The organism is Pseudomonas sp. MF09150 (genome assembly GCF_059862355.1).
Genome location: NZ_JCBCUS010000005.1, coordinates 1 through 57,087 on the forward strand (window position 1 = coordinate 1; position 57,087 = coordinate 57,087).

A 57,087-nucleotide genomic window follows, 5' to 3' on the forward strand; every position below is an offset into this window, starting at 1 on the left:
CAGATTGAAGGTGCCATCGTCGATCGTATCTGTCTCTTGAAGATCGGCGCTGCGCAGGAAGGGGAAGCTGACAAGCATCTAGAGCACTCCTGGGGCCGGGCCGCTACTCGGACAGTGGCAGGCTGGTGGGATCGAGAGGGAGAACCGACATCGGCTGACCATCAGTAACTCCCTGTCACTGAGTCCTTGGGTTTTAGAGATCTGAGCCTATGCAGGTGTGCAGGACCTTCCATGGCTGAGGGAATCTAGGGCTGAGGTCGAGTGCGGGAATATAAGGAGAGTCTGAAACTCACTTGGGGCGGAGAGAGAGTGCGTTGACAGTGAGGGGAAGCTTCCTGCCATAGGTGCCAGGGCCATATACCGCTGAGCCGTGAAGAGGTTTCGCTTTGTTTTGTAGGGTATTTCCTAGAGAATCCAAAACGCCTTTGAGCACCTTGTACAGCTCATACCGATCCGGCAGTCTCCGTGCGTCGCTGCAAAAACAGCGGCCCGGATGTGGAAGTTCGGGATTGAGTAAGCATGAGTGCTCTTGAGCAAGCGTCGATGCATTTTCATCGACGGCGCTTTATGGCAGTTGTGCGCGGGACACCTTCGGGTGTGCCGGGTTACTCAGTCCCGGTCTTCCACACCCACGCACAGCTGCCACCCCTCATGTGGAAGTGAGCTTGGCAGTCGGACAACTACTGAGTGAGTCACACACATGAAAAAGCTCGTCCCCGATCCACCCCACCAGCAACGCCGTGACCCAGACTTGGATCGCGCCAACACCCACCTGCTCCAATCCCTGAAAAACACCCGACCTCGCCCCTTTGGCCTGCGCGATGCCCAAGGTCATGCGCTGTTCGCCGTGCAACCCGGGGTCAATGCCGAAGACGCGCTGATGCACGTCGCGCTGCTGCTGAAATGCGCCGAAGAGGTGTCCGATGAAATCACCGAACGTGCCAGCGGCATCGAGCGCGGGCTGATCTGGTCCATGGTGCACTCGGTGGAAATGGCCCGGGCGGTGGTGGAAGCATTGCTCGACGGTGCCCGTACCCGCGATTGACGCCGCCTTGTAGCCGCTGCCGAGTTCGCGAGGCTGCGCTGGCCCTGATAGGTGCCGTGCACTTTCAGGCAAATCGCCTGTGTTGCGAAATGGTCAGCGCAGCCTCGTTCCACGGCAGCGGCTACAGGGCCGACACTAGGGGAAGCTGCGCCAGGTGTTACAGGGCGTTGCGCCGAACCACGCTGAGTTCCGGCGTGGCGCTGCGGCGCTGGCTGAGGTAGCGGGTGCAGCTGACGCGCAGGAAGGAGGCAAAGTTCACCACTTCACCGCGGTAGTCCATGACCTCTTCATACAGCTTAGCGATCAGTTGGTTGGTGGTCATGCCGTCCTCCCCGGCGATTTCGCTGAGGATGTCCCAGAACTGGTTTTCCAGGCGCAACGTGGTGACCACACCGCAGATGCGCAGCGAGCGTGAACGGGATTCGTAGAGAATCGGATCGGCTTTGACGTACAGCTCGCACATGCGCAGGGCCCTCCGTTACAGGGTGATTCGGGTGCCCAGCAGGCCGAGGAAGCCCGCCAACCAGCTTGGGTGCGCCGGCCAGGCCGGGGCGGTGACCAGATTGCCCTGAACGTGGCCCTCGGTCACGGGAATATCGATGTACGTACCGCCCGCCAGTCGCACTTCCGGGGCGCAGGCCGGGTACGCACTGCATTCGCGGCCTTCAAGCACACCAGCTGCCGCCAGCAGTTGCGCGCCATGGCACACCGCGGCGATGGGCTTGCCCGCCTGGTCGAATTCCCTGACCAGTTGCAGGACTTTTTCATTCAGCCGCAGGTATTCCGGAGCCCGTCCGCCAGGAATCAGCAGCGCGTCGTAATCGGCAGCCTGCACCTTGGCAAAATCGAAGTTCAAGGCAAACAGGTGACCCGGCTTCTCGCTATAGGTCTGGTCGCCCTCGAAATCATGGATCGCGGTGCGTACGGTCTGGCCGGCGTTTTTGTCCGGACACACGGCATGCACGGTATGCCCCACCATCAGTAGCGCCTGAAACGGCACCATCACTTCGTAGTCTTCGACGTAATCGCCGACCAGAATCAGGATCTTTTTAGCGGCCATGGGATGACTCCTTTTACAGAAACACGTGGGCAGAAAGAGTATTCAAGGTAGTCCTAATCTGCCGGCCCAGGTAATACGCGGGTACTACACGAGCAGCGGCAAGCTTCAAGCTTGTAGCTTGCCGCTGCCCCACCAACTGTACCTCCAAGTCTGTGCCCAGCTGTAACAGCGCCGCTTGGCGGCTTTATGGCTAGATACGCCCTGCCCTCCTCTTGATCTGGTTGCCCTTATGTCTTCCCGCGAAAACACCGGCATGGCCCTCGGCTTGCTGGGTGTCATCATTTTCAGCCTGACCCTGCCCTTTACCCGCATCGTGGTGCTGGAGATCCACCCGCTGCTCAATGGCCTGGGGCGGGCGCTGGTCGCGGCGATTCCGGCGGCGTTGCTGTTGCTGTGGCGGCGGGAGAAGTGGCCGACCTGGCGTCAGATCAAAGGCCTGAGTTTGGTGATCCTCGGGGTGATTCTGGGTTTTCCGGTGTTGTCGGCCTGGGCCATGCAGACCCTGCCCGCGTCCCACGGCGCACTGGTCAATGGCTTGCAACCGTTGTGCGTGGCGCTGTATGCGGCGTGGCTGTCCCATGAGCGGCCGTCGAAAGCCTTCTGGGCCTGCGCCGCCCTGGGCAGCGCGCTGGTGCTGGGGTATGCGTTGATCAGCGGCGCCGGGAGCATTCAGGCCGGCGATGTGTTGATGCTGGGGGCGATTGCCGTCGGCGGCCTGGGTTATGCCGAGGGCGGCCGCCTGGCCAAGGAGATGGGTGGCTGGCAGGTGATCTGCTGGGCCCTGGTGCTGTCAACGCCCCTGCTGATTGGCCCGGTGTGGTACCTCGCGATGCAGCATCAAGGGGCGATTTCCAGCCGCACCTGGTGGGCCTTTGGCTATGTATCGCTGTTTTCGCAGTTCTTTGGTTTCTTCGCCTGGTACGCCGGGTTGGCCATGGGCGGCATTGCCCGGGTCAGTCAGATCCAGCTGTTGCAGATCTTTTTCACCATCGCCTTTTCCGCGCTGTTTTTTGGCGAGCACATCGAACCGATCACCTGGGTGTTCGCAGTGGGCGTGATTCTGACCGTGATGCTCGGGCGCAAGACCAGCGTACGCCCGGCGCAACCCGCGCCGGCCCGGGCCCTGTAACCCCACACCATCCTGTAGCTGCTGCCGCCAGGTTGCGCTGGCCAACATAGACGCCGCGTTGGGTTACAGGTACCCATCCGCCTTGAGCAGGGTTTCCAGGCAGTGTTCGCTGATGTGGTAGAAGGCTTTGAGCTCTTCGATTTTCAACAGCAACTGGGCCGGGTCTGCGGGTTCGGCGCGTTTGACGGCGAGGATCATTTTGTTTTTGTTGGTGTGTTCCAGGGAGATGAATTCGAAGACTTTGGTTTCATAACCACAGGCCTCGAGGAACAGTGCGCGCAGGCTGTCGGTGACCATTTCTGCCTGCTGGCCCAGGTGCAGGCCGTATTGCAGCATCGGTTTGAGCAGCGCCGGGCTCTGGATCTGCAGGCGGATCTGTTTGTGGCAGCACGGCGAGCACATGATGATCGCCGCGCCGGAGCGGATCCCGGTGTGGATCGCGTAGTCGGTGGCGATATCGCAGGCATGCAGGGCAATCATCACGTCCAGCTCGCTGGGGGCCACACTGCGCACGTCGCCACACTTGAACACCAGCCCCGGATGCTCCAGGCGCGCGGCGGCGGTGTTGCACAGGGTGACCATGTCCTCACGCAGCTCGACCCCGGTGACTTCACCCTGGGCCTGCAAGGTATTGCGCAGGTAATCGTGGATGGCAAAGGTCAGGTAGCCCTTGCCGGAACCGAAGTCCGCCACACGCACCGGCTGCGCGAGATTGATCGGCGACGTGGCCAGGGCGTGGCTGAAGACTTCGATGAACTTGTTGATCTGCTTCCACTTGCGCGACATCGCCGGGATCAGCTCGTGCTGCTTGTTGGTCACCCCAAGATCAGCGAGAAACGGCCGGTTGAGGTCGAGAAAGCGATTCTTCTCGCGGTTGTGCTCGGCCGACGGCACTTCACGCTGCTGCTGGGGCTTGCCCTTGAACAGCGAACTCTTGCCCTTTTTGCTGTATTCCAGCTGCACTTCATCGGTCAGGGTCAGCAGGTGCGCGTTCTTGAACGAGGCCGGCAGCCACTCGCCAATTAACGCCGCGCCCTCCTCCAGGGAGAAGTTCTTGGTGATGTCCCGGGTCTTGTAGCGGTAGACGAAGGACAGGCACGGCTGCTCCTTGACCGTCAGTTGCTTGATGATGATGCGCTGCAAATCCGCTTCGTCGCCCACGTACTTGGCCAGCACCAGTTTGATAAAGGCGTTCTGCGCCAGGCTGGTGTCCAGCAAGGCCAGAAACTGGGCATGGTGATCCGGCGCCGGACGGGTGGAGGTTGCAGTGACAGACATGGGGGACGGTGCCTCGGGCGATACGCGCGGTGATTCAAAAGTGGCGGGTATTTTAGGGGGGATGGCCCGTCGGGGCACGGAGTTATTGACCCAGCGGTGTTTTTTCCGCGAGCCGGGGCGCGATCAGGGCAGGCAATCGAGCCGCGCCCCCGCTGGTTATCGGTTGCCGAACGCTCGGCGCAACGGGCGACAAGGAATCGCCCGGCGCCTGGCAACCTGAGGCTTAAAGCGCCTTTTGAGCGCCTGATGCGGGGTGAAAATAAGGGGTGGGTTCCAGCTCCCACTCATTGTCCCAATCCACCAGCCGTTGCTGATACGCACTGAAACCCTCATGAAAAAGCTGGGCCACAATGTGCAGGGCAAGGCGTTCGGCGGCGGCGGAAATCGCCGGGATATCCGAGGCAATCGAACCAAAGCTCAGGCTCGCGGCGTGGTTGAGCAGGTGCACCCGGTTCAGTTCGGAAGCACCGTCGGCCAGTCCGCGCTCTTGCAGTTCAAACCCCGCCCCCAACCACGGAAACAGGCCCAGGTGCGGCCGTTCGGAACCGGCAGTCGGTTCAAAGCGATCGCGCCACAGGGCCACGCGCCCGGCCACCTGGTCAAACAGCGGTTCACGGGCCAGGTCGACGCGAAAGCCGGTCCCGGCAATCAGGAAGTCCGCGTGATCGGTGCGCTCGGCCAAGGTCAGTTGCACCTGCCCGGCCACCTCGGACACGGCCTCGAACCGCGAGTCGAAATTAAGGGTAAAGCGCTCGCCCCCAGCCGCCAGGGTTCGCAGCACGGTCTCATGGGGCGGTGGCGGCGGCGTGTCGTCGAGGTAGGCCGAGACCGCCCACTTCTCCTGCGCGGCCAGCCCGTGCCAGCCCTCGATAAAGCCCGGATAAATATAGCCCCGGGCCTTGTTGATCTGCGGCAAATAACTGCGCCGGGCATACAGGGTGACCTGCGCCGCGCCGTGCTCCAGCGCTGTCGCGGCGTTGTCCCAGGCCGAGGAACCGGCACCGATCACCGCCACGCGACGCCCGGCCAGGGCGGCAAAGTCGATCGGGTCGCAGCTGTGGGCCGCGCGGGTTGGAAACAACCCCGGATCGATAAATCCAGGCAGGCTCGCGCCCCCCGTCCCCGAGCGCCCGGTGGCGATCACCAGGCGCCGGGCAATCAGGCTGCGCCCGTCTTCGTGCTGCAGGGTGACGGTCTGCGGCCCCACCGAAAAACGTCGGATCACCGCGTTGTGTTCGATCGGCAGGTCAAAGGCCTCGGCGATCCATTCGAGGTAGTCCTGCCACACCGCATTGGGAATCTTGTACAGCGCCTCCCAGGCCTCGGCGCTGTAGGTCGCTTCGTACCAGGCGCGGAAGGTCAGCGCACGGATCCCGAAACTCAGCCCCGGCAGGTCTTTGGGCGAGCGCAGGGTCGGCATCCGCGCATAGGTGGTCCAGGGCCCGCTGCGGCCAGGCGGCTGGCTGTCGAACAGGCGGATGTTGTGCACGCCCTTGAGGATCAGGGCCACGGCGGCGGCAATGCCAAACATGCCCGCGCCGATAATCGCGACATCGGGCAGGTCGAGTCCGTCAGGGCCCTTGCCCGCGGCCGTCCAGGCCGCACTGGGCAATTTCAGATAGGCCAGTTCTTCACGCAGGCGGCTCGTGGCCAGGGCGTTGGACGTTGTGTGCGTCATGGGTGGTAATGACCTCCGAGGTAAGCGTCGACAATGCGTGGATCGGCGGCAATCTGCGCGGCCGGTCCTTCAAGCGTGATATGGCCGCCGTCCAGTACCGCCGCATAGTCGGCGACCCGCAACGCGGCCTTGGCATTCTGTTCCACCAGCAACACGGTGAGGCCGGTGGAGCGGATGTGCTGGATCAACCGAAAAATCTCCCCCACCACTTTAGGTGCCAGCCCCAATGAGGGCTCGTCCATCAGCAGAATCCGCGGCCGGCGCATCAATGCCCGGCCGATGCACAGCATCTGCTGCTCGCCGCCGGACAACGAGCCGGCCAGTTGGTGAAAGCGCTCGCCGATCACCGGAAACAGATCCAGCACCGATTCAGCCTCACGCATGCCATAAGGCCCACCGCCCACCAGCAGGTTTTCGCGCACGGTCATGTTGGAGAAAATCTGCCGCCCTTCCGGCGTCTGCAGAATCCCCTGCTGCACCCGTTTGTGGCTGGGCAGGCGGTTGATGTCCTGCCCATCGAACAGGATCTTGCCGACGCTGGCCTGGTAGATCCCGGAAATCGCGCGCATCAGTGTGGTCTTGCCCGCCCCGTTGGCCCCGAGTACGGCAATGATGCTGCGCTCGGGCACGGCCAGGCTGATGCCGTGCAGAATGTCGTGGGTGCCCAGGTTGATCTTCAAGCCCTGGATGTCGAGGATGTTCATTCCCAATCAGTCCCCAGATAGGATTCCAGGACCGCCGCGTCGCAGCGGATGGCCGCCGGCGGTCCATCGGCGATCTTTCTGCCGGAGGCGAGCACCAGAATCCGCTGACAGATCGACATCACCAGGTTCATGTCGTGCTCCACCAGCATCACGCTGAGCCCGCTGCCGTGCAGGCGCTGGATACAGGCCGCAAGCTCGGCGGTTTCGGTGTCGTTGAGCCCGGCTGCCGGCTCATCCAGGATCAACAGCTCAGGCTGCATCGCCAGGGCCCGGGCAATTTCCAGGTACTTGCGCTGGCCGTAGGAGAGATTGGCCGCCAGCTGGTTCGCCAGGTGCTGCAACCCCACCGACTCCAACGCCTGCCAGCTCTGCTCCGAGATCCGTCGGCGACGCTCGCCGCGGCCGAAAATGGTTTCGACCAGGCCCTGGCCGATCATCCCTGTGGCGCCGACCGAGACATTGTCGAACACGGTCATGTTGGGGAAGATCCGCAGGTTCTGGAACGTGCGCGACAAACCGAGCCGAGCGACCACATGGGGTGGCTTGCCGGTCACATCGCGGCCAGCGAAATGCACCGTGCCGGCACTGACCGGGACGAACCCGGTGATCAGGTTGAACAGGGTGGTCTTGCCGGCCCCGTTGGGGCCGATCAGCCCCAGCAACTCGCCCTTGGCCACATGCCCCGAGACGTTATCGATAGCGGTAAGCCCGCCGAATCGGCGAGTCAGTCCGTTGAATTCAAGGAGCATTATTTCCAGCCCACCTTTTTGCCCGCATCGGTTTTCCAGGCGCCGCCCAACAGTCCGCGCGCCAGGCTGATCGCCGGCACTTCACCGCACAGGCCCTTGGGCAGGAACAGGATGGAGAGGAACATGACGCTGCCGACAATGATGTTGCGCAAGTCGCCAAAGCCGCGCAGCGCTTCCGGCAGCAGGACCAGCAGCAGCGCGCCGATGATTGCCCCCGGCAGGCTACCCAGGCCGCCCACCACCACCATGGCCAGGATCAGGATGGTTTCCGAGAATTTGAAATCGTTTGGCGAGATATAGCCCGTGGTGTAGGCCCAGAGCGCGCCGGCAATCCCGGCAAAGAACGCCGCCACCGTGAACACCTGGGTCTTGAGCCGCACCGCATCGATGCCCATGGCCGCCGCGCATTGATCGTCTTCGCGCAGGGCACGCAGCGCGTTGCCGTAATAGGAGTAACTGAGGCGGTAGATGGCCCACACCGACAGCGAAACCGTCACCGCCACCACGTAATAGATGCCGGTGTTGTCGGTGATCTCCCAGCCAAACAGGTCCATGGGGGCAAACAGCGTGACCCCGTTCGGGCCGCCGGTGACCGGGACCCAGTTCATCAGGATGATGTTGATCATCTGCCCGATGGCCAGGGTCGCCACCGCAAAATAGATACTGACCAGGCGCATGGTGGGCAGCGCCACCAGCAGGGCGATCAACGCCGAGCCCAGGCCCGCCAGGGGCAGCGCCAACCAGAACGGCACGTGGTAGGCCACACCGGCCAGCGCCGCCAGGTAGGCGCCGACCCCGTAGAACGCCGCTTGCCCAAGGTGCAGCAGCCCGGTCACTCCCGACACCAGGTGCAGGGACGAGGCCAGCAGGATGAAGATCAACGCCAGGCTGGCGAGCTGGTAGTAATAGCCGCCACCGTGAGCGTGCAGAGCCAGGGGCACGGCAACGAATACCAGCACCACCAGCGCGGCGATCACGGCGGCGGGAACAAAGCGCTCAGACACGTTCGCGCCCTCCGCCGAACAGGCCCCGGGGAAAGAAAATCAGGGTCAGGATCAGGAACAGGTACGGCACCATGTCCGCCCACGCCGAGGGCATGAAGGTGGTGGCCATACTTTCTGAAACGCCGAGAATCAACGCGCAGATCACCGCGCCGGGGATCGACACCAGGCCGCCCATGACCATCGCCACGAATGCCTTGATGCCCGGGGCAAAACCCATCGAAGGAAACACCGAACCGTAATAGAGCCCCACCAGCAATCCGGCCACCGCGCCCATCAACGAACCCAGGACAAAGGTCGAGACGATGGTGCGGTCGACATTGATCCCACTGTATTTGGCACCCAGGGGGTTATTGGACACCGCGCGGATCGACAGGCCGATCCGGGTCTTTTTCAGCAGCAGTTGCAAGCCGATCAACATGCTGGCCGATACCGCGAAGATCACCACATCGCCACTGACGATGGTGATGCTGCCCAGGACAATCGGCGTATTGAGCATGTAGTTGAAGGGGACGGGCTGCATCTGCGAGCCCATGACCAGCTCCAGGCCCTCGCGCACGATGATCGACAGCGCCAGGGACGACATCAGCGTCGACTCGCGCATGGCCCTGGACTTCAGCGAGGCCTCGTCGGAAAAACGCCGGAACGGCTTGAACGCCAGCCGCTCCAGGCCGAACCCGAGCGCCGCGCCCACCGCGGCCACCAACAGCACCACGCCGGCCAGGGGCGGGGCGTAGGCACCGATGACGAACAGCCCGGCCACGGCGCCAATGGTGTAGACCTCGGAATGAGCGAAGTTCACCGCGTTCAGCACACCAAAGATCAGGGTGAAGCCAATAGCGACCAGCGCGTAGGTCATGCCTTGCGACAGGCCGATCACCAGTTGCTGGAAATAGTAGGAATCGATCACGGGAAACGCCTCGAACAGGTACGGCTTTATCGCCGACGCAGACACCTGCGCCGGCTCCTGGGTGTTTCCACACAGTTGAATGCAAGAATGCCGGCGACCGATCAGTGCGCCGAGGGCTCGAATTTGCCGTTCACGACTTCAACCTTGACCAGGGACTTGTGCGGCTCGCGGTCAGCATCAAAGGTGGTGGAACCGGTGACCCCGGGAAAGTCCTTGGTCTCTGCCAGCGCTTGGCGCACCTTGTCGCGCGTGGCGTCAGGGTAGGTCCGCGCCACGGCGGCTAGCATGATGTTGGTGGCGTCGTAGGCCTGGGCCGGGAATTGTCCGGGCTCCTCGCCGTTGCGCACGGCCTTCCACGCGGTCACGAAGTGGCGCACGTTTTCCGCGTCCACGGTTGGCAGGAAGGTCGAGGTCAGGCGCAAGCCATCGGCGTCTTTACCCGCCAGCTTGATCAGTTGCTCGTTGTAGGCCGCCGAACTGGAGAACACCGGGGCCTTGACCCCCAGTTGGTGCAGTTGCTTGAGAAACTGCGCCGCGTCCTCGTAGAAAATGGCGCCGTAGATGGCGTCGGGGTGCACCCGGTCGACCTTGGTGATCAGCGAACGAAAATCGGGAATGCCACGGTTGAAGTACTCGGAAAAGACCACCTCGATCCCGTTTTCCTTGGCCTTTTTCTCAAATGCCTGCACTGCTGACTGACCCCAGTCGGTCTGCTCGCCAATCACCGCGACCTTCTTGAAACCCTGGGACGCGATCCAGTCGGCGTTGAACGGCCCCTCCTGATCCTGGTTGGTGATGTTGCGAAATTGCCACTTGGAGATTTTCGTGTAGTCGGGATGGGAAGCGGTCTGGGACAGTTGCGACAGACCGGCACGCTTGTACACCTGCGCCGAGGCCATCGACACCGTCGAGGTGAAATCCCCCAGGACCCCGACAATGCTCGGGTCGTCGGCGAACTTGCGGGCAATCGACACGGCCTCCTTGGCATCGGACCGCGAGTCTTCGAACACGATTTCAACTGGCACCGGGATCCGACCCGACGCGTTGAACTCCTTGAGGGCGATTTCAGCGGCGGCCTTGAAGTCCTGCCCGTATTGGGCGGTGTTGCCGGTCAATGGCAATTGATAGCCGATGCGCACGCTCGGCTGCGCTGCATGGGCCATGCTCGCCCCGGCCAACGCCAGCGTCAGGAGCGCCAGGCTCGATACGGCTTTTTTACGAATATTCATTAATCCCCCAAACCCTTAAGTTAAAAAACCGTCACAGACCGCAAACAGCAAGCACACAGCCACCTGGCCGCCATTGAAGAAACACTAAGTTCCCCGGCAGCTACCCGATACAAACACGTGACTAATCGACCTCGGCACACTCACTGCGAAGTTGCGCCGCCCTGGGCAACTTCAATAATAAGAAGACCGATCTGCAAGACACCCACTCCGAACTCGATGATTAATTCCCGGCTGCTCCCTCCCTATCTTTAACCGATACGGACAACTCGGGTTCGAGTAGCGACAACCAGGAAAGGCCGCCGCGCAATGGAGGGATCCAGCGGCGGCAACCGCTCAACGACGCCCTGCGGAGCACAGGATAACGACTACACTTATTCCGCTCTAATATTATTTTTTACTTTTATATTCAATTATCGAATAAGAAAAGATGTGTTTCCTGCTTGTTACAACACAGAAAAAAGTCGGCAGATATAGGTTTTAATCCAGGCCATGCCGGATGGTGGTATTCAAATGTGGGAAGAAGTGCCTGAACTCGGGGACTACTATTTTTACTACTTTAGTCGTAATTAACGGCATTACACCGGCCTGAAAAGCATTGCACTTTTATCAGCCTGGCAACCGGCAATAGCCCGCCTGGCAGGAACTATTGCCGTTTAATCAATGCTTACTGCAAACAGCCCCCGCCTACTACTTTCGAACCATAAACCACCGACAACCGATTCAACCCAGCACCACCAGGCGATTGGGCAGCTCATTACGCACCTGGGTCACCGGCACGTGGACCTTGAGCAATTCGCCGCAAGCGTCGATGCAGTTGATAAAGCCTTGCAAGGTCTGGCCCTGCTTCACCTGCTGAGTGAAGGCTGCCACCAGCGGCGCCCAGGTCTGGTCAGGCAGGCGCCGGGAGATTCCTTCATCCACCAGGATCTCCACGTAGCGCTCAGCCTCGCAGACGAAAATCAGCACCCCGGTGCTGCCCACGGTGTGGTGCAGGTTCTGCTCGAGAAATTGCCGGCGGGCCAGGTTCGACGCGCGCCAGTGGCGGACCGAGCGCGGGATCAGGCGGGTGGTGACCTTGGGAATGCGAAACACCAGGCACAGCACAATAAAGGTCGCCCATTGCGTCAGCAGCAAGGTGTAGGTGCCCATCCAGCCGAACAGGTGGATGACCCCGGGCACGATCAGCGCCAACAGGCTGGCCCAGAGCAGCGGAATATAGGCGTAATCATCAGCGCGGGCGGCGAGCACGGTCACCAGCTCGGCGTCGGTCTGCTGCTCGACCCGGGCAATCGCCTCGGCGACCTGCCGTTGTTCGTATTCACTCAGTAATGCCATGTCGTCCAATACTCGCTGATTATTGTTGGTTACCAACCGCCCGACGCGCCACCGCCGCCAAAGCTGCCGCCCCCGCCACTGAAACCGCCGCCGCTTGAGCCGCCACCCGAACCGCCGCTGAACCCGCCGCTGCTTGAGCCGCCGCTGGAACCTCCTCGGCCACCGCCGCTGGGCAAGATCCCGAGGAACTGCAAAACCATCAGCGCGAGGATAAACAGCATCACCAGGAAGATGAAAAAGAACGAGTGCCGCTCGACAAAATCCTTGTCACTGACGCCGTCATCGGAGCCCGAGTCATAGGCCGTGCTCGCCTGCTCCAGCGGCGTGCCGCCCAGCACCAGCAACATGGCGGCTACACCGTCCTTGATGCCTTTGCTGAAGTCGCCGGCCTTGAACGCGGGCGTGATCACCTGGTTGATGATCACCGAGGCCTGCGCGTCCGTCAGCCGGTCCTCCAGGCCGTAGCCCACCTCGATGCGCAGCTTGCGTTCGTCGCGGGCCACGATCAGCAGCGCGCCGTTGTTCTTGTCCTTCTGGCCGATGCCCCAATGGCGCCCCAGCAAGTAGCCAAAGTCCTCGATCCGGGCGCCCTGCAGGTTGGGCACAGTCACCACCACCAACTGCTCGCGGGTGGCCTGTTCGTGGGCTTGCAGCTCCTGGGTCAGGAACGCTCGAACCGCCGGCTCGATCAGTTGCGCGTCGTCCACCACCCGACCGCTCAACTCCGGGAACTTCAGCTCGGCCCGGGCCGTCACCGCCAGCACCCAGAGCAACAGCACCAGGCTCACTTTAATTGCTCGCATCAGCACCTCGTCCTTTCGTGATCGCCGTTACCAACTGCCGGACGCTCCGCCACCGCCAAAACTGCCGCCGCCGGAGCGCAGGCTGTCGCCGCTGTCGCTGGAACCTGCCGAACCGCTTGAGCCCTCATAGCTGCCCGTACTGGCAGAAGCGCTGTCACGGCTGCTGCTGTTCGAAGAACGCCTGGAGACGCCCGGTTGATACTTGCCCCGGACAAACTCGATATCCACCACCTGACGCAACAACAGAAACAGCAACCCGAGGACCACCGCCAGCAAGCCAAACAGGAAAAAATCCTCGCGGCGCTCGCTCTTGAGCTGCTCCTGGTAGGTTTCGACCCTTGCCATCGCTGGCCGACCCAAGGTGTCCAGAATAGCCTGGGTCCCGTTGATGATCCCCTGGGCGAACTCGCCCCGGGCAAAGTCCTGACCCATGCCGGCAATAATCTGCGAAGCCAGGGCATCGGTCAGCAGGCCCTCAAGCCCGTAGCCCACCTCGATGCGCATCTTGCGCTCGGCGCGGGCGACGATCAGCAGCACGCCATTGTTCAGGCCCCGCTGGCCAAGGCCCCAATGCCGCCCCAGTTGCACGCCGAACGCTTCAATGCTATTGCCGCGCAGGCTGTCGAGGGTGACCACCACCACTTGGTCGCCGGTGCGCTGTTCATGGGCCGCGAGCAACGGCGTCAGGTAGCGGATGCTGGTGGAGCCGAGCATGCCTGCGCCATCCACCACCCGCCCGCTCAACTCGGGAAACAGGCTTTCCAGGGGCGCAGGCGTTTCATCCCGTGGCGCCGGCTCGGGCACCGGTTCAGGAGCGGCCTTGCGCAAATACAGCCCCGGTTTTTTGGCCGGGGCCTCAGGTTCGGCAGCGATTGCCCCACTGGTCAGCAGCGCCAGCGCCAGCAGCACACCGTGCAGCACGCGCGGCAAGCGGCCCATCAGAATTTGACTTGCGGTGCTTTGTCGGCGTCGGGGCTGGTGGCCTCGAAGGTTTCACGAATCGGCAGGTCGCTGTACATCATGCTGTGCCACAGGCGGCCGGGGAATGTACGGATCTCGGTGTTGTACTTCTGCACCGCCAGGATGAAGTCGCGACGGGCCACGGCAATGCGGTTTTCCGTGCCTTCGAGCTGGGATTGCAGGGCCAGGAAGTTCTGGTTGGCCTTGAGATCCGGGTAGCGCTCGGAGACCACCATCAGCCGGCTGAGTGCACCGCTCAACTGATCCTGGGCCTGCTGGAATTGCTTGAGTTTTTCCGGGTTGTCCAGGGTCGAGGCATCGACCTGGATCGAGGTCGCCTTGGATCGCGCCTCGATCACCGCGGTCAGGGTGTCTTCCTCGTGCTTGGCGTAACCCTTGACGGTCTCCACCAGGTTGGGAATCAGGTCGGCGCGACGCTGGTACTGGTTCTGCACCTGGCCCCAGTCGGCTTTTACCTGCTCGTCGAGGGTCGGAATGTTGTTGATGCCGCAGCCACTGAGCAGGCTGGAGAGCAGCAACAAGACGGCGACGGGCCAGGTCGAACGCAGGCGTTGGGTGATGTTCATGGGTGGGGCTCCTTGCACAACCTGATTGAGATGAAGCTTTTGCCCGGTTTCACACATCCTGTGGGCAAAAACTGCCTGCGCCACTGGAATGCATCGGGCTGATGGGCTAAAAGATGCCCAGCGCAAAAAAGAGTTCAGAAGTGTGCGGTATTTATCCGAACAACAATAGGCGCTCCCTAAATTTCGGCTGTTCGACCCGTCTCACCGGTGTCGGCTTTAGCCCTTGAGAACAATATTCATGAAGAAGCTGTGTTTGCTGGGCCTGTTGATCAGCCTGGCCAGTCACCCCGTATTGGCCGCGACCTCGGTGGCCACCGTGCAAAACCAGCCGGCCCAGGGCGCGGCCTTGCAAGACAAGGACGCCTTTGTCGCCAACCTGCTGCAGCAAATGACCCTCGACGAAAAGATCGGCCAGTTGCGCCTGATCAGCATCGGCCCGGAAATGCCCCGCGAGCTGATCCGCAAGGAAATCGCCGCCGGCCGCATCGGCGGCACGTTCAACTCCATCACCCGCCCGGAAAACCGGCCGATGCAGGACGCAGCCATGCGCAGCCGGCTGAAGATCCCGATGTTCTTCGCCTATGACGTGATCCACGGCCACCGGACCATCTTCCCCATCAGCCTGGCCCTGGCCTCGAGCTGGGACATGGAGGCCATTGGCCTGTCCGGGCGCATTGCCGCCCAGGAAGCCAGCGCCGACAGCCTGGACATCACCTTCGCACCGATGGTCGATATCTCCCGCGACCCGCGCTGGGGCCGGACTTCCGAAGGCTTCGGCGAAGACACCTACCTGGTCTCGCGCATTGCCAAGGTGATGGTCAAGGCCTACCAGGGCGTGAGCCCGAACGCCGCCGACAGCATCATGGCCAGCGTCAAGCACTTCGCCCTGTACGGCGCGGTGGAAGGTGGGCGCGACTACAACATCGTCGACATGAGCCCGGTCAAGATGTACCAGGACTACCTGCCGCCGTACCGTGCCGCGATCGACGCGGGGGCCGGTGGGGTGATGGTCGCGCTGAACTCGATCAACGGCGTGCCGGCCACTTCCAACATGTGGCTGATGCAGGACCTGTTGCGCAAGGAATGGGGCTTCAAGGGCCTGGCGGTCAGCGACCACGGCGCGATCATCGAACTGATCCGCCACGGCGTGGCCAAGGACGGACGTGAAGCCGCGAAGCTGGCGATCAAGGCCGGCATCGACATGAGCATGAATGACTCGCTGTATGGCAAGGAACTGCCGGGGCTGCTCAAGTCCGGGGAAATCGCCCAGAGCGATATCGACAACGCGGTGCGCGAGGTACTCGGTGCCAAGTACGACATGGGCCTGTTCAAGGACCCGTACCTGCGCATCGGCAAGGCCGAGGATGACCCGGCCGACACCAATGCCGAAAGCCGCCTGCACCGCAGCGAAGCCCGTGATGTGGCTCGCCGCAGCCTGGTGCTGCTGAAGAACCGCAACGAAACCCTGCCCCTGGCCAAGACCGCAAAAATCGCCCTGGTCGGCCCGCTGGCCAAGGCGCCGATCGACATGATGGGCAGCTGGGCCGCCGCTGGCGTGCCGGCACAATCGGTGACCCTGTTCGACGGCATGAGCCGCGCCCTGGGCGACAAGGCGACCCTGACCTACGCTCGCGGCTCGAACATCACCGCCGACAAGAAGGTGGTCGACTACCTCAACTTCCTCAACTTCGACGCACCGGAAGTGGTGGACGATCCACGCTCGGCGCAACAGATGATCGACGAAGCGGTGAAAGCCGCCCAGGCCTCGGACGTGGTCGTAGCCGCCGTGGGCGAGTCGCGGGGCATGTCCCACGAATCGTCGAGCCGCACCGACCTGCACATTCCGGCCAGCCAGCGTGAGCTGATCAAGGCCCTCAAGGCCACCGGCAAACCCCTGGTGCTGGTGCTGATGAACGGCCGTCCGCTGTCGTTGCTGGATGAAAACGAACAGGCCGACGCGATCCTGGAAACCTGGTTCAGCGGCACCGAAGGCGGCAATGCGATTGCCGACGTGCTATTCGGCGACTACAACCCGTCGGGCAAGCTGCCGATCACCTTCCCGCGCTCGGTCGGACAGATCCCGACCTACTACAACCACCTGACCATCGGCCGGCCGTTTACCCCAGGCAAGCCGGGCAACTACACCTCGCAGTATTTCGATGACACCACCGGGCCGCTGTTCCCGTTCGGCTATGGCCTGAGCTACACCAGCTTCAGCCTGTCGGACATGGCCTTGTCCTCCACCACCCTGAACAAGAGCGGCAAGCTCGACGCCAGCGTGACGGTGAAAAACAACGGCAAGCGCGACGGTGAGACCGTGGTGCAGCTGTATATCCAGGACGTGGCGGGATCGATGATCCGGCCGATCAAGGAACTGAAGAACTTCCAGAAAATCATGCTCAAGGCCGGTGAAGAGAAAGCCATTCACTTCACCATCACCGAGGACGACCTGAAGTTCTACAACGCCCAACTCAAGTACGCGGCCGAACCGGGTGACTTCAACGTGCAGATCGGCCTGGACTCACAGGACGTCAAACAACAGAGCTTCGAACTGCTCTGACTCTGTAGCCGCTGCCGCCAGGCTCGGGCCGCGTTCGGACGCTGGCCCGAAAGGGCGCCGCGATAATCCGGAGTGGGCACCGTGTTATTCGCAGGCAACGTGCTCAACTCCGACGATTGAGCATATTGACCACCAGCCGGTCGACCCAGCCCCAGATGCGTTGCTTGATACGGCGCCATAGCGGTCGCTGCTTCCAGGCTTCGAGGCTGACTTCCTGGCTCTGGGCAAAGTCGGCCTCGAAACTCGCGGTCACCGCCCCGGTCAGTGGCGGGTCCAGAGCCTCGAGGTTGGCTTCCAGGTTGAAGCGCAGGTTCCAGTGGTCGAAGTTGCAGGAACCAATGCTCACCCAGTCATCCACCAGCACCATCTTCAGGTGCAGGAAACACGGCTGATACTCGAAAATCTTCACCCCCGCCTTGAGCAACCTCGGGTAGTAGCGATGCCCGGCGTAGCGCACCGAAGGGTGATCAGTCCGTGGCCCGGTGAGCAGCAGCCGCACATCGACCCCCCGCGCCGCCGCCCGCCGCAACGAACGGCGCACCGACCAGGTCGGCAGGAAATACGGAGTCGCCAGCCAGATCCGCCGCTGGCCGCTGTTCAGGGCACGAATCAACGAATGCAAAATATCCCGATGCTGACGGGCATCGGCGTAGGCCACCCGGCCCATGCCCTCGCCCTGCGCCGGGACTTTCGGCAAGCGCTGCAAACCGAAGTTCGCGGCGGGTTTCCAGGCCGTGCGGTGGGGGTTGGCGAGCCACTGTCGATCGAACAGGATCTGCCAGTCGAGCACCAACGGGCCGACGATCTCGACCATGACTTCATGCCACTCGCTGTGGTCGGCCTCCGGGTCCCAGAACTCATCGGTGACCCCGGTGCCGCCCACCACTGCCAGGGACTGGTCGACCAGCAGCAGCTTGCGGTGATCGCGATACAGGTTGCGACCACCCCGGCGCCAGCTCAGGCGATTGTAGAAACGCAACTCAACCCCGGCCCCGGTCAGGCGCTGACGCAAGCGCAGGGTAAAGGCCAGGCTGCCGTAGTCATCGAACAGGCAGCGCACCCGTACCCCACGTTCGGCGGCGTGCACCAGGGCCTGGACCATGGCTTCGGCGCAGGCCCCCGCTTCCACCAGGTACAGCTCCAGCTCGACCTGCTCGGTGGCACGATCGATGGCCGCCAGCATCCGCGGAAAGAAACGCGGGCCGTCGATCAGCAACTCGAAACGGTTGCCTTCACGCCAGGGAAACACCGCGCCGACCATGTCAGCGCGCCGTGAAGATCAGTACCGCACCCACCGGTACCGACAAACTGATGGCCGACAAGCCCGCGGCCTTGCGCAAGGTTTCGACGCCCGGCGCCAGCTTGAAGTCTTCGGCATCGAGCACCAGCGGCTCCAGGGTCACCACCTGAAACCGCCGATCATCCAGGCGCGTCGCCAGCAACTCGGCGTTGTAGGTGTGCTGCTGGCCATGCAAGTCGACGGTCACCGGCAGCAGCAGCTCGATCTGCGCCCCGGGCGCCAGGTCCTTGATCGGTTGCAGATTGAGCTGGGCGCTGATCGCCGCTTCGGGGTAGGCCTTGATCTCGAACAGCTCTTTGCGCACGCGCTCGTCGCGCAGCGGGATGGCGCTGTTGACCGACTCCAGCTCGACCTGCAACTGGGCCTTGCCCTGTTCATCGACCTTGCCGTGCAGCACGAGAAAGCGCTGCACCTCGGCAATACTGGAGTTCTTGGTGCTGACGAACGACAGGCGGGAAGACTCGTTATCCAGGTACCAGTCGGCATGGGCCGGCACGGCCGCGCACGCCATTAGCAGCAAGGCCAGGGCTTTGGGGAAGGACGGGTTGAACATAAACACTCATGGGCAGATAAACCTGAGCCGAACCTTAGCCTGCTTGAATGGCCTTGCAAACAGCAGAATGCTTCCCGTGCCCTGGCAGCGAGCATTGATGCGCAAACGCAGACCCAAGCGGCTTCTTTTCGAACAGACCGGCAGCCCTCCAGGGCACACACTTACCGGCGCTCAGGCCAATACCCGTTGCACATCGTCAACGGTGGCCGCGAGGCTGGCCATGTGCAAGCTCAACACCCGCTCCACCGGTGCCTGATCCATCGGCCAATGCAGGGCCATACTGCCCACCAGCCGACCTTCGGCCCAAATCGGAAGCGCCACCGCGCGAATCAGGAATGGCAGGCGCACCGGGTACTCCCAATAACCTTCGGTACGCTGGCCAAACCCCTGGTGCTGCGACTGCTCGCAGGCCTGGTACTGATCTTCCAGGGGCACTTGCTCGCGGGCAGCAAGGCGTTCGACTTGCTGCGGCTCCAGTGCGGCCAGGCAGGCCTTGCCCATGGCCGAATGAAACAGGCTCGAATAATGCCCGACGATCTGACAGTTGTTCGGGTAGCGCTTGCGCAACACCGTCGGAATCGAGCTTTCCATGACCTCCAGCCGCTCGCCGTCAAAACACGACAGGTCAGTCACCAGGCCGGTGCGCTCGCTCAGCTCCTGCAACCAGGGCGCGGCCTGCTCCACCATGTGCCGCTTGAAACGCAGCTGGCTGTCACCAAACAGGCGCTTGGCGCTCAGTCGGTAACGCCGGTCGCTGAGCCCACGATAGATCCAGCCTTGCTCCTGCAAGGTCAACAACATGCGCGAAGCGGTGGCCTTGGGCAACCCGGTCAGGTAGTGCAGCTCTTCAAGCCCCAGGGCCTGATGCAGCCCCAGCAGTTCGAGGATCGCCAAGGCGCGCTCGACCGAACGTACGCTACCGCTTTCTACCTTGCTGGCCATGTTCGGACCTCCCTGGAACCTGATAGGTAAGCCATTGATGCAGCAAGATGCGGGCCCACCGAGCGGCGTGGGCCGTGCGCTGCGGTTACAGCAGATTGCCAGGCCGGCGACGCTGGACCCAGCGGGTCAGTTGTTCATGGGCGAACGCCAGTTGCAGCACCGCACGATCAGCCTGGGCCGGGCCAATGATCTGCATGCCCATGGGCAACCCGGTCGAATTGAAGCCCACCGGCACGCTGATGCTCGGCAAGCCGGCCAGGGTCGGGCCGATCACCACCTCCATCCAACGGTGGTAAGTGTCCATGGACTGCCCCCCGACGACGCTCGGCCATGGCTGGCATGCATCGAAAGGGAACACTTGGGCCGAGGGCAGCAATAGAAAATCGTAACGCTCGAACAAATGGCTCAAGGCCCGGTACCAGTCACTGCGGGTCTGCGAGGCCTGGTAAACCTCAGCCCCGCTCAAGGCCATGGCACCTTCGATCTCCCATTGCGCCTCAGGCTTGAGCCGCTCGCGCTTCGCCGGGTCGGCATACAACGCCCCGATCGAACCCTGGACCAACCAATGGCGATGCACCAGCCAGCACTGCCAAAGCTGCGCCATGGAAAAAGCCGGCTGGCAGGCCTCGACCTCGCACCCCAGCTCGGCAAAATCCGCCAAGGCCGTTTCACACAGACCCAGGACGCCATCGTCCATGGCCAGATACCCCTGGTAGTCACCCAGCCAACCCAGGCGCACGCCGTCGAAATCACGAGTCAACGGCTGACTGAACACACTGGCGTCTTCCTTGAGCGACAGCGGTACCCGTGGGTCGAACCCGGCCTGGGTACCGAGCAAGCGGGCGAGATCAGACACACTGCGCGCCATCGGTCCCTCGGTGGACAGTTGCTGCACGAACAGCTCCGGCGCCGGGCCGTGGGGGACCCGACCGTGGGACGGGCGCAGGCCGAAGACATTATTGAAGGCCGCCGGGTTGCGCAGCGAACCCATCATGTCGCTGCCATCGGCCACCGGCAGCATGCGCATGGCCAGGGCCACCGCCGCCCCGCCGCTGCTGCCGCCGGCACTGAGTGTCGGGTCGTAGGCGTTGCCGGTGGTGCCGAACAGCGGGTTGTAGGTGTGCGAACCCAAACCGAATTCCGGCACGTTGCTCTTGCCCACCAACAGCGCCCCGCTCGCCCGTACCCGTTCGACACTGATGGCGTCATGGGCAGGAATCTGCTCGGCGAACAGCGGCGAACCCAGGCTGGTGCGCAGCCCAGCGGTCGCCGCCAGGTCCTTGATCGCCTGGGGCATGCCGTGCATCCAGCCCAGGGATTGGCCCCGAGCCAACTGCCGATCGCGCTGATCGGCTTCAGCCAGCAGCACCTGCGGCTCACGCAAGGACACCAGGGCATTGACCTGCGGGTTGAAGCGTTCGATCTGTGCCAGATAGGCCAGCATCACCTCGCGACAGGAAACCTGCCGGGCATGAATCGCCTGCGACAGCGCCAGGGCGTCCAGCTCGACGATCGGGTTGTGCCAGGGTCCAGGGTGCTCTGTGGTCTTGATCAAGGTTCGACTCCATAGGTCATTACGCCGGGTTTCTTTACCCTGGGGGTTTCCTGCAGGCAATAGGTGCCCAACAAGGTCAGCAGGCAGGCGAACAGCACATAGAAAGCCGGCGCCACCGGCGTGCCCAGGACCTTGCTGAGCCAGGTCACGATCAACGGCGCAAACCCGCCAAAGACCATGACCGCCACGTTATAGGCCACCGATACGCCCGTGGACCGCACCTCCACCGGAAACTGCTCGGCTAGGGCGGTCGGCGCCGGTCCGAAAAACCCGCCAATCGCGGTGCACAGCAGCACCTGCATCACCAGCAAGCGCTCGATCGACGGCGCCGCGGCCACCCACACATACAACGGATACACCATGACAAAAAACGCCAGGCTGAAGGCCAGCAATACCGGGCGCCGACCAAGGCGGTCCGACAGGGCACCGGACAGCGGAATCACCACGGTCATCAGCGCCACCGCCAGCATCTGCACCAGCAGCACCTGGTCCAGCGGCAAGCCGAGGTTCTTGTGGGCAAAGGTCGGCATGTTGACCAGCACCACATAGAAGGACACGGTCGAGCCACAGCACAAGCCCATGGATACCAGGATGCTGCGCCGATGATCACGCACTACCTGCATCAGGGTCGGCCCTTTGCCGCGCACTTGCCTGCGCGCCTCGATAAAGGCTTGCGGCTCGTCCATGTGCTTGCGGATCCACAAACCCACCGGGCCGATCAGCAGGCCGATCAGGAACGGCAGGCGCCAGCCCCAGAGGTCGAGTACCTCGGGCGAGAACAAACGGGTCACCAGCGCCACCATCGCCGCGCCACCGAACACCGCGAGGCATTGCCCCACCAGTTGCCATGAACCGTACAGGCCCTTGCGATGCGCCGGCGCACTCTCCACCAGAAACGCCGTGGCGCTGGCATATTCGCCGCCGGTGGCAAACCCCTGGAGCATGCGCGCGACCACGATCAACAGCGGCGCCCCCATGCCGATGGCGGCGTAGTTGGGCGCAAAGGCGATCAGGGCAATGGACACGGTCATCAACAGGATGATCAGTTGCATCGCCGCCTTGCGCCCCTTGCGATCCGAATAGATGCCCAGGAGGATGCCGCCCACCGGGCGCATGAAGAAGCCGACACCGAAGGTCGCCAGGGCCATCAGCAGCGAGGCGTACTCATCTTCGGCGGGGAAAAACTGGCGGGCGATGATGCTGGCCAGAAAGCCGTAAACGATAAAGTCGTACCATTCCAGGGCGTTGCCGATCACGGCGGCAACCACCTGCCGGGTACGGGAAACGCTGACTGTCGAAGTGCTCATCGGGACGTTCCTTCAATGCTCGTGGGTCATGCAACCCAATCGGGAAGTGCCGGGCACTGGCAGGCACCCGGTTCAGCGGCAGAAGAAAGGAAAAGCTCAGGCCGGCTTGAGCCAGCTCTCGGCCAACGCACCCCAGTAGGCAGCGCCCGTGAGCAGGATGTCGTCGTTGAAGTCATAGCCAGGGTTGTGGACCATCGGCCGCGCCAGGCCGTTGCCGATAAACAGGTAGCTGCCGGGGCAGCGTTGCAGCATCCAGGCGAAGTCTTCGCTGCCCATCAGTTTCGGCGTATTGCCATCGACCGCCTGCTCCCCCAGCAACGCCACACCGACCTGGCGGGCGAACTCGGTTTCCGCCGGGCTGTTGACCAGCACCGGATACGCCGGCCGGTGGTCGATGCTGGCGGTGCAGCCATAACTCTGTGCCTGGCTGCGGATGATGGCCCTGACCCGTTCGAGCATCAGCTCGCGCACCGGAGCATTCAGCGCGCGCAGGCTCAGGCGCAGCAGCGCCTGTTGCGGGATGACGTTGGCGGCTTCACCGGCCTGCAATGCCCCTACGGTCACCACGGCCGCCTCCTGGGCATCGATATTGCGTGCCACCACCGTCTGCAACGCCATGACCATGCTCGCCGCCGCCACCAACGGGTCCACCGCCAGGTGCGGCATGGAGCCGTGGCCGCCAACGCCTTCAATGGTCACGGTAAGCAGGTCCTGGGACGCCATCATCGGCCCCGTGCGAAAACCCAGGTGCCCGGACGGCAGCCCTGGCATGTTGTGCAGGCCGAACAGCGCATCACAGGGGAAACGCTCCAGCAAACCATCGGCCAGCATGGCCTCGGCCCCGCCCTGGCCTTCTTCGGCCGGCTGGAAAATCAGGGTCAGGGTGCCGTCGAAACGGCGGGTAGCTGCCAGGTAACGTGCAGCACCGAGCAACATCGCCGTGTGCCCGTCATGGCCACAGGCATGCATGCAACCCTGGTGCTGGCTGCTGTAGCCGAGCCCGGTGTTTTCGATGATCGGCAAGGCGTCCATGTCGGCCCGCAGGCCCAGCCGACCGGGGCCATTGCCATTGCGCAGCACGCCGACCACGCCGGTATGGCCAACGCCGGTGTGAACCTCGAACCCCCACTCTTCCAGGAAGCGCGCCACCAGCGCGGCGGTGCGCTGCTCTTCAAAGCCCAGTTCAGGGTGGGCGTGAATATCCTGGCGAATGGCGTGCAACTCACTGGCGACGTCATTGAGCCAGGCCAGGATGTGCGGGTGTCGGGTCATGCTGGGTCTCCTTGGGTCGGGTGTGTTCCCGTTCTTTTTCGGAGCGCTTCACGGCGTAGCAAGGCGTGATCACGGCTCTGCGTCAGATAACCGCGAGCCGGATCAGAGGACAATCAAATGTGGTTCCACTGGGTGGAACAGGCTTGGGTGGGGTGGTTCAGGGAGCCAGCCGGCATCCCTCGCGCTCGCCGATCCAGGCCGCGCTGTGGCTGCGTCCCAGGCCACTGGCCGTGACCCGGCGGTGCTCCGGCTCATCGACAAATTGGCTCAGGGGCAAGTATTGCCGCACGTAACCCAGGCAATAATCGGCCGGGTTCTGCATCACATAACGACAGGAGCAGTACTCCTTGGCGCTGTAGGCGCCGAGGATGTCCGGGAATGCCCGCAGCGCCAGCCGTTCATGCCAGACCCAGGCCAGCAGCGCCGCCAGCAGCAACAGCAGCAGGCTGGAAACAGGTCGGCGCCGAACCCATGAACGGCTCATGGGCGCCCCTGCCGTCCGAATGCCAGCAGGGCCCGCTTCAGCAGTTCGTTGTGCCGGTAGCTGCCATCGCGATCGTCGGCGTAGCGCACGATGACCAGGTTTTCACTGGGCACTATGTACAGCGCCTGGCCCCAGTGCCCCAGGGCGGCAAAGGTGTCGCTCGGCGCATCGGGCCAGGGTGGCGCGGCGCCTTGCACGGCGCGGTTGAGCCACCAGTGGGCGCCCGGCACCGCCTCGTCCTGGTGGGCCTGGTAGCCGCTGAAGGGCGTGCGACAGAATTCGACCCAGGCCTTGGGCAGCAACTGGCGCTCGCCCCAACGCCCGTCGCGCTGCATCAACAGGCCGATGCGCGCCAGGTCGCGGGCGCGCAGGTAGGCATAGGAGGAGCCGACGAACGTCCCGGCAGCATCGGTTTCCCACACCGCCTGCCTGATTCCCAGGGGGTCGAACAACGCGGTCCAGGGGTAATCGGCATAGGCGGGCGCGCCGAGCATGTTCTGCAAGGCCGCAGACAGCAGGTTGCTGTCGCCGCTGGAATAACGGAAAGCCTGCCCTGGCGCGCTGAAGGCGGCATGGCCTGCGGCGAAGGCCGCCATATCCTGATGGCCGCGGGTGTAGAGCATGGCCACCACCGAGGAGTTGAGTGGAGCGTATTCATAGTCCTCCTGCCAATCCAGGCCCGAGGCCCAATGCAGCAGGTCGGCCATGCTGATCTGCGGGTGTTGTTGCAGGGCGGGATAGAAGCTCGCGGCCTTGTCCTCCAGCTGAAAGCGCCCTTGGCCATAAGCCACGCCCAGCATCACCGCGAGCAGGCTCTTGCTGATGGACCAGGTCAGGTGCGGGGTGTTGGCGGTGGTCGGCCCGGCGTAACGTTCGTAGATGAGCTGGCCATCGCGGATCACCAGCAGGGCGTCGGTGCGAATACCGGCACGGGTCGTGTCATCCCGCGGCACGAAGGCATAGGCCTCCAGCGCATCGAGTGCCGTGCCACTGGCTGCCGGACCCTGGCTCCATTGCTCGCCGGGCCAGTGTTCGGCGCGCACCGGCACAGTGACCAGCAAGAGCAAGGTGAGCAACAGGGTCGAGCCTTTGAACATTGCAGAAAACCCGGGGCCGGAAACCTGCACAGCCTAGCCCCGGCAGATGACAGTTTCAGCAGCGCCTCAAGCCGACAGCGGCGCCAAGCCGGCCAAGGCCTTGGCCAGGCGTTTGGCCCGGGCGCCGCCGGCGATCTCAAGCACGGATTGGTCGCGGGACCACCACTGTGCCCACTCCTGGGGGCCTTCGGCAAAGGCCTGCTGGATCTGCGCCTTGAGCCCATCGAACTGAGCGAACAACCCGCCCAGCAGAATATGTGTGCTGCTGGCCGAGGGATTTTGCCGGCTGGCTTCGGCACACCCGGCGAGCAGGGCCAGGAGTTGCAATTGCAGAGCCTGCGGCCATTGGCTGTCCTGGCCGACGCCATACAGCCAGGCGCCCAGGGCGCTGAGGACATAAATGTCCTCCAGGCTGCGAAAGGGTTTGACGTAGGCATCCCAGCCATCGCCGGCCAGCCGTTCGCAGAGCGCGTGTTCGAGGTGCAGGCGACCGTGGCTGATGTCGGGCATCAGCGGCAGGGGTGGGAGCTTTTCCACGCTGACCCCAGGCTCGCCGGCGTAGACCACCGCCAGGCTCAGGCGCGGATCTTCGCCGGGTGCTTCGCTACGCGCGGCAATCAGCAGCCAGTCGGCGGCATCGCCTGCGGTGACGAAATCCTTGCGCCCGCTCAGGCGCAGATCCGCCAGCCGGGTCTGCATGTCCGCCGCGCGCAGGCTGCGCTGCTCGGTGGCGCACAAGGCGCCCAGGCTCGGCGGCGCACTGGGCCAGAGCACACGCAACGCGGCTTGGTAACCCACCAGAAACGCCAGCCCCGGGCTGCTCATCAAGCGCCCGCCGCGCAGCGCCAGGTCGAACGGGGTGACCGGGCCCAGGTGCTCCAGCAGCGCGGCGTAACCCTCCGCCAGGTCCGGGTTGGCCGGCAGTCGTTCGCGGCAGTTGAGCAGGTCTGGCCAAGGCATGGGGGGGCTCCTTCTGGGCTGTCATATAAGCATCACCAAAGCTTAATGGCGATGACACCGGGGCTACATAGCCTGACTTTGCACAACAAAGTCGATCGGCTGCAACCCAAGGCGGGTCAGCGGCCCGCACGGAGATTCACAATGACTCAGATCGCCCGCATCAGCGACACCGGCAGTGAACGCCGCCTGCAAGCCGAACGTCTGGTCGGCGCCCACGCCCTGCAAGAAGCCCAGGCGCTGCGCTTCACCGTCTTCAGCGGCGAGTTCAACGCCAAGCTCAAGGGCGCGGAATTGGGTCTGGACATGGATGACTATGACGTCCACTGCAGCCATATCGGTGTGCGTGACCTGAACACCGGGCGCCTGGTCGCCACCACTCGCCTGCTCGACCACCAGGCCGCCAGCAGCCTGGGGCGCTTTTACAGCGAAGAGGAATTCAGCCTGCACGGGCTGGTGCATCTAAAGGGCCCGATCCTGGAAATCGGTCGCACCTGTGTCGACCCGGCCTACCGCAACGGCGGCACCATTGCCGTGCTCTGGGGCGAGTTGGCCGAAGTGCTCAACCAGGGCGGCTACAGCTACCTGATGGGCTGCGCCAGCATCCCGATGCAGGACGGCGGCGTGCAGGCCCACGCCATCATGCAACGCCTGCGCGAGCGCTACCTGTGCACCGAACACCTGCGTGCCGAACCGAAAAAACCGCTGCCGAGCCTCGATATCCCGTCCAACGTGATCGCTGAAATGCCGCCGCTGCTCAAGGCCTACATGCGCCTGGGCGCGAAGATCTGCGGCGAGCCGTGCTGGGATGAAGACTTCCAGGTCGCCGACGTGTTTATCCTGCTCAAGCGCGACGAGTTGTGCCCCCGCTACGCCCGGCACTTCAAGGCGGCCGTGTAATGAGCCGGCTACGGGTCTACGGGCGGATTGCCCGGGTGCTGCTGGTGGTCGCGCTGGGCTTGAGCATGGCCACCGTGTTTGGCCTGTTCGAACGCCTGGGCGTGGCCAATTCCATGGTGCGGCGCCAGCGCTGGTCGCGCTTCTTCATGGCCCGCCTGAGCAACGCCCTGCCCTTTGAAATCACGGTACATGGCGAGGTGCCGCGGCAGCCGATGCTGTGGGTCAGCAACCACGTGTCCTGGACTGATATCCCGTTGCTTGGCGCGCTGAACCCGTTGTCATTCCTGTCCAAGGCCGAAGTGCGGACCTGGCCGGTGGCGGGCTGGCTCGCGGCCAAGGCCGGCAGCCTGTTTATCCGCCGTGGCGCGGGCGACAGCCAGTTGATCCGCAAGCAGATGACCCGGCACCTGCAGCAGCAACATCCGCTGTTGATGTTCCCTGAAGGCACCACCACCGATGGCCGTGGCCTGCGCACCTTTCACGGGCGTTTGCTGGCCAGTGCCATCGACGCCGACGTGGCGCTGCAGCCGGTGGCCATTCGTTACCTGCGTGACGGGCAAATTGACTCTCTGGCACCGTTTATCGGCGATGACGATCTGCTCTCGCACCTGATGCGCCTGTTTGCCAACGACCAGGGCCAGGTCGAAATCCACCTGCTCAAACCCATTGCCTGTCGCGGCCAGGAACGCGCGGCGCTGGCCTTCCAGGCGCAGCAGGCGGTGCAGAAGGCGCTGTTTGGCGAGGTGCCCAAGGGCGTTGAGGTTGGGCGCGGCGAGGAATGGGTGGCGGCCTGAGGAATTGGTTTTTAGCGCGCCAACCCAGTGCATCGCCAGCAAGCGCCTTCGTCACAGGACGCTTCCTGGGAAGCCGGCAGGTCAGCCGGTTTCCCTGAGGCGTTCTTGGGCAAACAGCTGCAACTGCGGGTAGAACTGCCGAAAATCCTCGCTCAATGGCTGATACAGCCGCTCCAGTTCGCCCATCGCCTGCGCCAGCTCCTCCGGGCGTGACAAGCGACGCGAAATCCCTCGCAGCACTTGCTCCAGCACCTCGAACTCCCGATAGGAACCCAGCCAGTCATGGGCCGCCATATGCGGCGCGATCTGCGCCAGGCGTCCCGGCAGTTGCGGTTCACTGGCCAACACCCGGTACACGTCCGAGGTGAACAGCGCCAGCGGCTGCGTGGCGTACAGAGCCCAGTCGCGCGCCAGGCAGTGATCGAAAAAGACGTCGATGACAATGCCGGCATAGCGCCTGCGGGTCAGGGAAAAACGCGACAGCGCAGCGCCCACCAGTGGGTGGCTGTCGGTGTAAGTATCGATGCTGCGATGCAACGCAATCGCGGCTTCGATCTCCGGGTTGAACTGGCCTTGCAGCCGACCTTTGACGAAGTCGCCGTACAGACTGCCGAGCAATTGACCGGGGCGCTGGCCGCCGAGGTGCAGATGTGCGAGATAATTCATGGGCGCAGCTTAGCACCGCGCGACACGCATCGTTATAACCCGATATACCGATAAAGAATGATTTAAGACCAAAATCATATTGGTATATCGCGAAATACCGATTTAAAGTTCGCTTCATCGCGATATAACGTTTTACCCAAACCGAGCACTGCCATGCCTATCGATCTCGACGAAATAATAAAAGCCCTGGCGCACCCAGTACGGCGAGAAATTCTTCACTGGCTCAAAGACCCGACTGTCGAATTCCCTGATCAGAGCCACAGCAATGAACACGGCGTATGCGCCGGGCAGATCGATCAACGCTGCGGCCTGTCGCAGTCGACCGTCTCTGCCCACCTCGCCACCTTGCAACGAGCTGGACTGATCAGCAGCCGCAAAGTCGGCCAATGGCATTTCTTCAAACGCAATGAGGAAAACATTCAGCTGTTCCTCAAACAAATGAGCCAAGAGCTCTGATCTGACAAGGACCCACAATGCCCCTCTCGCTACTTATCCTGGCCCTGAGCGCCTTCGCCATCGGCACCACCGAGTTCGTCATCATGGGTTTGCTGCCCGATGTGGCGAACGACCTCGGTGTGTCGATCCCGGGCGCCGGCTGGCTGGTGACCGGTTACGCCTTGGGCGTGGCCATCGGTGCGCCCTTCATGGCACTGGCCACCGCCAAGCTGCCGCGCAAGGCTGCCCTGGTAGCCCTGATGGGCATTTTCATTGTCGGCAACCTGCTGTGTGCGCTGGCCAGTGACTACAACGTGCTGATGTTCGCCCGAGTGGTCACCGCCCTCTGCCACGGCGCCTTCTTTGGTATCGGTTCGGTGGTTGCCGCCGGCCTGGTGCCCGCCAACAAGCGCGCATCGGCCGTGGCCCTGATGTTCACCGGCCTGACCCTGGCCAACGTCCTCGGTGTTCCACTGGGCACGGCACTGGGCCAGGAAGCCGGCTGGCGCTCGACGTTCTGGGCCGTGACCGTGATCGGTGTCGTTGCCCTGATCGGCCTGATCCGCTTTCTGCCGGCCAAGCGCGACGAGGAAAAACTCGACATGCGCTCGGAACTGGCCGCCCTCAAGGGCGCCGGGATCTGGTTGTCACTGAGCATGACCGCGCTGTTCGCCGCGTCCATGTTCACCCTCTTCACCTATGTCGCGCCGCTGCTGGGCGACGTCACCGGGGTGTCGCCCAAGGGCGTGACCTGGACCCTGCTGCTGATAGGCCTGGGCCTGACCGTGGGCAACATCATTGGCGGCAAGCTGGCGGATAAACGCCTGGCGGCCACCCTGATCGGCGTGTTTATCAGCATGGCCGTGGTCTCCACCGTCCTGAGCTGGACCAGCGTCGCGCTGATCCCGACCGAGATCACCCTGTTCCTCTGGGCCACCGCCTCGTTCGCCGCCGTACCGGCACTGCAAATCAACGTGGTGACCTTCGGCAAGGCCGCGCCAAACCTGGTGTCGACCCTCAATATCGGCGCCTTCAACATCGGCAACGCCCTCGGCGCCTGGGTCGGCGGCAGCGTGATCGCCCATGGTTTCGGCCTGACCAGCGTTCCTCTGGCCGCAGCAGCCCTGGCGGTACTGGCGCTGCTGGTGACCCTGATTACTTTTCGCCAGGGCGGCAATGCCGATCTGGCCCCAGCGACCAACTGATACGTTTATTTAAGAAGGGTGTATTTCATGACAACTATTTTTGACCCGATCAAACTCGGCGACCTCGAACTGGCCAACCGCATCATCATGGCGCCCTTGACCCGCTGCCGCGCCGATGAAGGCCGAGTGCCCAACGCGCTGATGGCCGAGTACTACGTACAACGTGCTTCCGCGGGCCTGATCCTCAGCGAAGCCACATCCGTGACACCCATGGGCGTCGGCTACCCGGACACCCCGGGCATCTGGTCCAACGACCAGGTTCGCGGCTGGAGCAACGTGACCAAGGCGGTCCACGGCGCGGGCGGCAAAATCTTCCTGCAACTGTGGCATGTCGGGCGCATTTCCCACCCGTCCTACCTGAACGGCGAGGCGCCAGTGGCACCGAGCGCCATTCAGGCTAAAGGTCACGTCAGCCTGGTGCGTCCGCTGGCCGACTACCCGACTCCGCGCGCCCTGGAAATCGCTGAAATCGCCGACATCGTCGACGCCTACCGCGTGGGTGCGGAAAACGCCAAGGCCGCCGGTTTCGACGGTGTGGAAGTCCACGGCGCCAACGGCTACCTGCTCGACCAATTCCTGCAAAGCAGCACCAACCAGCGTACCGACCATTACGGCGGTTCCCTGGAAAACCGTGCGCGCCTGCTGCTGGAAGTGACTGATGCGGTCATCGAAGTCTGGGGCCCGGGCCGGGTTGGCGTGCACCTCGCACCCCGTGCCGACTCTCACGACATGGGTGATGACAACCTCAGCGAAACCTTCACCTACGTCGCCCGTGAGCTGGGCAAGCGCGGCATTGCCTTTATCTGCTCGCGGGAAAAAGAAGGCGCCGACAGCCTCGGCCCACAATTGAAAGCCGCATTCGGTGGCCCGTACATCGCCAACGAACGTTTCACCAAAGACAGCGCCAACGCTTGGCTGGCTGCCGGCAAGGCCGATGCCGTGGCCTTCGGTGTGCCATTTATCGCCAACCCGGACCTTCCCGCCCGCCTGAAAGCCGATGCACCGTTGAACGAGCCGCATCCGGAAACCTTCTACGGTAAAGGCCCGGTCGGCTACATCGACTACCCGACCTTGTAAGCACAGCGCTAAAAACAAAGCCCCGACTCGTGAGGCCGGGGCTTTTTCATTACCTGTTCAACAGGATCCTGGGTTGCCTATCGAGGCTGGCAGCATGCAGATCAGGGCTATCCATTTGATCGGCTGCTCGGTGCCCTTGAACAATGAGGGTTCACACTCGTTCACACACCCGACACAAAATCCCTACAAAATACGTAGCCCGCTATCTATAAAGAAAGGGCCGGTGCGTATATAAAAGCACCCCATCGAAATAAGGCGAGCACCAGAATGATCTATGCTCGCCTTAACTGTTGACACAAGCGGTGGCAATTACGCATTTTGTCTTAAGTGCGCAAGCTGGGGCTCAGACGCAGCATATCCAGCCCGATGTCGGTCCAGCGCTCAGCCTGCTTATCAAGCTCGAAGCTGTCCGGGGCCAGAAGCCACTGATAAAGGATGCCGTCGATATAGGCGTGCATGCTGATGGCAGCGCGGGCAGTGTCGAGATTCGACGGCAGCTGTCCACGGTTCACTGCATTGCGCAACGTCAATTCGATACGCACGTTGCAGTCAATACTGGCAGCCCGGCGCTGATGGCGCAGGTCGCACATTTCATCGGTGAACTCGCACTTATGAAACAGAATTTCGTTGATTCGCCGAGTCTTTGGATCCAGAGCGACCTGATGGAACAGATGAATCAGCAGCTTGCGCATGCAGCCCAGCGGGTCGAGCTCTTCCTCGCTTTCACTGGCCCTGGCCAGTTCTTCCAGCGGCTCGCGCAAGGTATCCAGCATGGCCTGCACCAGATCCGCCTTATTGCTGAAATGCCAGTAGATCGCGCCACGAGTCACCCCTGCCAAGGTGGCAATGTCCGCCAATGTCGTACGGGCGACTCCGCGTTCATAGAAAGCCTTTTCTGCTGCCTCAAGTATTTGCTTGCGCGTTTCTTGAGCTTCCTCTTTGGTACGACGGGCCATGGCAGCAAAACCTCAATCAGGATGGCTCGGGGCGCACGAGGCCTTAATCCGAGCTTAATTACGGACGGCGATTGTTATGTGTTTATCGTCCGCCAACTCATGTTTTGTATTAAACCGGGTACGCGACCCGCTGTTTACAAACAACCATGAATGTAAGTATATTCCATAGCAAGCTACTTATCCACTCAGCGCACTTTTTTGACCCTTCCACCTTTCGAGTGCGCGTCTTGCGCGCCTGACCCGAGGATTTTCATGCAATTCAAGCCAGCTGTTACCGCTCTGGTCACTGCCGTCGCCCTGGCATCGCTGCTCAGCGGATGTAAAAAGGAAGAGGCGGCCCCTCCCCAACAGGCCCCTCAGGTCGGCGTAGTCACCCTGAAAACCCAACCCTTCACCCTGACTTCGGAACTCCCGGGGCGGACCACCGCCTACCGCATCGCCGAAGTGCGACCGCAGGTCAACGGCATCATCCTCAAGCGTCTGTTCAAAGAAGGCGGGGATGTCAAAGAAGGCCAGCAGCTGTACCAGATCGACCCGTCGGTCTATGAGGCGACGCTGAAAAGCGCTCAGGCCAACCTGCAATCGACCAAGTCGATCTCCGACCGCTACAAGCAACTGGTCGACGAACAGGCCGTAAGCCGCCAGGAATACGACACTGCCGTAGCCAACCGCCTGCAATCGGAAGCCACGCTGCAAAGCGCGCAGATCAACCTGCGCTACACCAAGGTGCTTGCGCCACTGACCGGCCGTGTCGGTCGCTCCTCGGTCACCGAAGGCGCGCTGGTCAGCAATGGCCAGGCCGACGCCATGGCCGTGATCCAGCAGCTCGATCCGATCTACGTCGACGTCACCCAGTCCTCCGTGGAGCTGCTGGAACTGCGCCGCGAGCTGGAAAGCGGTCGCCTGCAAAAGGCCGGCGACAACTCGGCCAAGGTCAAGCTGACCCTGGAAGACGGCAGCCAGTACCAACAGGACGGCAAACTTGAGTTTTCCGAAGTCTCGGTCGACGAAACCACCGGCTCCGTGACCCTGCGCGCCGTGTTCCCCAACCCTAATCACACCCTGTTGCCAGGCATGTTCGTGCACGCGCAATTGCAGGCCGGGATCAACGCTGCGGCCATTCTTGCCCCGCAACAAGGCGTGACCCGTGACCTCAAAGGCACGCCAACCGCCCTGGTGGTCGGCCCGGACAACAAGGTCGAACTGCGTCAGCTCAAGGCCAGTCGCACCGTCGGCAGCCAATGGCTGGTGGAAGACGGCTTGAAAGCCGGCGATCGACTGATTACCGAAGGCCTGCAGTTCGTCAAGCCAGGCATTGAAGTCAAGGCGACCGAAGCGACCAATGTTCCGGCGACCAACCCGGCCCCTGCACAGGCAACAGACAAAGCTGCAGGCGGCAAAGGGGAGTAAACCATGTCGAAATTTTTCATCGACCGTCCGATTTTCGCCTGGGTAATTGCCCTGGTGATCATGCTGGTCGGGGCTCTATCGATCCTCAAGTTGCCGATAAACCAGTATCCAAGCATCGCGCCACCGGCGATCGCTATCTCCGTGACCTACCCAGGCGCTTCTGCACAAACCGTGCAGGACACCGTGGTTCAGGTCATCGAGCAGCAGCTCAACGGTATCGATAACCTGCGTTATGTGTCCTCGGAAAGTAACTCCGACGGCAGCATGACCATCACCGCGACCTTCGAACAAGGCACCAACTCCGATACCGCTCAGGTCCAGGTCCAGAACAAACTGAACCTGGCCACCCCGTTGCTGCCACAAGAAGTGCAGCAACAGGGCATCCGGGTAACCAAGGCAGTGAAGAACTTCCTGCTGGTTATCGGTGTGGTTTCCGAAGACGGCAGCATGTCCAAGGACGACCTGTCCAACTACATCGTGTCCAACATGCAGGACCCGGTGTCGCGGACCGCAGGTGTCGGCGACTTCCAGGTGTTCGGTGCACAGTACGCCATGCGTATCTGGCTCGACCCGGCCAAGCTCAACAACTACAGCCTGACCCCCGTGGACGTGAAAACCGCCGTTGCGGCGCAGAACGTCCAGGTGTCGTCCGGCCAGATCGGTGGTTTGCCGGCGCTGCCTGGCCAGCAACTGAACGCCACGATCATCGGCAAGACCCGCCTGCAGACTGCCGAGCAGTTCAAGGCGATCCTGTTGAAGGTCAACAAGGACGGCTCACAGGTTCGCCTGGGTGATGTCGCCGACGTTGCGCTGGGTGGTGAAAACTACGCAGTCAGCGCCCAGTTCAATGGCAAGCCGGCTTCCGGCCTGGCGGTCAAACTGGCCAACGGCGCCAACGCCCTGGATACCGCCAAGGCGCTGCGCAAGACCATCAGCGACCTGGAACCCTTCTTCCCGTCCGGGATGAAAGTGGTATTCCCGTACGACACCACCCCGGTGGTGACGGAGTCCATCAGCGGTGTGGTTCACACCCTGGTCGAAGCCATCGTGTTGGTGTTCCTGGTGATGTTCCTGTTCCTGCAGAACTTCCGCGCCACCGTCATCACCACCATGACCGTTCCGGTGGTGTTGCTCGGGACCTTCGGGATCCTTGCGGCAGCCGGCTTCAGCATCAACACCCTGACCATGTTCGGCATGGTGCTGGCCATCGGTTTGCTGGTGGACGATGCCATCGTCGTGGTGGAAAACGTCGAGCGGGTGATGCAGGAGGAAGGGCTATCGCCCAAGGAGGCCACGAAAAAGTCCATGGGCCAGATCCAGGGCGCACTGGTGGGTATCGCCCTCGTGCTGTCCGCGGTACTGCTGCCAATGGCGTTCTTCAGTGGTTCCACCGGGGTGATCTACAAGCAGTTCTCGATCACCGTGGTTTCGGCCATGGCCCTGTCGGTACTGGTTGCCCTGATCTTCACCCCGGCCCTGTGCGCCACCATGCTCAAGGCTCACCCACAAGGCGAGCACGCCACCGAGAAACGCGGTTTCTTCGGCTGGTTCAACCGCACCTTCGACCGCAGCGTCAAAAGCTACGAGCGCGGCGTGGGCAATATGCTGCGTCACAAGGTGCCGTACCTGTTGGCATACGTGCTGATCGTGCTCGGCATGATCTGGCTGTTCACCCGTATTCCATCGGCGTTCCTGCCGGAAGAAGACCAGGGCGTACTCTTCGCCCAGGTGCAGACGCCAGCCGGCTCCAGTGCCGAGCGGACCCAGGTGGTGGTCGATGAAATGCGCGCCTATCTGCTGGACAAGGAGAAGGACACCGTAGCCTCGGTATTCACCGTGAACGGGTTCAACTTCGCCGGTCGCGGCCAGAGTTCGGGTATGGCGTTCATCATGCTCAAGCCGTGGGGCGAGCGCTCTTCGGAAAACAGCGTGTTCAACCTCGCGGCCCGTGCCCAGCAGCACTTCTTCAGCTTCCGCGACGCGATGGTGTTTGCATTCGCTCCGCCAGCCGTACTGGAGTTGGGTAACGCCACCGGTTTCGACGTGTTCCTGCAGGACCGCGCCGGTATCGGGCACGAGAAACTGATGGCAGCACGCAACCAGTTCCTCGGCATGGCCGCGCAGAGCAAGATCCTGAGCCAGGTGCGTCCGAACGGCTTGAGCGATGAGCCGCAGTACCAGTTGACCATCGACGATGAACGCGCCAGTGCCTTGGGCGTGACCATCTCTGATATCAACAACACCCTGTCGATCGGCCTGGGCAGTAGCTATGTCAACGACTTCATCGACCGTGGTCGAGTGAAGAAGGTGTACATCCAGGGTCAGCCCGGCGCTCGCATGAGCCCGGAAGACCTGAAGAAATGGTACGTGCGCAACAGTGCCGGGACCATGGTGCCGTTCTCCTCGTTCGCCAAGGGTGAGTGGGTCTACGGTTCGCCGAAGCTGGCGCGCTACAACGGTGTCGAGGCGATGGAAGTCCTGGGGGCTCCGGCGCCTGGATACAGTACCGGTGAAGCCATGGCCGAAGTCGAAGCCATTGCCGCGAAGCTGCCGGCGGGCGTGGGTATTTCCTGGACCGGCCTGTCCTATGAGGAACGCCTGTCGGGTTCCCAGGCACCGGCGCTGTATGCCCTGTCGCTGCTGATGGTGTTCCTGTGCCTGGCGGCGCTGTATGAAAGCTGGTCGATTCCGATCGCGGTCATGCTCGTGGTACCCCTGGGGATCATCGGTGCACTGATGGCCACCAGCCTGCGGGGTCTGTCCAACGACGTGTACTTCCAGGTGGGGCTGTTGGTGACCATCGGTCTGGCGGCGAAAAACGCCATTCTGATCGTCGAGTTCGCCAAGGAACTGCATGAGCAGGGTCGCAGCCTGACGGACGCGGCGATCGAAGCCTGCCGCATGCGTCTGCGACCGATCATCATGACCTCGCTGGCCTTCGTGCTGGGTGTGGTCCCCCTGGCCATCTCCACCGGCGCGGGCTCGGGCAGCCAGCACGCCATCGGTACCGGGGTGATTGGCGGTATGCTCACCGCGACGATTCTGGCGATATTCTGGGTGCCTTTGTTCTTCGTCACAGTGTCTGGCATGGGTCGCAAGAAAAACGCGGACTCGGCAGAAACATCTGAAACTCCTAAAGAGGCTGGCCAATGAGCAAGTCGCTACTCTCCCTGGCAATCACCGCCGCCGTGCTAAGTGGCTGCTCGCTGATACCCGATTATCAGCAGCCGCAAGCACCGGTGGCCGCGCAATACCCGCAAGGCCCCGCCTATTCGCCAACGGAGGCCGCCAACCAGGCGGCCGCCGAACAGGGCTGGCGGCAGTTCTTCCATGACCCGGCGCTGCAACAGCTGATCCAGACCGCGCTGGTCAACAACCGCGACCTTCGGGTGGCGGCGCTGAACATCGACGCCTATGCCGCGCAGTACCAGATCCAGCGCGCGGACCTGTTCCCCGCGGTATCGGCCAATGGCAGCGGCAGCCGCCAGCGGACCCCGGCGCGCATGTCGCAAACCGGCGAGTCGGGCATCACCAGCCAGTACTCGGCCACCCTGGGTATCAGCGCCTATGAGCTGGACCTGTTCGGCCGCGTTCGCAGTTTGAGCGAGCAGGCCCTGCAGACCTATTTCTCCAGCGAAGAAGCCCGGCGCAGCACCCAGATCAGCCTGGTGGCCAGCGTGGCCAACGCCTACCTGACCTGGCAGGCCGACAAGGAACTGCTGAAGCTGACCCAGGACACCCTGGGCGCTTTCGAGGAGAGCTACCGGCTCACCTCGCGCAGCAACGAAGTCGGGGTTGCCTCGGCGCTGGACCTGAGCCAGTCGCGGACCTCGGTCGAGAACGCCCGGGTGCAACTGGCGCGCTACACGCGCCAAGTGGCCCAGGACGAAAACAGCCTGACCCTGCTGCTGGGCACCGGCCTTCCAGCCAACCTGCCTGGCGCACAGCCCCTGGCGGCCGACCTGTTGAGCGAAATGCCAGCGGGCCTGCCTTCGGAGCTGTTGCAACGGCGTCCGGACATCCTTGAAGCCGAACACAAGCTCAAGGCGGCCAATGCCAATATCGGCGCCGCCCGCGCGGCGTTCTTCCCGAGCATCAGCCTGACCGCCAATGCCGGCACCTTGAGCCCGGACCTGTCCGGCCTGTTCAAAGGTGGTTCGGGGACCTGGCTGTTCCAGCCGCAGATCAATCTGCCGATCTTCAACGCCGGTAGCCTGCGCGCCAGCCTGGACTACTCGAAGATCCAGAAAGACATCACGGTTGCGCAGTACGAGAAATCCATCCAGACCGCCTTCCAGGAAGTCTCCGATGGCCTGGCGGCACGTCAGACCTACAACCAGCAGTTGCAGGCCCAGCGTGATTTCGTCACCGCCAACCAGGACTACTACCGTCTGGCCGAGCGCCGCTACCGCATCGGGGTCGACAGCAACCTGACCTTCCTCGACGCCCAGCGTTCGTTGTTCAGCGCGCAACAGGCGCTGATCAGTGACCGCCTTTCGCAGCTGACCAGCGAGGTCAATCTGTACAAGGCCCTGGGTGGCGGCTGGAACGAGCAGACCGCGAAGAACGAACCGGTGGCCGAACAGGCACCGAAGCTGCGCCTGTTCTAAGCACCTCCCGGCTGTGAAAAAACCCACCTCACGGTGGGTTTTTTTTGGCCTGTGCTCAGCCTGTCACTTGTGTTCGTTTATCGCCCAAAACCCGCTCATGCCCGATTGAATCGCCCTATCTGGCACCGCACCATTCCCCGCAGCGATAAAAACCAATAACAACAGGCTCTGCACCATGACCCCTCGCCCTGCCCTCTCCGGCTGATTTGCAGCCGTTTCACCACGCCCACTTTCCACCTGGCTCTGCGACTGACGTAGCGGCAGTGCCGTGCTGCGCCCTAACAATTAGAGAGACCGACAACATGAAGCCAACGACCCCCACTTCTCCTTTCCTCCTGCCTGGCCTGCTCGGCGTGGCGCTGGCCGCTGCCGCCCTGCCGGCGATGGCCGAAGAGTCCGGTTTTCTCGAAGATGCCAAGGTCAACCTGAACCTGCGCAACTTCTACATCAACCGCAACTTCACCAACCCGACCAGGGCCCAGGGCAAGGCCGAAGAGTGGACCCAGAGTTTCATCCTCGATGCCAAGTCCGGGTTCACCCAAGGCACCGTGGGTTTCGGCATGGACGTGCTGGGCCTGTACTCGCTGAAGCTCGACGGCGGCAAAGGCACCGGCGGCACCCAGTTGCTGCCTCTGGACCGTGACGGGCGCCCGGCCGACAACTTCGGGCGCCTGGGGGTGGCGTTCAAGGCGCGCTTGTCGCAGACCGAGGTCAAGGTGGGGGAATGGATGCCGGTGCTGCCGATCCTGCGTTCCGATGACGGCCGCTCGCTGCCACAGACCTTCCGTGGCGGGCAGATCACGTCCAAGGAAATCGACGGCCTGACCCTCTACGGCGGCCAGTTCCGCGCCAACAGCCCACGAGACGACAGCAGCATGAGCGACATGTCGATGACCGGCAAAGCCGCGTTCACCTCCGACCGTTTCAACTTCCAGGGTGGCGAATACAGCTTCAACGACAAGCGCACCCAGATCGGCCTGTGGAACGCCGAACTCAAGGACATCTACAGCCAACAGTTCATCAACCTGGTTCATACCCAACCCGTGGGCGACTGGACCCTGGGCGCCAACCTCGGTTTCTTCTACGGCAAGGAAGACGGCAGTGCCCGCGCCGGCGACCTGGATAACAAGACCTGGTCCGGCCTGTTCTCGGCCAAGTACGGCGGCAGCACCTTTTATGTCGGCCTGCAAAAACTCACCGGGGACAACGCCTGGATGCGGGTCAACGGCACCAGCGGCGGCACCCTGGCCAACGACAGCTACAACTCCAGCTACGACAACGCCAAGGAAAAATCCTGGCAACTGCGCCACGACTACAACTTCGCCGCCGTCGGCGTACCGGGCCTGACCCTGATGAACCGCTACATCAGCGGTGACAACGTGCACACCGGCACCATCACCGATGGCAAGGAATGGGGCCGCGAGTCGGAACTGGCCTATACCGTGCAGAGCGGCACCCTGAAGAACCTCAACTTCAAATGGCGCAATTCCAGCATGCGTCGCGACTACAGCAACAACGAGTTCGACGAGAACCGCGTGATCGTCAGCTACCCGATCAGCCTGCTGTAAGTCGTTTCGCCAGGACTTGCTCCGGCAAAACCACCCATGAAAAAGGCCAGCCCGGTTTACCGGTGCTGGCCTTTTTTATCGGCGTGCGGGGTTCAGGCCTCGCGGGACTCGACACCCAATTCATCCCACACCGACTCGGCGAGATGGAAGGTCGCATTGGCCGCAGGAATGCCGCAGTAGATCGCGCTCTGCATGATCACTTCCTTGATCTCGCCACGGGTCACCCCGTTGTTGGCGGCGGCACGCAGGTGCAGCTTGAGCTCTTCATTGCGGTTCATGCCGATCAGCATGGAAATGGTGATCAGGCTGCGGGTATGCCGCGGCAGGCCCGGACGGGTCCAGATATCACCCCAGGCGTGGCGGGTGATCATCTCCTGGAACTCCGAGTTGAACTCGGTCAGGGCATTCAGGCTGCGATCGACGTGGGCATCACCCAGCACCGCGCGGCGCACCTGCATCCCCTCGTCATAACGTTGTTTCTCGTCCACAAGCGACTCCTCAAATGCTCTTGTCGGCCAGCAGGAATTCCACGACCCGGTCGCTGAATGCGGCGCCAGCCTGCACGTTGGACAAGTGCGCGGCGTAGAACTCGGCGTACTCGGCGCCCAGCACATGTTCCTGAATGTAATGCCCGCCCGACGGCGGCGTGACCGCATCTTCGGTACCGGAAATCACCAGGGTCGGAACCTTGATCGCCGACACCTGGTCACGGAAGTCTGCATCACGCACAGCCGCGCAGTTGGCTGCATAGCCCTCGGGCGAAGTCGCCGCCAGCATGTCGGTGATCAACTTGGCCTGGTCAGGGTGAGCTTCGGCGAAGTCCGCGGTGAACCAGCGGGCGATCGAAGCATCGCGCAACGCCACCATGGCTGCCTCGCCGTCACGCAGTACGGTTTCGATGCGCGGGTTCCAGATCGACGGCTCGCCAATCTTCGCCGAGGTGTTGCACACCACCAGCTTGTGCAGGCGCTCGCCGGCATTGATGCCCAGCCACTGGCCGATCAGGCCGCCCATGGACAGGCCGCAGAAGTACGCGCGTTCGATGTGCAAGGCATCCAGCAGCGCCAGCACGTCATGGCCCAACTGTTCAATGGTGTAGGGCCCCGGGGTGACCAGCGACTTGCCGTGGCCTCGGGTATCCATGCGCAGCACACGGAAGTGTTGGGTAAAGGCCGGGATCTGGATATCCCACATGCGCAGGCTGGTGCCCAACGAGTTGGACAGCACCAGTACCGGAGCGTGTTCCGGACCATCAAGCTGGTAGTGCAGTTCGCCATCGGCGAGTTTTACGAATGCCACAGCAGTCTCCTTCAGGCGTTCAAGGCAAAGTGTTCGGCCACCGCGCGTTCGACCCAGGTCTGGGCCTGGCCGAGGTAATGGGCCGGATCGAGCAGGCGATCCAGTTCAGCGGCCGAAAGCTCGGCACCGACCTGGGGTTCATCGCCCAGTACCGCACGCAGGTGGCGCCCTTCGGCCACCGCCCGCTTGCAGCATTGTTCCAATAGATGATGGGCCGTCTCGCGTCCCAGGCGCTGGGCCAGGGCGATGCTCACGGCTTCGGCCAATACCAGGCCGCGGGTCAGGTCGAGGTTGCTGGCCATGCGCTCGGCGTCGACCTCCAGGCCCTCGGCCACCAGCAAGGCTTGTTGCAGGGCACCGGAAACCAGGCAGCAGATCTCCGGCAGGGTTTCCCACTCGGCATGCCACAGGCCCAGGCTGCGTTCGTGCTCCTGGGGCATGGCGCTGAACATGGTCGCCAGCAGCCCGGGAACCCGGGTCGCGGTACTGATCAAAACCGCCGCGCCCACCGGATTACGCTTGTGGGGCATGGTCGATGATCCGCCCTTGCCCGGCGCCGAGGGCTCGAACACTTCCGCCGCTTCGGTCTGCATCAACAGGCTGATATCCCGTCCCAGCTTGCCCAGGCTGCCGGCGATCAGGCCAAGCGCAGCGGCGAACTCCACCAGACGGTCGCGCTGGGTGTGCCAGGGTTGTTCCGGCAGGCCCAGGTGCAGCTCGCCGGCCAATGCCTGGGCAATCGGCAATGCCTGCTCGCCGAGGGCCGCCAGGGTCCCGGAGGCGCCGCCGAACTGCAGCACCAGCAGCCGCGGCTTCAACTCCTGCAGGCGTTGCCGGCTGCGGCTGACCGCCCCCAGCCAGCCGGCGATTTTCATGCCCAGGGTGACCGGGGTCGCATGCTGCAACCAGGTCCGCCCGGCCAGCGGCGTGCCGGCATAGCGGGTGGCCTGGGCCGCAAGGATGTGCCCCAGGCGCCCCAGGTCGGCTTCGATCAAGCCCAGGGCCTGGCGCAGTTGCAGCACCAGCCCGCTGTCCATCACGTCCTGGCTGGTCGCCCCCAGGTGCACATAGCGCTCGGCCTCGGCATCGCGTTGGGCAATCTGCTTGCCCAGTGCCCTGACCAATGGAATCGCCGAGTTGCCGGCCGTGGCAATGGCTTCGCCGAGGGCCGCGAAATCATAGAGCTCGGCGCGACAGGCCGCCTCGATCGGCGCCACCGCACTCTGCGGAATCTGCCCGACGCGGGCCTCGGCTCGGGCCAGGGCCGCTTCGAAATCCAGCATGGCCTGGACCCGGCCCTGATCACAAAACACTTCACGCATGCTGCGAGCAGTGAAATAAGCATCGAACAATTGGTTGCTCGCCGGTGTACTCATAAACAATCCCTTGGAGGCACGCGCCCGTGATGGGCGCGCGCGGACAGGTCAAAGATCGTGGTGCAGATACGCCGCCTGCTTGGGCAGGCGCAGACTGAACAGGAACGCCACCGCCATCATGACCGTGACGTACCAGTAAAAGGTGTTTTCCATGCCCAGGGTCTTCAGGCCCAAGGCGACATACTCCGCCGAACCGCCGAAAATCGCATTCGCCACCGCATAAGCCAGGCCAACCCCAAGGGCCCGCACCTGAGGTGGGAACATCTCGGCTTTCACCAGACCGCTGATGGAGGTGTAGAAACTCACGATCGCCAGGGCCAGGGTGATCAGGATAAAAGCCAGGAACGGGCTGGAAACGGTTTTCAGGGTCATCAGGATCGGCACCGTGAACAAGGTCCCCAGGGCCCCGAACCAGAGCATCGAGTTCCGGCGGCCGATCTTGTCGGCCAGCATGCCGAACAACGGCTGCATGCACATATAGAGAAATAGCGCACCGGTCATGATGTAGCTGGCGGTCTTGGCGTGCATCCCGGCGGTGTTCACCAGGTACTTCTGCATATAAGTGGTGAAGGTGTAGAAAATCAGCGAGCCGCCGGCGGTGTAGCCCAACACGGTGATAAAGGCGGCGCCGTGATTCTTGAACAGCGCGACAATACTGCCCGCGTCCTTGTCTTCACGCATTTCCTTGCTGGTGGTTTCTTTCAACGTGCGGCGCAGCAACAGCGAGATCACTGCGGCAATCGCACCAATCACGAAGGGTACTCTCCAGCCCCAGGCCTTGAGCTCCTGCTCATCGAGGAACTGCTGCAGGATCACCACCACCAGTACCGCCAGCAATTGCCCGCCGATCAGGGTCACGTACTGGAAAGAGGCGAAGAAGCCGCGCTGGCCCTTGAGCGCCACTTCACTCATGTACGTGGCAGTGGTGCCGTACTCGCCGCCCACCGACAAACCCTGGAACAGCCGCGCAACTAGCAGCAACGCCGGGGCCCAGGCGCCAATCGTGGCGTAGGTCGGGAGGAAGGCGATGACCAGGGAGCCGGCGCACATCATCAGCACCGAGATCATCATCGAATTCTTGCGCCCGTGCTTGTCGGCTACCCGGCCGAACAGCCAGCCGCCGATGGGACGCATCAGAAACCCGGCGGCAAATACGCCGGCGGTGTTGAGCAACTGCACCGTGGGATCGTCGGAGGGGAAAAATGCCGGGGCGAAATAGATCGCACAAAAGGCATAGACATAGAAGTCGAACCATTCGACCAGATTGCCCGAAGACGCGCCGACGATCGCGAAGATCCTCTTGCTGCGCTCTTCACCGGTGTAGTGACTGGTTGTGCTTGTCATGGGTTTTCACTCTTTGGGGACAGTGTGAGTCTAGACACACTTGGCAACAGTCCCGTTCCCCTGTCTGCCGCCGCTGCTTGCGGCAACCCCGAAGGGCCGCCGCAGACACCGGCACCGGCGTCGCCGGTCAGTAATCGAAAAACACCGTCTCGGCCTCAGTGCCTTGCAGGATCACGTTCCACTGATACGTGCCGTCGGCATCGGCCTTGGCCAGCAAGGTGCTACGGCGCTCGGCCGGCACGCAGGCCAGCAACGGGTCGGCGGCGTTGGCCGGTTCGCCGTCGAAGTAAATGCGCGTCAGCAAGTGCTTGACCAGGCCACGGGCAAACACCAGCACCACCAGGTGCGGCGCCTGGGTCGCGCCCTTCAGGCCCGGCACCGTGCCCGGCTTGATGGTGGTGAAGCGGAAGCGCCCTTCGGCGTCCACCGGCACCCGGCCAAAACCCTGGAAGCTCGGGTCCAGGGCCTTGGCCTGGTCGTCTTCAGGGTGGTCGTACTTGCCTGCGGCATTGGCCTGCCAGATCTCCAGCATCGCGTCGTTGACGAAATCGCCATTGCCGTCCACCACCTGCCCGGTGATCGCCACGCGCTGGCCAAGGGTCTCGGCCTGGGTCAGGTCTTCGCGGTTCAGCCAGGTCAGGCCGATGTGGTAGTAGGGGCCGACGGTGTGTGAGGTGGTCGCGGTCAGCGTCATCTTATTTCTCCATCGGCGTGGCATCGCGGCCGCGCAAGACGATGTCCCAACGGTAACCGAGGGCATAGGAAGGAATGGTCTTGTCCAGGTCGAAACTGGCGATCAGGCGTTCCTTGGCACAGGTGTCCGGCACGCAGTTGTAGATCGGGTCGTAAGCCAGCAGCGGGTCGCCCGGGAAATACATCTGGGTCACCAGGCGCGTCAGCACGCTGGGGCCGAACAACGAGAAGTGGATATGGGCCGGGCGCCAGGCGTTTTCGTGGTTACCCCACGGATAGGCACCGGGCTTGATGGTCTGGAACTGATACCAGCCGTCGGCATCGGTCACGGTGCGCCCGGTGCCGGTGAAGTTCGGGTCCAGGGGGGCATCGTGCAGGTCGCGGTCATGGTTGTAGCGGCCGGCGGCGTTGGCCTGCCAGATCTCCACCAAAATGCCCGGCACCGGCAGACCGTTCTCGTCCAGGACCCGGCCGTGGATGATGATGCGCTCGCCCTGGGGCTCGCCGGCGTGTTGTGCGGTCAGGTCGTTATCGCCTTCGTGCAGCGAATCGGCACCGATGCTCGGGCCGGTGATTTCCGACAGCGAATGGGGCAGGAACACCAGCGGCTTGGAGGGCGAGCGGGTGTTGGTCGACTTGTAGGCCGGGTGCAGATAATCAGGCTGAGTACCCGCTTGCGGGCGCCGGTAACCGGGCTTGTCAATCATGGTCAATCCTCTTTTCTTATTAGACCCTGGTCACGATCGGCTGCGCTGGACTCAGGCGGCGTTGAACATGCCTGAGGGGCGCTCGCCAGATCGTGAACAGGCTCCTGGAGCGGGCGTCAGACGCGTTCGATGGCCAGCGCCAGCCCTTGGCCGACACCCACACACATGGTCGCCAGGCCTTTTTTACCGCCGGTTTTTTCCAGTTGATGCAACGCCGTCAGCACCAGACGTGCACCGCTCATGCCCAGCGGATGACCCAGGGCGATAGCGCCACCGTTCGGGTTGACCTGCGGCGCATCGTCCGCCAGGCCCAGCTCACGCAGGACCGCCAGGCCCTGGCTGGCAAAGGCTTCGTTGAGTTCGATCACGTCGAAATCGCTGACTGCCACGCCCAGGCGCTCGATCAGTTTGCGCACCGCAGGCACCGGGCCGATGCCCATGACCCGTGGTTCGACACCGGCGCTGGCCATGCCCAACACCCGGGCACGGGCCGTGAGGCCGTGTTTTTTCACCGCTTCGGCCGACGCCAGGATCAGCGCCGCGGCACCGTCGTTGACGCCCGAGGCATTGCCGGCGGTGACGGTCTTGTCCGGGCCGTTGACCGGCTTGAGCTTGGCCAGGGTTTCCAGGGAGGTATCGGCACGCGGGTGCTCATCCTGCTCGACCACGCTTTCGCCCTTTTTATGGGCAATACGCACCGGCACGATTTCCTCGGCAAAGAACCCGGCCGCCTGGGCCGCCGCCGTGCGTTGCTGGCTGCGCAGGGCAAAGGCGTCCTGGTCGGCGCGGGATACCTGGTAATCGTCCGCCACGTTGTCGGCGGTTTGTGGCATGGCATCCACGCCGTACTGGGCCTTCATCAACGGGTTGATAAAGCGCCAGCCGATGGTGGTGTCTTCCAGCTTCATGTTGCGCGAAAACGCGCTGTCGGCCTTGCCCATGACAAAGGGCGCACGGGACATCGACTCGACCCCACCGGCAATCGCCAGCTCCATCTCGCCGCTGGCAATCGCGCGGAAGGCGGTGCCGATGGCGTCCATCCCCGACGCGCACAGGCGGTTGAGGGTAACCCCGGGGATGCTTTCCGGCAGGCCGGCCAGGAGCAGCGCCATGCGTGCCACGTTGCGGTTATCTTCGCCGGCCTGGTTGGCGCAGCCGAGGAACACCTCGTCCACTGCGCTCCAGTCCACCGATGGGTTGCGTTCCATCAGCGCCTTGATCGGCACGGCTGCCAGGTCGTCGGCACGCACGGCCGACAGGCCACCGCCGAAACGGCCGATCGGGGTCCGGATCGCATCACAGATAAAGACTTCGCGCATCAGGCTTCTCCCGGTGCCTGGCCATGGGCCGCGGCGGTACGTGCTTCCAAATCGCGCAGTGCGGCCAGTTCGACTGCAGTCGGCTCGGCGGTCTGCTCGACAGTGTCGGCAAAGCGAATCGCCCAGCCGGTGGCGGCAACCACCTGCTCACGGGTCACGCCCGGGTGCAGCGCAGTGACCACGAATTCATGGCTGCCGGCTTCCGGCTCCATGATGCACAGGTCGGTGATGATCCCCACCGGACCGGCACCCGGCAAGCCCAGGCGTTTGCGGGAGTCGCCGCCTTCGCCATGGCCCACCGAGGTGATGAAATCGAGCTTGTCGACGAACGAGCGCGACGACTGCTTGAGGATGATCAATACGCTTTTCGCCGAACCGGCGATTTCCGGGGCACCACCGGCACCGGGCAAGCGCACTTTGGGGTGGTGATAGTCACCGACCACCGTGGTGTTGATGTTGCCGAAGCGGTCGACCTGGGCCGCGCCGAGGAAGCCGACGTCGATGCGCCCGCCCTGCAGCCAGTAGCGGAAGATTTCGCCGGTCGGCACCACGGTGTCGGCGGTTTCGGCCAGTTCGCCGTCACCGATCGACAGCGGCAATACGCTGGGCTTGGCACCAATCGGGCCCGATTCGTAGATCAGCACCACGTCCGGCGACGACGTCAGGCGCGCCAGGTTGGCGGCCTTGGACGGCAAGCCGATGCCGACGAAACACACCGAACCGTTCTTCAGGCGGCGGGCGGCGGCAACGGTCATCATTTCATTGGTGGAGTAAGTCATTATTTGGCCTCCGAAGCGCGGGCCAGCTTGGCCTGGAATTCACTGAAATCGGCGCTGCCGTGGATGTATTCGTTGATCCACGCGGTGAAGGTTTCACGGTCGCGGGCGATCGGATCCCAGGCCTGGTAGAAAATATTGTCACGCTCGGTGTAACCGTGGGCGTAGGACGGATGCGCACCGCCAGGTACGTGGCAGACCGCGCTCAGGGCCCAGGTCGGCAGGACACAGGCGTTCATCGGGGCGTTGAGGTCGTCGACGATCTCCTCGACGGTGACGATGCAGCGCTTGGCCGCCAGTGCCGCCTCTTTTTGCACCCCGAGGATGCCCCACAGCAGCACGTTGCCTTTACGGTCGGCCTTTTGCGCGTGGATCACGGTGATGTCCGGGCGTACCGACGGCACCGCCGCCAGCACTTCGCCGGTGAATGGGCAGGTCACGCTCTTGATCAGCGGGTTGACCTTGGGCAGGTCGGAACCGGCATAAGCACGCAGCACCGCGAACGGCAGGCCCGAGGCACCCGCCACGTAGGCGTTGGCCAGGTCGGCGTGGCTGTGCTCTTCGATTTCCAGGGCATGCGGCCATTGTTTTTCCACGGCGTCACGCAGGCGGTGCAAAGAACCGACACCGGGGTTGCCGCCCCAGGAGAAAATCAGCTTGCGAGCGCAACCGGCACCGATCAACTGGTCGTAGACCAGGTCAGGGGTCATCCGAACCAGGGTCAGGTCTTTCTTGCCTTGGCGGATGATTTCATGACCTGCGGCCGTAGGAATCAGGTGGGTGAAGCCTTCGAGCGCGACGGTATCGCCGTCGTTGACGAACTGCTTCACCGCGTCGTGCAGCGAAAGGATTTCAGCCATTGGGGGGCTCCCGATTGTTATTGAGCGACTGGACGAAAAAGGCGCGACAAGCGCTGCCTGCGTGCCCTGAAGATTAAGCCGGGGGCATGGCCCAAACAATCCGATAATCGACTGAGTGTTCGTTTATCGAACATATTGTTGTCGAGCTATCGATCCCCATGCCCTCTCCCTTTACCTCAAAACCAACCGTTCTCAAGTCGCATCCGCGTGGCTCACCATGCCCTTGATCACCACCGCCGTCGCCGCCAGGCCCGCCGGAATCACCAGCGCAGTCAGCACCTGCTCGAAGTTCCAGCCGAGCCCCAGCAAAGTAGCGCCCATCCAGGCCCCGAGAATCGCACCGAAGCGCCCGATCCCGAGCATCCACGACACGCCCGTGGCCCGCCCCTGGGTCGGATAGAACCGCGCAGCCAAGGACGGCATGGCCGATTGCGCGCCGTTGACGCACATACCCGCGATCAGCACCAGGGTTGCGAGCAGGGTGATATTGCCCAGGCTCTGCCCCACCGCGTAGGCAAAGACCCCAGCCAGCAGGTAAAAGGTGCCGATGACCTTGTGCGGATTGAACCGGTCCATGGCCCAGCCCACCGCCACTGCGCTCAGCACTCCGCCGAACTGGAACAGCGCGCCGATAAACGCCGCCTGCTCCATGCTCGCGCCACTGTCACGCATCAGGGTCGGCAGCCAGCTGGTGAGCAGGTAGACGATCACCAGCCCCATAAAATAGGTCAGCCACAGCAGCAAGGTGCCGACGCTGTAGGTGCCGGAGAAAATCACCGCAAACACATTGCGCGCCTTGACCGTCTTTTGTTCCGGCACGCTGAAGCTCGCGGCCTGGCCGACAATGGTCGGCTCAATGGGCGCCAGGGCTTTGCGCACCTTGTCGGTTCCTCGATTGCGCACCACCAGGTAACGCGCCGACTCCGGCAACCAGACCAGCAGCACCAGCGCCAGAATCAGCGGCAGGATCCCGCCGATCAGCAACAGGCTGTGCCAGCCAAACGCCGGGATCAATTTGGCGGAAATGAAACCACCACCGGCCATGCCCAGGTTGAAGCCGCAGAACATGCTGGTCACCAGCAGCGACTTGTGGCGCTCCGGGGTGTATTCGGACAGCAGCGTGGTGGCATTCGGCATGCCCGCACCCAGCCCCAGGCCGGTGAGGAAGCGCAGTACCAACAGTTGATCGACGTTAGTGCTGTAGGCCGAGGCCAGGCTGAAGGCGCCGAACAGCAGCACCGCCCCCACCAACACCACCTTGCGCCCGAAACGATCGGCCAGCGGGCCCGAACCCAGGGCACCGAAGACCATGCCGATCAGCGCCGCACTCATCACCGGCCCGAGGCTGGCGCGGTCGATGCCCCAATCCTGGGACAGTGCCGGGGCGATAAAGCCCATGGCTGCGGTGTCCAGGCCGTCGAGGAAGACAATCAGGAAGCACAGGATCACCACTCGCCACTGATAACGCGACAAGGGCTGGGCATTGATAAAGGACTGCACATCGAGGCAGTTGCCAGAAGCTGACAGGGGTTGGTTCATTATTTTTATTCCAGGGTAAAACGCAGGCGCGCCGAAGCTCGCCGAGGGTTGGTCAGGTCATTGCAAAGGAGAGAATTCCGGGATCAGGCGGCCAGGGGTCGAAGGCAGCTTCGATGAAGGCGCAGGGGGAGCATGCTCATGGGATTGGACCTCTTCTTTATTATGGGGTCGCCGTACGGCCGCCCGCTGAAACAGGGGCGGCGGCCGATGACGCTGCCGCGACATTAATAAGGCAAGGGAAAGAGCGTCAATTCGCCAAATGCGTAGTTGTGCGTTTATCGAACAGGTTAGGAAAACAGCTGGGCGCTCAGGTCTCGGCTGGCACTGAGCAGACCCGGCAGAAAACGCTGCTCCAGCTCGGTACGGCTGACCCGGCCGGCGTGGGTGCTGACGTTCAGCGCCGCCAGCACCTGGCCCGAAGCGTCATAGACCGGCACCGCGATAGAGCGCAGGCCCTGTTCCAGTTCCTGGTCGACAATGCACCAACCCTGCTGGCGAACCTGCTGCAGGCATTCGAGCAAGGCCTCTGCGGTGTGCAGGGTACGGCTGGTCTTGGCTTGCAGGTCGGCGTGCTCGAGGTATTCACGCAGGGAAGCGTCGTCCAGTGCCGCCAGCAGGATGCGGCCCATGGACGTGCAGTAGGCCGGCAGCCGTCCACCGACGGAGAGGTCCACCGAAATCAGGCGCTGGGTGGTGGCTGAACGGGCGATATATAAAATGTCATCTCCCTCCAGGGTCGCCATGTTGCAGGCTTCGTGAAGCTGCTCGCTCATGCGGTCCAGGTAAGGCTGGGCAGACACCGCCAGCGGCGTCGACGACAGATAGGCGTGTCCCAGGGTCAGCACCTTGGGCAGCAGCGAATAGGTCCGCCCGTCGGTGGTGGCGTAGCCGAGCTTGATCAGGGTATGCAGGCAGCGACGCACTGCCGCCCGGGGGATCTCGGTGCGGTGGCTGATCTGGGCGATGGTCAGGTGGCGCTTGCGCTCTTGAAATGCCTGGACCACGGCCAGGCCACGGGCCAGAGAGGTCATGAAATCCGGATCACCGGTCAACGCCTGAATCCTCTTCGCCGGAGAGGCAACAATCGGAGGCGCCACCGAGGCGAAGGAATTGCGCAATTGATCGTTCATTTCATGCTCTCTGCGTCGAAGTTCGGCCTTATTACAAGCCGTATTGGAGAAAATGCACAAGCCGGTACAGCCAACATTGGGCGATTATCGAACCATCGGCCGATAATCGCAATCAGATGAGGTTCAGCATCAAAAACCGCCATTTGCGCCGGGCGTCATAAAAAATCCACAGGGCGACGTTATCTTCCCCGCACTGCAACATTGCCGCCCCCTTGATTTACCCGATAACTTGCCCCATCTAACCTGAAGACCCCACAGCCTGTACTGCCTGGCAACAGAAGGCATTAGTGATTAAAACTTTCGTGTAATAAAAGCCTCATATGTAATGACGCTTTTTAACTTATCGACGATAGAGTTGTTCATGACCCTCGCTATAATGTAAAACGGTGAGGTTCACAGCATTCTTTGCTTTGATCACTCCATCACCCAGGCAACGCATCATTGCATGCTGTTTCCTGTCGCAAGTGTCTACCCTCCGTCATTGACCCGGTAAAAGCGCTTGCAGGAAGTAAATGAAGACTGTTGCTACGACAGTTGTTCTTGAATCGGTGGCGTGGCCGCGTGCAACAAGGACATGACTTGGCGAACTCCAATGGCAACCTCGGTGCTGCAATGGATCCGAGTACCCGTGAGTTGATGAGTCATGCACCGGGCAATGCGTATCACCGATTTTTATCCCACTTAATTAGGTAACACTGTGACGAAAGACGAACTGCGCGCGGAACTTGAGCGCCAGGAACAACGTTACAAGGAAGTTTACGGCGGGGAAGTCACCACCTACGCCGCTCAGCCTGAACCGGAACGCAAACCATGGCGTAAACGCGCCAGCATTCTTGACCAGGCCTTCACTCAAGAACTGCAAAAGATGGAACAAGAACTCAAGGCCGATCATCCTTGACGACTGTTGCCTGAACTCTTCAAGGCTGGCCACCTGTTCGACCCGATTACCGCGGACGACAGGGCTGGCCACCGGCGCTCGTTACCCTCGGGCGACCTATTGCCTCCATCGACCGGAGCGAGGCATTTGGCCGCGGCCAGCCCTGAAGAGTAAATTTCATACAGTCGTTTGAATGATCGACTGTCCCCGCCCCGCGCCCTCTCCCGGGACTGCACCCTGCAAAATCAATGACTTGCCCGACCTTCCGGCAACCCGAGGAAAAGCTGCCCTGGGTCAGTTTTTTCATTGAAGAATGTTACCGATGAGCACCTTGTGCATTGATTACCAGGGTTTTCTGGCATAATCGCGCCCCCTTATGACCGGGTCAGAAAACCTTCATGATCGATTTATTCAGCGGACTGGATGCTTGGGTTCTTGTGAGCCTGTTGCTCGCCCTGGCCTTTGTCCTCGCCTTCGAGTTCATCAACGGCTTTCATGACACCGCTAACGCGGTTGCCACTGTTATCTACACCAAAGCCATGCCTCCTCATCTGGCAGTGTTCTTTTCCGGGGTGTTCAACTTCCTCGGAGTGCTGCTCGGCGGTGTTGGCGTGGCGTATGCCATCGTCCATTTGCTGCCGGTCGAGCTGCTGATCAACGTCAACACCGGCCACGGGCTGGCGATGGTGTTCTCGCTGCTGGCCGCCGCCATCACCTGGAACCTGGGCACCTGGTACTTCGGTATCCCGGCCTCCAGCTCCCACACCCTGATCGGCTCGATCCTGGGGGTCGGCCTGGCCAACGCCCTGATCAACGACATTCCGCTGGCGGATGGGGTCAACTGGCAGAAAGCGATCGATATCGGCGCCTCGCTGGTGTTCTCGCCGATGGCCGGTTTCCTGGTGGCTGGCCTGGTGCTGGTCGGCTTGAAGTGGTGGCGCCCGCTGTCGAAGATGCACAAGACCCCGGACCAACGCCGCAAGCTGGACGACAAGAAGCACCCACCGTTCTGGAATCGCCTGGTGCTGGTGATCTCCGCCATGGCGGTCAGCTTCGTGCACGGCTCCAACGACGGTCAGAAAGGCATCGGCCTGATCATGCTGGTGCTGATCGGTATCGTGCCTGCGCAGTTCGTACTCGACCTGGGCAGCACCACTTACCAGATCGAGCGCACCCGCGATGCCACCTTGCACCTCAATCAGTTCTATCAGCGCAACAACGAGACCCTGGGTGAGTTCCTGGCCCTGGGTAAAAGCGTTAAAGATGACCTCCCGGGTAAATTCCGTTGCAATCCGCAACAGACCGAACCGACCATCAACGCCCTCCTCGGCACGCTCAAGGGCGTCTCCGACTACCACTCGCTGAGTTCCGAGCACCGCATCGAAGTTCGCCGTTACCTGCTGTGCCTGGACGACACCGCGAAGAAAGTCGGCAAGTTGCCAGGGCTTGATGCCCGTGAAAAATCCGACCTCGACAAGCTGCGTAAAGACCTGACCGCCACCACCGAGTACGCCCCGTTCTGGGTGATTCTCGCCGTTGCACTGGCCCTGGGCCTGGGCACTATGGTCGGCTGGAAGCGCGTGGTACTGACCATCGGCGAAAAAATCGGCAAGCAGGGCATGACCTACGCCCAGGGCATGTCGGCGCAGATCACCACGGCCAGCATGATCGGCCTGGCCAACATCTTCAGCCTGCCGGTGTCGACCACCCACGTGCTGTCCTCGGGTGTGGCCGGGACCATGGTCGCCAACAAGAGCGGACTGCAGGGCGGTACCGTGAAGACCATCCTGATGGCCTGGGTCCTGACCCTGCCGGCAACGGTCGGCTTGTCGGCCGGTCTGTTCTGGCTGGCATCGAAGGCCCTCGGTTCCTGATAGCTCAGGCCGAACAAAAAAAAGGTGCGCCCTGCGGGTCGCACCTTTTTTTATGTCCAGCCGCCAGCGGCGCATCTGGTTTTTTCAAGGCAAAAAAAAGGGCAACCGAAGTTGCCCAAAATGCCTTGCGTGCTCGTATAACTGGAAAGATCGACGTTGATCTATGGTTTTTTACGCTTGTTCGCGTCTTTCCAGATGAAGAATCCAAACCCTGCGAAAAACAGAACCATGAGGCCGACAGTCAGCACTCCGGCGATCACCACATTATCGAAAAACATGACTGGCCTCCTGCTCTTGCCCTGTTGCGATGGGGCTAAGTTAACCAAAGAGGCGGGGGGATAAATTGACCGGGGTCAATGTCGCCCAAGACAGGGCGACAGGGAGGGGGAATAACTGATCCACATCAACAGAAAACCGCCTGTTCAGCGCTTTTTCGGTTTGTTTTTCGGTTTTTTCTTGGCTTTGCCCAACGGCATCGCCTGCTCGAATGCCTGGCGCACTTCATTCAGGCGCTTGTCATTGAGGTCATGCACCCGCTTGGCACGTTCGGTGTTGAGATCGATCAGTTTGTCGTCTTGGCTCATGGCGTCGGCTTGCGTCTAGTAAGGGTCAATGCCCGCCGCGTGCTCATCCTGGATGAGAGCTGCGGCTGAGGCGAATGCGCCAATAATGCGGCGCCCGGCAACGCTTGACCAGCCATGAGGGACTTGCCGGAGTGGCAGTGCCTCAGACTTCGACGTCGACCCACAGCCCCTGGCGCGGCGCATCTTCCATCAGCGGTACCACGGGCACCGTGTTGTCGGCGTTGAGTTCATCACCGGGGATCGCCAGGTGCTCCTCGGGATCGTCCTCGGCTTCGCGCTGGCGCTTTTGGCGTTCCTGCTGGCGTTGCTGCTCTTCGCGCAACAGCAGCGCCGACTGCTCGGTGTCGCGCTTTTTCAGGTCGATCGTGCTTTCGTTGGAACTCTGTTGCACAGGCACCACTGGCGGGATGTCCGGGCGTGGCCGGATCGGGTCCTGCTGTGAAGTGATGGGCACGGCACTCAAGGGGAGCATCGGTGGCAGCATATTATTGGTCTCCTGTCGGCAGGCTGTCGGCTGCGGCAACGACGACTTGAGCCATCTGTCGCAAACTTGTGACCCAGTCGTCAGCCAATGGTGCCCCAGAGCCCGACAAATAATGCGATGCGCTACCTTTTATCCAGGCTGTTTTGATCAGAGTTCTTTGGTCTCGGGGCCTCGTTCCGTTAAGATAGTCGGCTTTTTCAAGGCGGGAGTCAGGCAGCATGGCGCAGCAGTATCAACCGGGGCAACGCTGGATTAGTGACAGCGAAGCTGAGCTAGGTTTAGGCACCGTTCTGGCACAGGACGGTCGCTTGCTCACCGTGCTCTATCCGGCCACTGGCGACACTCGCCAGTATGCGCTACGGAATGCGCCCCTCACTCGCGTGAGGTTTTCGCCGGGTGACAGCATCACCCACTTCGAAGGCTGGAAAATGACCGTGCAAGAAGTCGACGACGTCGACGGCCTGCTGGTCTACCACGGCCTCAATGGGCAGAACGAGCAGGTCACCCTGCCGGAAACCCAGCTCTCGAACTTCATCCAGTTCCGCTTGGCCAGCGACCGGCTGTTCGCCGGCCAGATCGACCCCCTGGCCTGGTTCTCCCTGCGTTATCACACCCTGGAGCACACCAGCCGCCAGTTGCAGTCTTCGCTGTGGGGCCTGGGCGGCGTACGCGCCCAGCCAATCGCCCACCAGTTGCACATTGCCCGTGAAGTCGCCGACCGCATCGCCCCGCGCGTATTGCTGGCCGACGAAGTGGGCCTGGGCAAGACCATCGAAGCCGGCCTGGTGATCCATCGCCAACTGCTGTCGGGCCGCGCCAACCGGGTGTTGATCCTGGTGCCGGAAAACCTGCAGCACCAATGGCTGGTGGAAATGCGCCGCCGCTTCAACCTGCAGGTCGCGCTGTTCGACGAAGAACGCTTTATCGAAAGCGATGCCAGCAACCCCTTCGAAGACACCCAGCTCGCACTGGTGGCCCTGGAATGGCTGGTGGACGACGAAAAGGCCCAGGACGCGCTGTTCGCCGCCGGCTGGGACCTGATGGTGGTCGACGAAGCCCACCACCTGGTGTGGCACGAAGACCAGGCCAGCCCTGAGTATTCGCTGGTCGAGCAACTGGCCGAAACCATTCCCGGCGTCCTGCTGTTGACCGCGACCCCGGAACAACTGGGCCAGGACAGCCACTTCGCCCGGCTGCGCCTGCTTGACCCCAATCGTTTCCACGACCTCAAGGCATTCCGCGCCGAGAGCGAGAACTATCGCCCGGTGGCCGAAGCCGTGCAGGAGCTGCTGGATCAGGGTCGCCTGTCGCCAAAAGCGCACAAGACCATCCAGGGTTTCCTGGGTAATGAAGGCGAAGCCCTGCTGACTGCGGTCAACGATGGCGACACCGAAGCCAGCGCGCGCCTGGTGCGTGAGCTGCTCGACCGCCACGGCACCGGTCGCGTGCTGTTCCGCAACACCCGCGCCGCCGTGCAAGGTTTCCCCGAGCGCAAACTGCACCCTTACCCGCTGCCGTGCCCGGACGAATACCTCGAACTGCCCCTGGGCGAGCACGCCGAGCTGTACCCGGAAGTCAGCTTCCAGGCCCAGCCGGACACCGACGAAGAACAACGCTGGTGGCGCTTCGACCCACGGGTCGAGTGGCTGATCGACCAGCTGAAGATGCTCAAGCGCACCAAGGTCCTGGTGATCTGTGCCCACGCCGAAACCGCCATGGATCTGGAAGACGCCCTGCGCGTGCGCTCCGGCACCCCGGCCACGGTATTCCACGAAGGCATGAACATCCTTGAGCGCGACCGCGCCGCCGCGTACTTCGCCGATGAAGAATTCGGTGCCCAGGTGCTGATCTGCTCGGAAATCGGCAGTGAAGGTCGCAACTTCCAGTTCGCCCACCACCTGGTGCTGTTCGACCTGCCTTCGCACCCGGACTTGCTGGAGCAACGCATCGGCCGTCTGGACCGGATCGGTCAGAAGCACGTCATCGAAGTCCACGTGCCGTACCTGGAAACCAGCCCGCAAGAGCGCCTGTTCCAGTGGTACCACGAAGCGCTGAACGCCTTCCTCAACACCTGCCCGACCGGCAACGCCTTGCAGCATCAGTTCGGCC

At 62.5% G+C, this 57,087-nt stretch carries 53 protein-coding genes (1 of these 53 only partly in view); 15 read left to right on the forward strand and 38 right to left on the reverse strand.

All coding sequences use genetic code 11. From position 1 onward, the window contains the following. Positions 1–700: 700 nt before the first annotated feature. Positions 701–1,045: a DUF6124 family protein gene (locus AC19YX_RS18900; protein WP_500606771.1), complete on the forward strand. Its 345-nt coding sequence runs from the start codon at positions 701–703 to the stop codon at positions 1,043–1,045. Between the two features lie 157 nt (positions 1,046–1,202). Here the strand turns inward: AC19YX_RS18900 and AC19YX_RS18905 are convergent, their stop codons facing one another. Further along, on the reverse strand, positions 1,203–1,508 hold the full coding sequence (locus AC19YX_RS18905; protein WP_020299022.1) for a ribbon-helix-helix domain-containing protein: 306 nt from the start codon (positions 1,506–1,508) through the stop codon (positions 1,203–1,205). A gap of 15 nt (positions 1,509–1,523) precedes the next feature. After that, positions 1,524–2,105 (reverse strand): DJ-1/PfpI family protein, encoded by a 582-nt coding sequence (locus tag AC19YX_RS18910; RefSeq protein ID WP_078470215.1) that lies wholly within the window; start codon positions 2,103–2,105, stop codon positions 1,524–1,526. 229 nt (positions 2,106–2,334) lie between these two features. On the opposite strand from AC19YX_RS18910, the gene AC19YX_RS18915 reads away from it, so the two are divergent. Then, entirely contained in the window at positions 2,335–3,234 is a 900-nt protein-coding gene (locus AC19YX_RS18915) for a DMT family transporter (protein ID WP_500606772.1), read from the forward strand. A gap of 63 nt (positions 3,235–3,297) precedes the next feature. On the opposite strand, the gene AC19YX_RS18920 is transcribed toward AC19YX_RS18915, so the two are convergent. The 11 genes from AC19YX_RS18920 to AC19YX_RS18970 all read right to left on the reverse strand — a co-directional run bounded on the left by AC19YX_RS18920 (position 3,298) and on the right by AC19YX_RS18970 (position 14,468). After that, positions 3,298–4,512: a class I SAM-dependent methyltransferase gene (locus AC19YX_RS18920; protein ID WP_078470213.1), complete on the reverse strand. Its 1,215-nt coding sequence runs from the start codon at positions 4,510–4,512 to the stop codon at positions 3,298–3,300. Between the two features lie 223 nt (positions 4,513–4,735). After that, positions 4,736–6,190, reverse strand: a complete 1,455-nt coding sequence (locus AC19YX_RS18925) for an NAD(P)-binding domain-containing protein (RefSeq protein ID WP_500606773.1) — start codon at positions 6,188–6,190, stop codon at positions 4,736–4,738. Beyond that, entirely contained in the window at positions 6,187–6,894 is a 708-nt protein-coding gene (locus tag AC19YX_RS18930) for an ABC transporter ATP-binding protein (protein WP_500606774.1), read from the reverse strand. Before AC19YX_RS18930 ends, AC19YX_RS18925 begins: the two co-directional genes overlap by 4 nt. Continuing rightward, entirely contained in the window at positions 6,891–7,643 is a 753-nt protein-coding gene (locus tag AC19YX_RS18935) for an ABC transporter ATP-binding protein (protein WP_078470210.1), read from the reverse strand. The genes AC19YX_RS18930 and AC19YX_RS18935 overlap by 4 nt, the downstream gene beginning before the upstream one ends. Beyond that, complete coding sequence (locus AC19YX_RS18940) at positions 7,643–8,647, reverse strand: ABC transporter permease subunit (protein ID WP_201129788.1); 1,005 nt, start codon at positions 8,645–8,647, stop codon at positions 7,643–7,645. The genes AC19YX_RS18935 and AC19YX_RS18940 overlap by 1 nt, the downstream gene beginning before the upstream one ends. Then, positions 8,640–9,599 (reverse strand): branched-chain amino acid ABC transporter permease, encoded by a 960-nt coding sequence (locus tag AC19YX_RS18945; protein WP_078470208.1) that lies wholly within the window; start codon positions 9,597–9,599, stop codon positions 8,640–8,642. Before AC19YX_RS18945 ends, AC19YX_RS18940 begins: the two co-directional genes overlap by 8 nt. Before the next feature lie 56 nt (positions 9,600–9,655). Continuing rightward, entirely contained in the window at positions 9,656–10,783 is a 1,128-nt protein-coding gene (locus AC19YX_RS18950) for an ABC transporter substrate-binding protein (protein ID WP_500606775.1), read from the reverse strand. 720 nt (positions 10,784–11,503) lie between these two features. Continuing rightward, complete coding sequence (locus AC19YX_RS18955; protein ID WP_078470232.1) at positions 11,504–12,118, reverse strand: TPM domain-containing protein; 615 nt, start codon at positions 12,116–12,118, stop codon at positions 11,504–11,506. Positions 12,119–12,147: 29 nt separating this feature from the next. Then, the gene (locus tag AC19YX_RS18960) at positions 12,148–12,921 is read right to left on the reverse strand and encodes a TPM domain-containing protein (protein ID WP_078470206.1); all 774 of its coding nucleotides are present in this window, start codon (positions 12,919–12,921) and stop codon (positions 12,148–12,150) included. Between the two features lie 27 nt (positions 12,922–12,948). After that, entirely contained in the window at positions 12,949–13,860 is a 912-nt protein-coding gene (locus tag AC19YX_RS18965) for a TPM domain-containing protein (RefSeq protein ID WP_500606776.1), read from the reverse strand. Next, positions 13,860–14,468, reverse strand: coding sequence for a LemA family protein (locus AC19YX_RS18970; RefSeq protein WP_078470204.1), 609 nt, complete (start codon positions 14,466–14,468; stop codon positions 13,860–13,862). The genes AC19YX_RS18965 and AC19YX_RS18970 overlap by 1 nt, the downstream gene beginning before the upstream one ends. 238 nt (positions 14,469–14,706) lie before the next feature. Between AC19YX_RS18970 and bglX the strand changes: the two genes are divergently transcribed. Continuing rightward, positions 14,707–17,028, forward strand: a complete 2,322-nt coding sequence (bglX, locus tag AC19YX_RS18975; RefSeq protein ID WP_078470203.1) for a beta-glucosidase BglX — start codon at positions 14,707–14,709, stop codon at positions 17,026–17,028. A 103-nt stretch (positions 17,029–17,131) separates the two neighbouring features. Here the strand turns inward: bglX and AC19YX_RS18980 are convergent, their stop codons facing one another. The 9 genes from AC19YX_RS18980 to AC19YX_RS19020 form a co-directional block, all read right to left on the reverse strand. Beyond that, the gene (locus AC19YX_RS18980) at positions 17,132–18,289 is read right to left on the reverse strand and encodes a phospholipase D-like domain-containing protein (RefSeq protein ID WP_078470202.1); all 1,158 of its coding nucleotides are present in this window, start codon (positions 18,287–18,289) and stop codon (positions 17,132–17,134) included. Between the two features lies 1 nt (position 18,290). Continuing rightward, positions 18,291–18,881 (reverse strand): YceI family protein, encoded by a 591-nt coding sequence (locus tag AC19YX_RS18985; protein WP_078470201.1) that lies wholly within the window; start codon positions 18,879–18,881, stop codon positions 18,291–18,293. A 171-nt stretch (positions 18,882–19,052) separates the two neighbouring features. Beyond that, a complete protein-coding gene (locus AC19YX_RS18990) occupies positions 19,053–19,823 on the reverse strand; it encodes an IclR family transcriptional regulator (RefSeq protein ID WP_078470200.1) in 771 nt (256 codons plus the stop codon). 85 nt (positions 19,824–19,908) lie between these two features. Further along, positions 19,909–21,375, reverse strand: a complete 1,467-nt coding sequence (locus tag AC19YX_RS18995) for an amidase (protein WP_500606942.1) — start codon at positions 21,373–21,375, stop codon at positions 19,909–19,911. Then, positions 21,375–22,685 carry a citrate-proton symporter gene (locus AC19YX_RS19000; RefSeq protein ID WP_201129780.1) on the reverse strand — a complete coding sequence of 437 codons (1,311 nt, stop codon included), beginning with the start codon at positions 22,683–22,685 and terminating at the stop codon, positions 21,375–21,377. Before AC19YX_RS19000 ends, AC19YX_RS18995 begins: the two co-directional genes overlap by 1 nt. Before the next feature lie 96 nt (positions 22,686–22,781). Beyond that, a complete protein-coding gene (locus AC19YX_RS19005) occupies positions 22,782–23,957 on the reverse strand; it encodes a M20 aminoacylase family protein (protein WP_500606777.1) in 1,176 nt (391 codons plus the stop codon). A 157-nt stretch (positions 23,958–24,114) separates the two neighbouring features. Continuing rightward, the gene (locus tag AC19YX_RS19010; protein WP_078470197.1) at positions 24,115–24,441 is read right to left on the reverse strand and encodes an amidase; all 327 of its coding nucleotides are present in this window, start codon (positions 24,439–24,441) and stop codon (positions 24,115–24,117) included. After that, positions 24,438–25,538: a serine hydrolase domain-containing protein gene (locus AC19YX_RS19015; RefSeq protein ID WP_500606778.1), complete on the reverse strand. Its 1,101-nt coding sequence runs from the start codon at positions 25,536–25,538 to the stop codon at positions 24,438–24,440. Before AC19YX_RS19015 ends, AC19YX_RS19010 begins: the two co-directional genes overlap by 4 nt. 66 nt (positions 25,539–25,604) lie before the next feature. Next, positions 25,605–26,498 (reverse strand): acyl-CoA dehydrogenase middle domain-containing protein, encoded by an 894-nt coding sequence (locus AC19YX_RS19020; RefSeq protein ID WP_500606779.1) that lies wholly within the window; start codon positions 26,496–26,498, stop codon positions 25,605–25,607. 141 nt (positions 26,499–26,639) lie between these two features. Here AC19YX_RS19020 and olsB point away from each other — a divergent pair, with 141 nt between their 5' ends. Together olsB and AC19YX_RS19030 are read left to right on the forward strand one after the other, a co-directional pair. After that, the gene (olsB, locus tag AC19YX_RS19025; RefSeq protein ID WP_078470194.1) at positions 26,640–27,395 is read left to right on the forward strand and encodes an L-ornithine N(alpha)-acyltransferase; all 756 of its coding nucleotides are present in this window, start codon (positions 26,640–26,642) and stop codon (positions 27,393–27,395) included. Beyond that, a complete protein-coding gene (locus tag AC19YX_RS19030) occupies positions 27,395–28,189 on the forward strand; it encodes a lysophospholipid acyltransferase family protein (protein ID WP_078470193.1) in 795 nt (264 codons plus the stop codon). The genes olsB and AC19YX_RS19030 overlap by 1 nt, the downstream gene beginning before the upstream one ends. Before the next feature lie 81 nt (positions 28,190–28,270). Here the strand turns inward: AC19YX_RS19030 and AC19YX_RS19035 are convergent, their stop codons facing one another. After that, complete coding sequence (locus tag AC19YX_RS19035) at positions 28,271–28,855, reverse strand: acyl carrier protein phosphodiesterase (protein WP_421547901.1); 585 nt, start codon at positions 28,853–28,855, stop codon at positions 28,271–28,273. A gap of 153 nt (positions 28,856–29,008) precedes the next feature. Here AC19YX_RS19035 and AC19YX_RS19040 point away from each other — a divergent pair, with 153 nt between their 5' ends. The 3 genes from AC19YX_RS19040 to AC19YX_RS19050 are packed head-to-tail and all read left to right on the forward strand — an operon-like array spanning position 29,009 to position 31,572. Beyond that, positions 29,009–29,311 (forward strand): ArsR/SmtB family transcription factor, encoded by a 303-nt coding sequence (locus tag AC19YX_RS19040; protein WP_020299051.1) that lies wholly within the window; start codon positions 29,009–29,011, stop codon positions 29,309–29,311. A 17-nt stretch (positions 29,312–29,328) separates the two neighbouring features. After that, the gene (locus AC19YX_RS19045; RefSeq protein ID WP_020299052.1) at positions 29,329–30,495 is read left to right on the forward strand and encodes an MFS transporter; all 1,167 of its coding nucleotides are present in this window, start codon (positions 29,329–29,331) and stop codon (positions 30,493–30,495) included. 27 nt (positions 30,496–30,522) lie between these two features. Continuing rightward, the gene (locus AC19YX_RS19050; protein WP_201129771.1) at positions 30,523–31,572 is read left to right on the forward strand and encodes an alkene reductase; all 1,050 of its coding nucleotides are present in this window, start codon (positions 30,523–30,525) and stop codon (positions 31,570–31,572) included. 323 nt (positions 31,573–31,895) lie between these two features. Here AC19YX_RS19050 and emhR read toward each other — a convergent pair whose 3' ends face one another. Next, positions 31,896–32,528, reverse strand: coding sequence for an efflux system transcriptional repressor EmhR (gene emhR, locus AC19YX_RS19055; RefSeq protein WP_078470190.1), 633 nt, complete (start codon positions 32,526–32,528; stop codon positions 31,896–31,898). A gap of 252 nt (positions 32,529–32,780) precedes the next feature. Here emhR and emhA point away from each other — a divergent pair, with 252 nt between their 5' ends. The 4 genes from emhA to AC19YX_RS19075 all read left to right on the forward strand — a co-directional run bounded on the left by emhA (position 32,781) and on the right by AC19YX_RS19075 (position 40,116). Further along, entirely contained in the window at positions 32,781–33,938 is a 1,158-nt protein-coding gene (emhA, locus tag AC19YX_RS19060) for an efflux RND transporter periplasmic adaptor subunit EmhA (protein WP_020299056.1), read from the forward strand. 3 nt (positions 33,939–33,941) lie between these two features. Next, positions 33,942–37,091, forward strand: a complete 3,150-nt coding sequence (locus AC19YX_RS19065; protein ID WP_201129770.1) for an efflux RND transporter permease subunit — start codon at positions 33,942–33,944, stop codon at positions 37,089–37,091. Beyond that, entirely contained in the window at positions 37,088–38,548 is a 1,461-nt protein-coding gene (gene adeC / locus AC19YX_RS19070; protein WP_078470188.1) for an AdeC/AdeK/OprM family multidrug efflux complex outer membrane factor, read from the forward strand. Before AC19YX_RS19065 ends, adeC begins: the two co-directional genes overlap by 4 nt. Positions 38,549–38,850: 302 nt before the next feature. Further along, entirely contained in the window at positions 38,851–40,116 is a 1,266-nt protein-coding gene (locus AC19YX_RS19075; RefSeq protein WP_500606780.1) for an OprD family porin, read from the forward strand. Between the two features lie 92 nt (positions 40,117–40,208). Here the strand turns inward: AC19YX_RS19075 and pcaC are convergent, their stop codons facing one another. From pcaC to pcaR, 11 genes are all read right to left on the reverse strand, one after another. Then, positions 40,209–40,604: a 4-carboxymuconolactone decarboxylase gene (gene pcaC, locus AC19YX_RS19080; protein ID WP_078470186.1), complete on the reverse strand. Its 396-nt coding sequence runs from the start codon at positions 40,602–40,604 to the stop codon at positions 40,209–40,211. Between the two features lie 10 nt (positions 40,605–40,614). Beyond that, entirely contained in the window at positions 40,615–41,415 is an 801-nt protein-coding gene (gene pcaD, locus AC19YX_RS19085) for a 3-oxoadipate enol-lactonase (protein WP_421547903.1), read from the reverse strand. Between the two features lie 11 nt (positions 41,416–41,426). Then, positions 41,427–42,791: a 3-carboxy-cis,cis-muconate cycloisomerase gene (locus AC19YX_RS19090; protein ID WP_500606781.1), complete on the reverse strand. Its 1,365-nt coding sequence runs from the start codon at positions 42,789–42,791 to the stop codon at positions 41,427–41,429. Positions 42,792–42,839: 48 nt separating this feature from the next. After that, positions 42,840–44,135, reverse strand: a complete 1,296-nt coding sequence (locus tag AC19YX_RS19095; protein WP_500606782.1) for an MFS family transporter — start codon at positions 44,133–44,135, stop codon at positions 42,840–42,842. A gap of 127 nt (positions 44,136–44,262) precedes the next feature. Then, positions 44,263–44,829 (reverse strand): protocatechuate 3,4-dioxygenase subunit alpha, encoded by a 567-nt coding sequence (pcaG, locus tag AC19YX_RS19100; RefSeq protein ID WP_500606783.1) that lies wholly within the window; start codon positions 44,827–44,829, stop codon positions 44,263–44,265. Position 44,830: 1 nt separating this feature from the next. Further along, positions 44,831–45,535: a protocatechuate 3,4-dioxygenase subunit beta gene (gene pcaH, locus AC19YX_RS19105; RefSeq protein WP_500606784.1), complete on the reverse strand. Its 705-nt coding sequence runs from the start codon at positions 45,533–45,535 to the stop codon at positions 44,831–44,833. A gap of 116 nt (positions 45,536–45,651) precedes the next feature. Continuing rightward, a complete protein-coding gene (pcaF, locus tag AC19YX_RS19110) occupies positions 45,652–46,857 on the reverse strand; it encodes a 3-oxoadipyl-CoA thiolase (RefSeq protein WP_500606943.1) in 1,206 nt (401 codons plus the stop codon). Next, entirely contained in the window at positions 46,854–47,636 is a 783-nt protein-coding gene (locus AC19YX_RS19115) for a CoA-transferase subunit beta (protein ID WP_500606944.1), read from the reverse strand. Before AC19YX_RS19115 ends, pcaF begins: the two co-directional genes overlap by 4 nt. Beyond that, positions 47,633–48,490, reverse strand: coding sequence for a CoA transferase subunit A (locus AC19YX_RS19120; protein WP_500606785.1), 858 nt, complete (start codon positions 48,488–48,490; stop codon positions 47,633–47,635). The genes AC19YX_RS19115 and AC19YX_RS19120 overlap by 4 nt, the downstream gene beginning before the upstream one ends. A gap of 192 nt (positions 48,491–48,682) precedes the next feature. Next, positions 48,683–50,029: a 4-hydroxybenzoate transporter PcaK gene (gene pcaK / locus AC19YX_RS19125; protein ID WP_078470177.1), complete on the reverse strand. Its 1,347-nt coding sequence runs from the start codon at positions 50,027–50,029 to the stop codon at positions 48,683–48,685. 287 nt (positions 50,030–50,316) lie between these two features. Continuing rightward, positions 50,317–51,159 carry a pca regulon transcriptional regulator PcaR gene (gene pcaR, locus AC19YX_RS19130; protein WP_078470176.1) on the reverse strand — a complete coding sequence of 281 codons (843 nt, stop codon included), beginning with the start codon at positions 51,157–51,159 and terminating at the stop codon, positions 50,317–50,319. A 697-nt stretch (positions 51,160–51,856) separates the two neighbouring features. Between pcaR and AC19YX_RS19135 the strand changes: the two genes are divergently transcribed. Together AC19YX_RS19135 and AC19YX_RS19140 are read left to right on the forward strand one after the other, a co-directional pair. Further along, positions 51,857–52,057 (forward strand): hypothetical protein, encoded by a 201-nt coding sequence (locus AC19YX_RS19135; RefSeq protein WP_020299072.1) that lies wholly within the window; start codon positions 51,857–51,859, stop codon positions 52,055–52,057. Positions 52,058–52,434: 377 nt separating this feature from the next. Further along, positions 52,435–53,910, forward strand: coding sequence for an inorganic phosphate transporter (locus AC19YX_RS19140; protein ID WP_078470175.1), 1,476 nt, complete (start codon positions 52,435–52,437; stop codon positions 53,908–53,910). A gap of 161 nt (positions 53,911–54,071) precedes the next feature. Here AC19YX_RS19140 and ccoM read toward each other — a convergent pair whose 3' ends face one another. The 3 genes from ccoM to AC19YX_RS19155 all read right to left on the reverse strand — a co-directional run bounded on the left by ccoM (position 54,072) and on the right by AC19YX_RS19155 (position 54,978). Then, positions 54,072–54,188: a cytochrome c oxidase subunit CcoM gene (gene ccoM / locus AC19YX_RS19145; protein WP_015634423.1), complete on the reverse strand. Its 117-nt coding sequence runs from the start codon at positions 54,186–54,188 to the stop codon at positions 54,072–54,074. Between the two features lie 144 nt (positions 54,189–54,332). After that, positions 54,333–54,494: a hypothetical protein gene (locus tag AC19YX_RS19150; RefSeq protein WP_020299074.1), complete on the reverse strand. Its 162-nt coding sequence runs from the start codon at positions 54,492–54,494 to the stop codon at positions 54,333–54,335. Positions 54,495–54,636: 142 nt separating this feature from the next. After that, entirely contained in the window at positions 54,637–54,978 is a 342-nt protein-coding gene (locus AC19YX_RS19155; RefSeq protein WP_078470174.1) for an aspartate-semialdehyde dehydrogenase, read from the reverse strand. Between the two features lie 218 nt (positions 54,979–55,196). On the opposite strand from AC19YX_RS19155, the gene rapA reads away from it, so the two are divergent. Then, positions 55,197–57,087, forward strand: partial view of an RNA polymerase-associated protein RapA gene (gene rapA, locus AC19YX_RS19160; RefSeq protein ID WP_078470173.1) — the 5' portion only. It continues 956 nt past the right edge of the window; 1,891 of the gene's 2,847 nt are visible here — the first part of the coding sequence; its start codon is at positions 55,197–55,199; its stop codon lies beyond the right edge, outside the window.

Excerpts from the sequence above, each read along its gene's own strand:
- emhA (WP_020299056.1), top strand. The coding sequence starts at position 32,781 with ATGCAATTCAAGCCAGCTGTTACCGCTCTGGTCACTGCCGTCGCCCTG.
- ccoM (WP_015634423.1), bottom strand. The coding sequence starts at position 54,188 with ATGTTTTTCGATAATGTGGTGATCGCCGGAGTGCTGACTGTCGGCCTC.
- AC19YX_RS18980 (WP_078470202.1), bottom strand. The coding sequence starts at position 18,289 with ATGGTCGGCGCGGTGTTTCCCTGGCGTGAAGGCAACCGTTTCGAGTTG.
- AC19YX_RS19030 (WP_078470193.1), top strand. The coding sequence starts at position 27,395 with ATGAGCCGGCTACGGGTCTACGGGCGGATTGCCCGGGTGCTGCTGGTG.
- AC19YX_RS18950 (WP_500606775.1), bottom strand. The coding sequence starts at position 10,783 with ATGAATATTCGTAAAAAAGCCGTATCGAGCCTGGCGCTCCTGACGCTG.
- AC19YX_RS18905 (WP_020299022.1), bottom strand. The coding sequence starts at position 1,508 with ATGTGCGAGCTGTACGTCAAAGCCGATCCGATTCTCTACGAATCCCGT.
- olsB (WP_078470194.1), top strand. The coding sequence starts at position 26,640 with ATGACTCAGATCGCCCGCATCAGCGACACCGGCAGTGAACGCCGCCTG.
- pcaK (WP_078470177.1), bottom strand. The coding sequence starts at position 50,029 with ATGAACCAACCCCTGTCAGCTTCTGGCAACTGCCTCGATGTGCAGTCC.
- AC19YX_RS18965 (WP_500606776.1), bottom strand. The coding sequence starts at position 13,860 with ATGGGCCGCTTGCCGCGCGTGCTGCACGGTGTGCTGCTGGCGCTGGCG.
- AC19YX_RS18935 (WP_078470210.1), bottom strand. The coding sequence starts at position 7,643 with ATGCTCCTTGAATTCAACGGACTGACTCGCCGATTCGGCGGGCTTACC.
- AC19YX_RS18990 (WP_078470200.1), bottom strand. The coding sequence starts at position 19,823 with ATGGCCAGCAAGGTAGAAAGCGGTAGCGTACGTTCGGTCGAGCGCGCC.
- pcaH (WP_500606784.1), bottom strand. The coding sequence starts at position 45,535 with ATGATTGACAAGCCCGGTTACCGGCGCCCGCAAGCGGGTACTCAGCCT.
- AC19YX_RS19050 (WP_201129771.1), top strand. The coding sequence starts at position 30,523 with ATGACAACTATTTTTGACCCGATCAAACTCGGCGACCTCGAACTGGCC.
- AC19YX_RS19150 (WP_020299074.1), bottom strand. The coding sequence starts at position 54,494 with ATGAGCCAAGACGACAAACTGATCGATCTCAACACCGAACGTGCCAAG.
- AC19YX_RS18955 (WP_078470232.1), bottom strand. The coding sequence starts at position 12,118 with ATGGCATTACTGAGTGAATACGAACAACGGCAGGTCGCCGAGGCGATT.
- AC19YX_RS18985 (WP_078470201.1), bottom strand. The coding sequence starts at position 18,881 with ATGTTCAACCCGTCCTTCCCCAAAGCCCTGGCCTTGCTGCTAATGGCG.
- bglX (WP_078470203.1), top strand. The coding sequence starts at position 14,707 with ATGAAGAAGCTGTGTTTGCTGGGCCTGTTGATCAGCCTGGCCAGTCAC.
- AC19YX_RS18900 (WP_500606771.1), top strand. The coding sequence starts at position 701 with ATGAAAAAGCTCGTCCCCGATCCACCCCACCAGCAACGCCGTGACCCA.
- AC19YX_RS19090 (WP_500606781.1), bottom strand. The coding sequence starts at position 42,791 with ATGAGTACACCGGCGAGCAACCAATTGTTCGATGCTTATTTCACTGCT.
- AC19YX_RS18930 (WP_500606774.1), bottom strand. The coding sequence starts at position 6,894 with ATGAACATCCTCGACATCCAGGGCTTGAAGATCAACCTGGGCACCCAC.
- adeC (WP_078470188.1), top strand. The coding sequence starts at position 37,088 with ATGAGCAAGTCGCTACTCTCCCTGGCAATCACCGCCGCCGTGCTAAGT.
- AC19YX_RS19120 (WP_500606785.1), bottom strand. The coding sequence starts at position 48,490 with ATGGCTGAAATCCTTTCGCTGCACGACGCGGTGAAGCAGTTCGTCAAC.
- pcaR (WP_078470176.1), bottom strand. The coding sequence starts at position 51,159 with ATGAACGATCAATTGCGCAATTCCTTCGCCTCGGTGGCGCCTCCGATT.
- AC19YX_RS19010 (WP_078470197.1), bottom strand. The coding sequence starts at position 24,441 with ATGAGCCGTTCATGGGTTCGGCGCCGACCTGTTTCCAGCCTGCTGCTG.
- AC19YX_RS19155 (WP_078470174.1), bottom strand. The coding sequence starts at position 54,978 with ATGCTGCCACCGATGCTCCCCTTGAGTGCCGTGCCCATCACTTCACAG.
- emhR (WP_078470190.1), bottom strand. The coding sequence starts at position 32,528 with ATGGCCCGTCGTACCAAAGAGGAAGCTCAAGAAACGCGCAAGCAAATA.
- AC19YX_RS19065 (WP_201129770.1), top strand. The coding sequence starts at position 33,942 with ATGTCGAAATTTTTCATCGACCGTCCGATTTTCGCCTGGGTAATTGCC.
- AC19YX_RS19000 (WP_201129780.1), bottom strand. The coding sequence starts at position 22,685 with ATGAGCACTTCGACAGTCAGCGTTTCCCGTACCCGGCAGGTGGTTGCC.
- AC19YX_RS19020 (WP_500606779.1), bottom strand. The coding sequence starts at position 26,498 with ATGCCTTGGCCAGACCTGCTCAACTGCCGCGAACGACTGCCGGCCAAC.
- AC19YX_RS19140 (WP_078470175.1), top strand. The coding sequence starts at position 52,435 with ATGATCGATTTATTCAGCGGACTGGATGCTTGGGTTCTTGTGAGCCTG.
- AC19YX_RS19075 (WP_500606780.1), top strand. The coding sequence starts at position 38,851 with ATGAAGCCAACGACCCCCACTTCTCCTTTCCTCCTGCCTGGCCTGCTC.
- AC19YX_RS19035 (WP_421547901.1), bottom strand. The coding sequence starts at position 28,855 with ATGAATTATCTCGCACATCTGCACCTCGGCGGCCAGCGCCCCGGTCAA.
- AC19YX_RS18910 (WP_078470215.1), bottom strand. The coding sequence starts at position 2,105 with ATGGCCGCTAAAAAGATCCTGATTCTGGTCGGCGATTACGTCGAAGAC.
- AC19YX_RS18960 (WP_078470206.1), bottom strand. The coding sequence starts at position 12,921 with ATGCGAGCAATTAAAGTGAGCCTGGTGCTGTTGCTCTGGGTGCTGGCG.
- pcaG (WP_500606783.1), bottom strand. The coding sequence starts at position 44,829 with ATGACGCTGACCGCGACCACCTCACACACCGTCGGCCCCTACTACCAC.
- AC19YX_RS19040 (WP_020299051.1), top strand. The coding sequence starts at position 29,009 with ATGCCTATCGATCTCGACGAAATAATAAAAGCCCTGGCGCACCCAGTA.
- AC19YX_RS19045 (WP_020299052.1), top strand. The coding sequence starts at position 29,329 with ATGCCCCTCTCGCTACTTATCCTGGCCCTGAGCGCCTTCGCCATCGGC.
- AC19YX_RS18920 (WP_078470213.1), bottom strand. The coding sequence starts at position 4,512 with ATGTCTGTCACTGCAACCTCCACCCGTCCGGCGCCGGATCACCATGCC.
- AC19YX_RS19095 (WP_500606782.1), bottom strand. The coding sequence starts at position 44,135 with ATGACAAGCACAACCAGTCACTACACCGGTGAAGAGCGCAGCAAGAGG.
- AC19YX_RS18970 (WP_078470204.1), bottom strand. The coding sequence starts at position 14,468 with ATGAACATCACCCAACGCCTGCGTTCGACCTGGCCCGTCGCCGTCTTG.
- AC19YX_RS19005 (WP_500606777.1), bottom strand. The coding sequence starts at position 23,957 with ATGACCCGACACCCGCACATCCTGGCCTGGCTCAATGACGTCGCCAGT.
- AC19YX_RS19015 (WP_500606778.1), bottom strand. The coding sequence starts at position 25,538 with ATGTTCAAAGGCTCGACCCTGTTGCTCACCTTGCTCTTGCTGGTCACT.
- AC19YX_RS18925 (WP_500606773.1), bottom strand. The coding sequence starts at position 6,190 with ATGACGCACACAACGTCCAACGCCCTGGCCACGAGCCGCCTGCGTGAA.
- AC19YX_RS18915 (WP_500606772.1), top strand. The coding sequence starts at position 2,335 with ATGTCTTCCCGCGAAAACACCGGCATGGCCCTCGGCTTGCTGGGTGTC.